Source organism: Streptomyces sp. ISL-87 (assembly GCF_018614095.1).
Lineage (GTDB): Bacteria > Actinomycetota > Actinomycetes > Streptomycetales > Streptomycetaceae > Streptomyces.
The window spans coordinates 1-56,454 of sequence record NZ_JAGGOY010000022.1; the positions used below are offsets into that span (position 1 = coordinate 1).

At 71.3% G+C, this 56,454-nt stretch carries 52 protein-coding genes, 5 tRNA genes and 1 pseudogene (1 of these 58 only partly in view); 19 read left to right on the forward strand and 39 right to left on the reverse strand.

Features of this window, described 5'->3' with window-relative positions; translation table 11 throughout:
* Positions 1-17 precede the first annotated feature (17 nt).
* Positions 18-1,430, reverse strand: a complete 1,413-nt coding sequence (gene proS / locus J7I97_RS07970) for a proline--tRNA ligase (RefSeq protein ID WP_214932119.1) — start codon at positions 1,428-1,430, stop codon at positions 18-20.
* Positions 1,431-1,561: 131 nt separating this feature from the next.
* On the opposite strand from proS, the gene J7I97_RS07975 reads away from it, so the two are divergent.
* The 8 genes from J7I97_RS07975 (at position 1,562) to J7I97_RS08010 (ending at position 8,856) form a co-directional block, all read left to right on the forward strand.
* Positions 1,562-2,236 carry a methyltransferase type 11 gene (locus J7I97_RS07975; RefSeq protein ID WP_251049250.1) on the forward strand — a complete coding sequence of 225 codons (675 nt, stop codon included), beginning with the start codon at positions 1,562-1,564 and terminating at the stop codon, positions 2,234-2,236.
* A gap of 159 nt (positions 2,237-2,395) precedes the next feature.
* The gene (gene yhfZ / locus J7I97_RS07980) at positions 2,396-3,334 is read left to right on the forward strand and encodes a GntR family transcriptional regulator YhfZ (RefSeq protein ID WP_214932126.1); all 939 of its coding nucleotides are present in this window, start codon (positions 2,396-2,398) and stop codon (positions 3,332-3,334) included.
* Between the two features lie 88 nt (positions 3,335-3,422).
* Positions 3,423-3,794, forward strand: a complete 372-nt coding sequence (locus J7I97_RS07985) for a PRD domain-containing protein (protein ID WP_214932130.1) — start codon at positions 3,423-3,425, stop codon at positions 3,792-3,794.
* 54 nt (positions 3,795-3,848) lie between these two features.
* Entirely contained in the window at positions 3,849-4,208 is a 360-nt protein-coding gene (locus tag J7I97_RS07990; RefSeq protein ID WP_214932132.1) for a DUF2620 family protein, read from the forward strand.
* Positions 4,209-4,227: 19 nt separating this feature from the next.
* Positions 4,228-5,604 (forward strand): YhfT family protein, encoded by a 1,377-nt coding sequence (locus tag J7I97_RS07995; RefSeq protein ID WP_308369298.1) that lies wholly within the window; start codon positions 4,228-4,230, stop codon positions 5,602-5,604.
* A 5-nt stretch (positions 5,605-5,609) separates the two neighbouring features.
* Positions 5,610-6,566, forward strand: coding sequence for a phosphotriesterase (locus J7I97_RS08000; protein ID WP_214932135.1), 957 nt, complete (start codon positions 5,610-5,612; stop codon positions 6,564-6,566).
* Positions 6,563-7,693 (forward strand): aminotransferase class V-fold PLP-dependent enzyme, encoded by a 1,131-nt coding sequence (locus J7I97_RS08005; protein ID WP_214932138.1) that lies wholly within the window; start codon positions 6,563-6,565, stop codon positions 7,691-7,693. Before J7I97_RS08000 ends, J7I97_RS08005 begins: the two co-directional genes overlap by 4 nt.
* Before the next feature lie 2 nt (positions 7,694-7,695).
* Entirely contained in the window at positions 7,696-8,856 is a 1,161-nt protein-coding gene (locus J7I97_RS08010; RefSeq protein ID WP_214932141.1) for an alanine racemase, read from the forward strand.
* 78 nt (positions 8,857-8,934) lie between these two features.
* On the opposite strand, the gene ffh is transcribed toward J7I97_RS08010, so the two are convergent.
* The 5 genes from ffh to J7I97_RS08035 form a co-directional block, all read right to left on the reverse strand.
* Positions 8,935-10,506, reverse strand: a complete 1,572-nt coding sequence (gene ffh, locus J7I97_RS08015) for a signal recognition particle protein (protein WP_214932144.1) — start codon at positions 10,504-10,506, stop codon at positions 8,935-8,937.
* 134 nt (positions 10,507-10,640) lie between these two features.
* Positions 10,641-13,067, reverse strand: coding sequence for a [protein-PII] uridylyltransferase (locus J7I97_RS08020; RefSeq protein ID WP_214932146.1), 2,427 nt, complete (start codon positions 13,065-13,067; stop codon positions 10,641-10,643).
* A 17-nt stretch (positions 13,068-13,084) separates the two neighbouring features.
* Complete coding sequence (locus J7I97_RS08025) at positions 13,085-13,423, reverse strand: P-II family nitrogen regulator (RefSeq protein WP_214932149.1); 339 nt, start codon at positions 13,421-13,423, stop codon at positions 13,085-13,087.
* Complete coding sequence (locus J7I97_RS08030; RefSeq protein ID WP_214932151.1) at positions 13,420-14,766, reverse strand: ammonium transporter; 1,347 nt, start codon at positions 14,764-14,766, stop codon at positions 13,420-13,422. The genes J7I97_RS08025 and J7I97_RS08030 overlap by 4 nt, the downstream gene beginning before the upstream one ends.
* A 311-nt stretch (positions 14,767-15,077) precedes the next feature.
* The gene (locus J7I97_RS08035) at positions 15,078-16,589 is read right to left on the reverse strand and encodes a hypothetical protein (protein WP_374103532.1); all 1,512 of its coding nucleotides are present in this window, start codon (positions 16,587-16,589) and stop codon (positions 15,078-15,080) included.
* A gap of 397 nt (positions 16,590-16,986) precedes the next feature.
* Between J7I97_RS08035 and J7I97_RS08040 the strand changes: the two genes are divergently transcribed.
* Positions 16,987-17,655, forward strand: a complete 669-nt coding sequence (locus J7I97_RS08040) for a bifunctional DNA primase/polymerase (RefSeq protein WP_214932153.1) — start codon at positions 16,987-16,989, stop codon at positions 17,653-17,655.
* 89 nt (positions 17,656-17,744) lie between these two features.
* Here the strand turns inward: J7I97_RS08040 and ftsY are convergent, their stop codons facing one another.
* Positions 17,745-18,953: a signal recognition particle-docking protein FtsY gene (gene ftsY / locus J7I97_RS08045; protein WP_214932156.1), complete on the reverse strand. Its 1,209-nt coding sequence runs from the start codon at positions 18,951-18,953 to the stop codon at positions 17,745-17,747.
* A 144-nt stretch (positions 18,954-19,097) separates the two neighbouring features.
* Here ftsY and J7I97_RS08050 point away from each other — a divergent pair, with 144 nt between their 5' ends.
* The gene (locus J7I97_RS08050) at positions 19,098-20,594 is read left to right on the forward strand and encodes a cytosine permease (RefSeq protein ID WP_251058588.1); all 1,497 of its coding nucleotides are present in this window, start codon (positions 19,098-19,100) and stop codon (positions 20,592-20,594) included.
* A gap of 93 nt (positions 20,595-20,687) precedes the next feature.
* On the forward strand, positions 20,688-21,674 hold the full coding sequence (locus tag J7I97_RS08055; protein WP_214932159.1) for an LLM class flavin-dependent oxidoreductase: 987 nt from the start codon (positions 20,688-20,690) through the stop codon (positions 21,672-21,674).
* A gap of 49 nt (positions 21,675-21,723) precedes the next feature.
* Here the strand turns inward: J7I97_RS08055 and J7I97_RS08060 are convergent, their stop codons facing one another.
* The 4 genes from J7I97_RS08060 to J7I97_RS08075 all read right to left on the reverse strand — a co-directional run bounded on the left by J7I97_RS08060 (position 21,724) and on the right by J7I97_RS08075 (position 28,295).
* On the reverse strand, positions 21,724-23,157 hold the full coding sequence (locus tag J7I97_RS08060) for a sugar porter family MFS transporter (RefSeq protein WP_214932162.1): 1,434 nt from the start codon (positions 23,155-23,157) through the stop codon (positions 21,724-21,726).
* 233 nt (positions 23,158-23,390) lie between these two features.
* Entirely contained in the window at positions 23,391-27,263 is a 3,873-nt protein-coding gene (locus J7I97_RS08065) for an AAA family ATPase (protein ID WP_214932165.1), read from the reverse strand.
* A 185-nt stretch (positions 27,264-27,448) separates the two neighbouring features.
* Entirely contained in the window at positions 27,449-27,664 is a 216-nt protein-coding gene (locus J7I97_RS08070) for a hypothetical protein (RefSeq protein WP_031144198.1), read from the reverse strand.
* 349 nt (positions 27,665-28,013) lie between these two features.
* On the reverse strand, positions 28,014-28,295 hold the full coding sequence (locus tag J7I97_RS08075) for an acylphosphatase (protein ID WP_214932168.1): 282 nt from the start codon (positions 28,293-28,295) through the stop codon (positions 28,014-28,016).
* A 121-nt stretch (positions 28,296-28,416) separates the two neighbouring features.
* Between J7I97_RS08075 and J7I97_RS08080 the strand changes: the two genes are divergently transcribed.
* On the forward strand, positions 28,417-29,322 hold the full coding sequence (locus J7I97_RS08080) for a CAP domain-containing protein (protein WP_214932171.1): 906 nt from the start codon (positions 28,417-28,419) through the stop codon (positions 29,320-29,322).
* A 90-nt stretch (positions 29,323-29,412) separates the two neighbouring features.
* Here the strand turns inward: J7I97_RS08080 and J7I97_RS08085 are convergent, their stop codons facing one another.
* On the reverse strand, positions 29,413-30,024 hold the full coding sequence (locus J7I97_RS08085) for a flavodoxin family protein (RefSeq protein ID WP_251049247.1): 612 nt from the start codon (positions 30,022-30,024) through the stop codon (positions 29,413-29,415).
* A gap of 142 nt (positions 30,025-30,166) precedes the next feature.
* Between J7I97_RS08085 and J7I97_RS08090 the strand changes: the two genes are divergently transcribed.
* Positions 30,167-30,595, forward strand: coding sequence for a helix-turn-helix domain-containing protein (locus tag J7I97_RS08090; RefSeq protein WP_214932176.1), 429 nt, complete (start codon positions 30,167-30,169; stop codon positions 30,593-30,595).
* Here the strand turns inward: J7I97_RS08090 and mutM are convergent.
* The 9 genes from mutM to J7I97_RS08135 form a co-directional block, all read right to left on the reverse strand.
* On the reverse strand, positions 30,568-31,428 hold the full coding sequence (gene mutM, locus J7I97_RS08095) for a bifunctional DNA-formamidopyrimidine glycosylase/DNA-(apurinic or apyrimidinic site) lyase (RefSeq protein ID WP_214932179.1): 861 nt from the start codon (positions 31,426-31,428) through the stop codon (positions 30,568-30,570). The two genes, J7I97_RS08090 and mutM, sit on opposite strands and share 28 nt — an antisense overlap.
* 222 nt (positions 31,429-31,650) lie before the next feature.
* Positions 31,651-32,502 (reverse strand): ribonuclease III, encoded by an 852-nt coding sequence (gene rnc, locus J7I97_RS08100; RefSeq protein WP_214932182.1) that lies wholly within the window; start codon positions 32,500-32,502, stop codon positions 31,651-31,653.
* Positions 32,503-32,521: 19 nt separating this feature from the next.
* The gene (rpmF, locus tag J7I97_RS08105; protein ID WP_003965982.1) at positions 32,522-32,695 is read right to left on the reverse strand and encodes a 50S ribosomal protein L32; all 174 of its coding nucleotides are present in this window, start codon (positions 32,693-32,695) and stop codon (positions 32,522-32,524) included.
* 2 nt (positions 32,696-32,697) lie between these two features.
* Positions 32,698-33,354 (reverse strand): DUF177 domain-containing protein, encoded by a 657-nt coding sequence (locus J7I97_RS08110; RefSeq protein WP_214932185.1) that lies wholly within the window; start codon positions 33,352-33,354, stop codon positions 32,698-32,700.
* Between the two features lie 123 nt (positions 33,355-33,477).
* Positions 33,478-34,542: a DivIVA domain-containing protein gene (locus tag J7I97_RS08115; RefSeq protein ID WP_214932188.1), complete on the reverse strand. Its 1,065-nt coding sequence runs from the start codon at positions 34,540-34,542 to the stop codon at positions 33,478-33,480.
* Positions 34,543-34,645: 103 nt separating this feature from the next.
* Positions 34,646-35,125: a pantetheine-phosphate adenylyltransferase gene (gene coaD, locus J7I97_RS08120; protein WP_214932356.1), complete on the reverse strand. Its 480-nt coding sequence runs from the start codon at positions 35,123-35,125 to the stop codon at positions 34,646-34,648.
* 29 nt (positions 35,126-35,154) lie between these two features.
* Positions 35,155-35,733, reverse strand: a complete 579-nt coding sequence (gene rsmD, locus J7I97_RS08125; RefSeq protein ID WP_214932191.1) for a 16S rRNA (guanine(966)-N(2))-methyltransferase RsmD — start codon at positions 35,731-35,733, stop codon at positions 35,155-35,157.
* An 83-nt stretch (positions 35,734-35,816) separates the two neighbouring features.
* The gene (gene recG, locus J7I97_RS08130) at positions 35,817-38,015 is read right to left on the reverse strand and encodes an ATP-dependent DNA helicase RecG (RefSeq protein WP_214932194.1); all 2,199 of its coding nucleotides are present in this window, start codon (positions 38,013-38,015) and stop codon (positions 35,817-35,819) included.
* 245 nt (positions 38,016-38,260) lie between these two features.
* On the reverse strand, positions 38,261-39,943 hold the full coding sequence (locus J7I97_RS08135; RefSeq protein WP_214932197.1) for a DAK2 domain-containing protein: 1,683 nt from the start codon (positions 39,941-39,943) through the stop codon (positions 38,261-38,263).
* Positions 39,944-40,185: 242 nt separating this feature from the next.
* On the opposite strand from J7I97_RS08135, the gene rpmB reads away from it, so the two are divergent.
* Entirely contained in the window at positions 40,186-40,371 is a 186-nt protein-coding gene (gene rpmB / locus J7I97_RS08140) for a 50S ribosomal protein L28 (protein WP_048475950.1), read from the forward strand.
* Positions 40,372-40,520: 149 nt separating this feature from the next.
* Here the strand turns inward: rpmB and thiD are convergent, their stop codons facing one another.
* Together thiD and J7I97_RS08150 are read right to left on the reverse strand one after the other, a co-directional pair.
* Positions 40,521-41,324, reverse strand: a complete 804-nt coding sequence (gene thiD / locus J7I97_RS08145) for a bifunctional hydroxymethylpyrimidine kinase/phosphomethylpyrimidine kinase (protein ID WP_214932199.1) — start codon at positions 41,322-41,324, stop codon at positions 40,521-40,523.
* Positions 41,321-42,304 carry a thiamine-phosphate kinase gene (locus tag J7I97_RS08150; RefSeq protein ID WP_214932201.1) on the reverse strand — a complete coding sequence of 328 codons (984 nt, stop codon included), beginning with the start codon at positions 42,302-42,304 and terminating at the stop codon, positions 41,321-41,323. Before J7I97_RS08150 ends, thiD begins: the two co-directional genes overlap by 4 nt.
* Before the next feature lie 245 nt (positions 42,305-42,549).
* Between J7I97_RS08150 and J7I97_RS08155 the strand changes: the two genes are divergently transcribed.
* Together J7I97_RS08155 and J7I97_RS08160 are read left to right on the forward strand one after the other, a co-directional pair.
* Positions 42,550-42,783, forward strand: coding sequence for an Lrp/AsnC family transcriptional regulator (locus tag J7I97_RS08155; protein ID WP_030028650.1), 234 nt, complete (start codon positions 42,550-42,552; stop codon positions 42,781-42,783).
* Positions 42,784-42,842: 59 nt separating this feature from the next.
* A complete protein-coding gene (locus J7I97_RS08160) occupies positions 42,843-43,298 on the forward strand; it encodes a DUF3515 domain-containing protein (protein WP_308369297.1) in 456 nt (151 codons plus the stop codon).
* 119 nt (positions 43,299-43,417) lie between these two features.
* On the opposite strand, the gene J7I97_RS08165 is transcribed toward J7I97_RS08160, so the two are convergent.
* From J7I97_RS08165 to J7I97_RS08175, 3 genes are read right to left on the reverse strand one after another with little or no spacing between them, the layout of a single operon-like run.
* Positions 43,418-44,575 carry a D-alanine--D-alanine ligase family protein gene (locus J7I97_RS08165; protein WP_214932207.1) on the reverse strand — a complete coding sequence of 386 codons (1,158 nt, stop codon included), beginning with the start codon at positions 44,573-44,575 and terminating at the stop codon, positions 43,418-43,420.
* A 39-nt stretch (positions 44,576-44,614) separates the two neighbouring features.
* Positions 44,615-45,625 carry an NAD(P)H-dependent glycerol-3-phosphate dehydrogenase gene (locus tag J7I97_RS08170; protein ID WP_214932209.1) on the reverse strand — a complete coding sequence of 337 codons (1,011 nt, stop codon included), beginning with the start codon at positions 45,623-45,625 and terminating at the stop codon, positions 44,615-44,617.
* Positions 45,622-46,374 (reverse strand): 1-acyl-sn-glycerol-3-phosphate acyltransferase, encoded by a 753-nt coding sequence (locus J7I97_RS08175; RefSeq protein WP_214932211.1) that lies wholly within the window; start codon positions 46,372-46,374, stop codon positions 45,622-45,624. The genes J7I97_RS08170 and J7I97_RS08175 overlap by 4 nt, the downstream gene beginning before the upstream one ends.
* 184 nt (positions 46,375-46,558) lie before the next feature.
* Between J7I97_RS08175 and cofC the strand changes: the two are divergent.
* Positions 46,559-47,209 (forward strand): annotated as a pseudogene (cofC, locus tag J7I97_RS08180) (2-phospho-L-lactate guanylyltransferase); the annotation flags it as partial.
* Positions 47,210-47,572: 363 nt separating this feature from the next.
* On the opposite strand, the gene J7I97_RS08185 reads toward cofC, so the two are convergent.
* From J7I97_RS08185 to leuC, 4 genes are all read right to left on the reverse strand, one after another.
* Positions 47,573-48,241 (reverse strand): HU family DNA-binding protein, encoded by a 669-nt coding sequence (locus J7I97_RS08185; protein ID WP_214932214.1) that lies wholly within the window; start codon positions 48,239-48,241, stop codon positions 47,573-47,575.
* Positions 48,242-48,385: 144 nt separating this feature from the next.
* Positions 48,386-48,613, reverse strand: coding sequence for a hypothetical protein (locus J7I97_RS08190; protein ID WP_214932217.1), 228 nt, complete (start codon positions 48,611-48,613; stop codon positions 48,386-48,388).
* 137 nt (positions 48,614-48,750) lie between these two features.
* Positions 48,751-49,344, reverse strand: coding sequence for a 3-isopropylmalate dehydratase small subunit (gene leuD / locus J7I97_RS08195; protein WP_214932220.1), 594 nt, complete (start codon positions 49,342-49,344; stop codon positions 48,751-48,753).
* Between the two features lie 3 nt (positions 49,345-49,347).
* The gene (gene leuC, locus J7I97_RS08200) at positions 49,348-50,772 is read right to left on the reverse strand and encodes a 3-isopropylmalate dehydratase large subunit (protein ID WP_214932223.1); all 1,425 of its coding nucleotides are present in this window, start codon (positions 50,770-50,772) and stop codon (positions 49,348-49,350) included.
* A gap of 184 nt (positions 50,773-50,956) precedes the next feature.
* Between leuC and ndgR the strand changes: the two genes are divergently transcribed.
* Positions 50,957-51,676 (forward strand): IclR family transcriptional regulator, encoded by a 720-nt coding sequence (gene ndgR / locus J7I97_RS08205; RefSeq protein WP_214932226.1) that lies wholly within the window; start codon positions 50,957-50,959, stop codon positions 51,674-51,676.
* Positions 51,677-51,874: 198 nt separating this feature from the next.
* On the opposite strand, the gene J7I97_RS08210 is transcribed toward ndgR, so the two are convergent.
* The 9 genes from J7I97_RS08210 to J7I97_RS08250 all read right to left on the reverse strand — a co-directional run bounded on the left by J7I97_RS08210 (position 51,875) and on the right by J7I97_RS08250 (position 55,853).
* Positions 51,875-51,947 (reverse strand) — tRNA-Glu (locus J7I97_RS08210).
* Positions 51,948-51,969: 22 nt separating this feature from the next.
* Positions 51,970-52,041, reverse strand: a tRNA-Gln gene (locus J7I97_RS08215).
* A gap of 24 nt (positions 52,042-52,065) precedes the next feature.
* A tRNA-Glu gene (locus J7I97_RS08220) sits at positions 52,066-52,138 on the reverse strand.
* Positions 52,139-52,202: 64 nt separating this feature from the next.
* Positions 52,203-52,275 (reverse strand) — tRNA-Glu (locus J7I97_RS08225).
* A 27-nt stretch (positions 52,276-52,302) separates the two neighbouring features.
* Positions 52,303-52,374: transfer RNA gene (locus J7I97_RS08230), tRNA-Gln, on the reverse strand.
* Between the two features lie 86 nt (positions 52,375-52,460).
* Positions 52,461-53,189 (reverse strand): HAD family hydrolase, encoded by a 729-nt coding sequence (locus tag J7I97_RS08235; RefSeq protein WP_214932229.1) that lies wholly within the window; start codon positions 53,187-53,189, stop codon positions 52,461-52,463.
* 135 nt (positions 53,190-53,324) lie between these two features.
* Complete coding sequence (gltX, locus tag J7I97_RS08240) at positions 53,325-54,800, reverse strand: glutamate--tRNA ligase (RefSeq protein ID WP_214932231.1); 1,476 nt, start codon at positions 54,798-54,800, stop codon at positions 53,325-53,327.
* The gene (locus J7I97_RS08245; RefSeq protein ID WP_214932234.1) at positions 54,793-55,581 is read right to left on the reverse strand and encodes a fumarylacetoacetate hydrolase family protein; all 789 of its coding nucleotides are present in this window, start codon (positions 55,579-55,581) and stop codon (positions 54,793-54,795) included. The genes gltX and J7I97_RS08245 overlap by 8 nt, the downstream gene beginning before the upstream one ends.
* An 86-nt stretch (positions 55,582-55,667) precedes the next feature.
* On the reverse strand, positions 55,668-55,853 hold the full coding sequence (locus J7I97_RS08250; protein ID WP_214932236.1) for a hypothetical protein: 186 nt from the start codon (positions 55,851-55,853) through the stop codon (positions 55,668-55,670).
* Positions 55,854-56,420: 567 nt separating this feature from the next.
* Here J7I97_RS08250 and J7I97_RS08255 point away from each other — a divergent pair.
* Positions 56,421-56,454, forward strand: the start of a protein-coding gene (locus J7I97_RS08255) for a nitrate- and nitrite sensing domain-containing protein (protein ID WP_214932239.1). The gene runs 3,722 nt beyond the window's last position; 34 of the gene's 3,756 nt are visible here — the first part of the coding sequence; the start codon lies at positions 56,421-56,423; its stop codon lies beyond the right edge, outside the window.

Genomic DNA, 56,454 nt, shown 5'->3' on the forward strand with positions numbered 1-56,454 from the left:
CCCTTGGAATTGATCATCTAGTACGAGCGCGCGACGATCGCGACCGTACCGGGGGCGTCGTCCGCCTCCGGAACCGACCCGTCCTCGGCGATCAGGCAGCGCACGGAGACGGCCTGCTCGGCGAGCTTGGCCTCGCCCTCCGGCCCGAGGTCGGCCCACGGGATCCGCGCCCAGCCACCGGCGATGGCGGCCTCGGCGGCCTGCTCGATGGTCGCGACGTCGGAGGTACGGGCCTCACGGCGCTCGCGGGACTCGCGCAGCAGCTGCGCCTGGTCCTCCTCCAGCACCTTGGGCAGCAGGTCCAGCAGCGCGTCGATCCGCACCGGCTCCTTGCCGCCGGGGATACGGCGGGCCAGCATAGCGGTGCCGTTCTCCAGGTCGCGCGGGCCGATCTCGATGCGGACCGGTACGCCCTTGAGCTCCCAGTCCACGGCGCGGCGGCCGAAGGGGGTGTCGACGCGGTCGTCGACGAACACCCGCAGGCCCGCGGCCTTCAGCTGGGCGCCCAGCTCGCGGACCTTCGCCACGGCCTCGTCGCCCTTGATCGCCATGACGACGACCTGGACGTGCGCGAGGCGCGGCGGGACCCGGAGACCGTTGTCGTCGCCGTGGGACATGATCAGGCCACCGACCATGCGGGTCGAGACGCCCCACGAGGTCTGCCAGACAAGCTCCTGCTTGCCTTCCTTCGACAGGTACTGGGTGTTGAAGGCCTTGGCGAAGTTGGTGCCGAGCTCGTGGCTCGTGCCCAGCTGCAGGGCCTTGCCGTCGCCCATCATGCCCTCGAGGGTGAGGGTGTTGATGGCGCCGGCGAAGCGCTCCTTGGCGGTCTTGCGGCCGAGCACGACGTCGATGCCGAGCACGTTCGTCATGAAGTCGCCGTAGACGTCCCTGTGGATGCGGGCGGCGTAGTCGCGGGCGTCCTCGTAGGTGGCGTGGGCCGTGTGGCCCTCCTGCCAGAGGAACTCGCTCGTACGGAGGAATACGCGCGGGCGCATCTCCCAGCGGACGACGTTGGCCCACTGGTTGATGAGGAGCGGCAGGTCCCGGTAGCTCTGGACCCACTTGGAGAAGTAGTCGTTGATGATCGTCTCGGAGGTGGGCCGGACGACGACCGGCTCGTCCAGCTCCTTGCCGCCGCCGTGCGTGACGACCGCGAGCTCGGGGGCGAAGCCCTCGACGTGCTCGGCTTCCTTCGTCAGGTACGACTGCGGGATGAACAGCGGGAAGTACGCGTTCTGGGCGCCCGCGTCCTTGATGCGCGCGTCCATCTCCTGCTGCATCCGCTCCCACAGGCCGTAGCCGTACGGCCGGATGACCATGGTGCCGCGCACCGGACCGTTGTCGGCCAGCTCGGCCTTGTTGATCAGATCCTGGTACCAGCGGGGGAAATCCTCCGCCTGCGGGGTGAGAACGGGTGCCTTTGCCATGGCGCGAATGGTACGGCGCCCCGCGCGCCGAGCGTGAATCGGGTGGCGCGCTCCTCTGGACGCGGGGGCGAATGGGGAGTTCCCTGGCAACGGGGGCAGGGGGGCGAGACGGAATCAGGAGCGCTCTTTCGATGACACCGACGCCGACGGCGACGCTCGTCGCCCGGGACTGGGCGGAGATCCAGGAACGGATGCTGGTACCGCTGTACGAAGCGGTCTACGACCGGCTGGAGGTCGGGCCGGGCGACCGGCTGCTCGGCCTCGACTGCGGGGCCGGGCTCGCCCTCCTGCTGGCCGCGGGGCGGGGAGCCCTGGCCACGGGTGTGGAGGCGGATCCGGCCAGGCGTGCGCTGGCGCGCGAGCGGCTGCTGAAGGTGGCGGCGGCTCCCCCGAGACCCGCGGTCCCGTACGACGTGCTGCTCGCCTTCTCGCCCGGCCCGGGCGACTTGGCCGCGGCCCTGCCGGCGGTCCGGCGGGGCGGGGCGGTGGTGCTGGCCGACTGGGGCCCGGCGGAGCGGTGCACGGTGCCGACGGTGCTGGGCGGCGGTCCGGTGGCACGGGATCTGGACGCGGTGGTGTCGGCGGCCGGGCTGGTGCCGGACGGGTCGGGCCGGGTGTTCTGCCCCTTCGGGTACGCGGATGTGGACAGCGCGGTGCGGGGGCTCCTGTCGACGGGGCTGTACCGGTGCGCCGATCCCGCGCTCGCGGAGAAGGAACTGGCGGAGGCACTTCACCCGTTCGAGCGCGGTGACGGTGCCGTGTGGCTGCCGAACATCTTTCGGTACGTGGTCGCCCGAGTGGCCTAACCGGGGCCTAACCGGCCGGCCGATTCCAGGGCCTGACGTCGGCGGGGCCTGACACCGGCGGGGCCGCTGGATTCAGCCCCGCCGGGCGGTGGATCGTTTCGCCCGGACGGCCGCCGTGGCCAACCGGCGAAATCCAGGATCCTGGTTACTGTCCTTTACGTGAACGGCTTCGACGACAGGCTCCTGACCCGCAACGGCCTCGCGGCCCGGCAGCTCGCCGCCCTGTTGCTGAACCACGAGCCAGACACCCGGCTCCCCCGGGTCCGCGACTTCGCCGAGGAGCTGGGCGTCGGCAACGGCACCGTCCAGGCCGCACTGGCCCTGCTGGAGGAATCCAGGGCGATCGAGACCACCGCCCGGGGCCATCTCGGGACCTTCCTGGTCCGCTCCGACCGGGGAATACTCTGGCGCCTCTCGGGCCTCGGCACCCTGCTCGCCGCGATGCCGCTCCCCCACTCCCGCCGCTACGAGGGCCTCGCCACCGGGCTGCGCACCGCGTTCGAGGCCGCCGGCGCGCCCTTCGCGATCACCTTCATGCGCGGCGCGGCCGCCCGTACGGCCGCCCTGGCCGAAGGCAAGGTCCACCTGGCGGTGCTGTCCCGCTTCGCCGCCGACCGGGTGATCGCGGAGCAGCCGGTCGAGCTGATCGCGGACCTGGGCCCGTCCACGTACGTCGGCGGGCACGGTCTGGTGCTGCGGCGCGGGGTCGCCATCGGCTCCCCGGGGCTGCGGGTCGCGGTGAACGCCGCCTCGCAGGAACAGCCGATGCTGGCCCGGCGGGCGTTCGCCGGGCGGGACGACATCCGCTGGATCGAGGCCTCGCCGCTGCGGCTGCGGGAACTCTTCGACCGGGGGAAGGCCGATGCGACCGTGTGGAACCTGGACGAGGTGGAGGGCCGGCTCGGTGAGGGAGTGGAGGTGCAGCCGCTGGGCGACGAGGCCGCGCGGGAGCTGTCGCTGCGCCATTCCAGCGCCGCGATCATCGGCCGGACGGAGGGGGCGCGCGCACTGGCCGCCGTACGCGGGGCGCTGGATCTCTCGCTGATCACCGACGTGCAGGGCCAGGTCCTGCGGGGGGAACGGGTCCCCGCCTACTAGCCTGCTGAGTGCCGGCTCGCCCCCAGCCCGGGCTCGGGCGCGAGAATCCAAAATCCTGGTTACTGTCAATTCACCCGAACGGACGATCGTGGACGATCAGCTCGCACTCCGGATCCGGCTCTTCCGGGACAGCGGACAGGTACGCCCCGAGGTCGCCGAGTTCGTCGCGACCGAGCTCGGTGCGCTGGCGGCCGAGGGCCGGACCGTCACCGAGGCCACGGCAAGCATGCTGACGAGCCATCTGATGATGGCCCTCACCCGGCTCCTGGACGGCGAGCCCGTCGAGCAGGCCGACCCCGACGGCCAGTTGGCCGCCGAGCTGGCCGGCCACCCCGAGGCCGTCGAACGGGCGTACGCCATCGCCGCACGCGCCGCCGGCTCCCTGGGCGCCCCGCTCCCCGACTCCGAGATCGCCTTCCTGGGCCTGCACCTGGCCGTGCTCGGCCGCCCGTCCCCCTGACACCCATGACACCCCTGACACCCCTGACACTCTCGCCACGCAAGGAGTACGACCATGGCGAAGATCCTCACTGGCGGCGTCGGCAAGGCCGAGGTCGCCACCACCGTCACCGGCCTCGGCCTCAGCGGCATCGAGATCACCGTGTCCAACGACATGGACGCGGCCCTGGAGCTGCGTACGGGCCAGGCCGACTACTTCCTCGGGACCTGCCACACCGGCGCCGGCGCCTCCCTCGGCGTCCTCGTCGGCCTGCTGGGCGGCCCCGCCTGCCACACCTTCGGCCGCTCCGTTCCCACCGAGGCCGACATCATGGCCCTGCTGGCGCAGGGCAAGCAGGTCTTCGGCTTCGCCGTCGACCGGATCGAGACCGTCGCACCGATGATGGCCCGCGCCATCGCCGCCAGGGTCGCCTGACCTCGTGGGCGCCACCCTCGTGAGCCCCGCCCTCGCGAACGCCGCCCTCGCGGACACCACGCTCGCCGCCGCGGGCGCCGGTCTCGAATTCTCGACGCCTCAGAAACTGCTGGTCGTCGGGTTGTGCGCGCTGACCGCCTGCATCGCGCACATGGCGCTGGCCGTCTTCAACGACGGCGTACGTCCGTTCATGCTCGACTTCATCCACGGACGCACCACGCGCAACGCGACCACCGCCGTGTCCTTCGGCCTCTCGGCCGGCTTCATCTTCGGACTCGGCGCGCCGATGGCACTCAGCAGCGGGGTCCTCAACCCCTGGCTGCTGTTCCTCCCCACCGACATCCTCGGCATCCTCGCCCCGAAGAAGTGGCTGGCGCCGCTGCTCGGCGCCGGCTGGGGCGCGGTCGTCGTCTTCGGCCTGAACGGCGCGAACGACCTGGCGCACGGACTCCCGGTCGACTTCCTGACGGCGATGCAGCAGATGTCCACGCCGATCCTGTTCCTGTTCACGCTGTTCCCCGTGCTCGCCGTCACCAAGCAGTTCGGGCGGCTGCGCGGCGGGCTCACCGGCGCCGTCGAACTGGTCCTGGTCGTGCTGACGATGAAGGTCTGGCCGCACATGTTCGCGGGTGCGGCGGCCATGGCGGTGGGCATGCTGATGCTGATCGGCTTCGCCGTCGCCAAGGACCTCGGGCAGCGCCGGGCCGACCGGGCCGCGGGCGGCGTCCCGTACGGGCTCCCCGGGGGCGTCGAGGACCCGATGGCCTCGCTGTTCAGCGCGGGTGCGGCGCGGCTGCGGCGTTACCTGCCGCTGTTCATGGCGCTGGGCGCGGGTGTGTGCGTACTGGCCCAGATGAAGATGTTCGGCGGAGGGGAGGCCACCAGTTTCCTCATCGCCAAGGGCCGGTACGCCGAGGCGGCGCAGGTCGACTTCTACCGGGCGTTCGGTTTCGTCCCGCTGATCGCGACGACCGCCCTGGCCTCCGGCGCGTACGCGGTCGCGGGCTTCACCCTGGTGTACCCGATCGGCTATCTGCTGCCGAACCCGTTCGTGGCCGCCGCCGTCGGCGCCCTGGTGTTCGCCCTCGAAGTCCTCGCGCTGTCCTCCGTCGGCGCGGCGCTCGGGCGGCTCCCGAGCGTCCGCGATTCCTCGGAGCACCTGCGCGGCGCGATCGGCGACGCGCTCGGGCTCGCCATCCTGTTCGGCTCGCTGATGGCCGCCAACGCGATGGGCGGCGGGCTCGGGATCCTGATCTGCGGCGGGCTGTACCTGCTCAACGAGGCGATGGGCCGGCCGGTCGTGAAGATGGCCGCCGCCCCGGCCGCCGTGGTCGCCGGGGGTGTCGTGCTCAACGTCCTGTACTGGCTGGACCTCTTCGCTCCGGCCGGGGGGTGAGCGGCGTGACCTTTCTGCGGACGGTCCGGGGACCGCTGTCGCCTGCGGCGGTACGGGGACCCGCGCTGGCCCACGAGCACCTGGTGCTCGACCTCGACCGGGCCGGCGACGGGGCTGCCGTCCTGGACCCGCTGGCCGACGCCCCCGCCGTCACCAAGGAACTCGCCGCCCTGCGCGAGGAGTTCGGGCTCTCCCTCGTGGTGGAGCTGACCTGCCGGGGCATGGGCCGTGACGCCGGGGCGCTGGCGCGGATCTCGGCGGCCTCCGGGGTGCCGGTGGTGGCGGCCACCGGCTGGTACTACGAGGCCTTCCACCCCGCGGAGGTCGGTCAGGCCGGGGCCGGGCAGCTCGCGCGGACGCTGATCGGCGAGATCGAGGGCGGAATCGGGGCCACCGGGATCCGCCCCGGTGTCATCGGCGAGGTCGGCAGCCACGGGGACCGGCCCACCGGGCCGGAGACGCGCGTGCTGCTGGCCGCCGCGCTGGCCGCCACCGCGACCGGGCTCTCCGTCGTCACGCACGCGCAGCTCGGGCGCGGCGGCCCGGCCCAGGTGGAACTGCTGACCGGCGCCGGGCTCGGCCCGCACCGGATCTGCGTGGGCCATCAGGACCTGCTGGACGATCCGGGCGTGCACCGGGAGCTGGCCGCGGCCGGGGCGTACGTCGGCTTCGACACCATCGGCAAGGAGGGCTACGCGAGCGACTCCGTACGACTGCGGCTGCTGCTGGCCCTGATCGAGGCGGGGCACGCCGACCGGGTGCTGCTGAGCTGCGACATCTCGCGGCGCGGCTACCTGGAGGCAGAGGGCGGCCAGGGGTACGGGCACTTGTTCCGCTCGTTCCTGCCCCGGCTGCGGGCGGCCGGGGTGGGCGAGGACCTGATCGACCTGATGACGCGGCGCAATGTGCTGCGGTTCCTGACCGGTGGCGGTACCGCCGGTGCGTGTGAGGAGGGCCCGTGACGCGGCTTCCCGAGACCTACCCGTTGGCCACCGTCCCGCTCGCGGATGCCGTGGCCCGGCAGTTCCGGCTGCTGGAGTGCACCGCCGCCCATTTCGAGGGCCCACAGCTCTTCGAGGCCGACGCCGGGGTGGTCCCCGGGCTCGGGCGGCCCCGTACGACCGCCCGGGTCGAGGCCGTGCTCGCCGCGTTCCTCGGCGCCGAGGACGTCGCCCTGGTGCAGGGCGCCGGGACCGGGGCGATCCGGGCTGCGCTCGGCGCCGCCGTGACCTCGGGGGAACCGCTGCTGATCCACCGGGCACCGGTGTACCGGAGCACCGCCGTCACCCTGCGGGCGCTGGGCGTCAGGGAGGTCGAGGCGGACTTCAACGACGCGGCCGCGTTGAAGGAGGCGCTGGCGGGCGGGCGGTTCCGGTTCGCGTACGTGCAGCACACCCGGCAGCGGCTCGGCGACTCCTACGACCTCGGCGACGTGCTCGCCGCCTGTGCGGCCGCCGGTGTACGGAGCATCGTGGACGACAACTACGCCGTCCTGCGGGTTCCGGCCTGCGGGGTGGAGCTGGGCGCCGACGCCTCCTGCTTCTCCCTCTTCAAGCTGCACGGCCCCGAGGGGGTGGGTGTGGTGGCCGGGGCCCGCGATCTGGTCGGGCGGGTCCGGGCCGACAACTACTCCGGCGGCGGCCAGGTGCAGGGTCACCAGGCGCTGGACGCGCTGCGCGCCCTCACGCACGTCCCGGTCATGTGGGCCGTCCAGTCGCAGGTCGGGGCCGAGGTGGCGGCCCGGCTGGCGGCCGGGGAGGTGCCCGGGGTGGCCGAGGTACGGATCGCCAACGCGCAGGACCGCTGCCTGCTGGTGCGCCTGGACCGGCCCGTGGCGCGTGGACTGCCCGCCGTGGCCGCCCGGTTCGGGGCGGCGCCCTATCCGGTGGGCGCCAACTCCCGCTATGAGATCGCCCCGCTCTTCTACCGGCTGTCCGGGTCGGCGCTGGCGGACTCGCCCGGGCTCGCCGACTGGGCCGTGCGGATCAACCCGATGCGGGCGGGGGCGGATCTGGTCCTCGGCATCCTCCGTCGTGCGCTGGCCGCGATCGACTCCTCCGAATCCCTCTCCTCCGCCGGACTGGACTGACGATGTTCCTCGACACCGTGCTGCACCGGAATCCGGCCCTCGTCGAGGCGGCGGCCGCCCTGCACCGCTCGGGGGCGATCGCGCCCGACACGTACGTCATGGACCTGGACTCCGTCGAGGCCAACGCGGCCCTCCTCGCCGCCGGAGCCGACCGGCTGGGCCTGACCCTCTGGTTCGTGGCCAAGCAGTTCGGCCGCGTCCCCGAGCTGATCCGGGCCGTCGCCCGGCACCTGCCGGCCTTCGCCGCCATCGACCCGCCGGGCGCGCGGGCGCTGCACGCCGCCGGGGCCCGGGCCGGGAACCTGGGCCACCTCGTCCAGATCCCGCGGCGCGACCTGCCCGAGATGCTGGCCTGGCGCCCTGAGGCCGTCACCGTCTTCGACCTCGCCAACGCCAGGGCCGTCTCGGACGCGGCGCGCGCGCTGGGCTTCGTACAGGATGTGCTGGTCCGGCTGGAGGGGGCCGAGGGCGCCGGGTATCCGGGGCAGGAGGGCGGGGTGCCGCTCGGCTCGCTGGACGGGTACGCCGAGCAGATGGAGCGGCTGCCCGGGATCCGCCTCGCGGGGGTGACCGCCTTCCCGTGCGTACGATGCGACCCCGCGTCGGGGGTGCCCCGGCCGACCGCGAATCTGGCGCTGGCGGTCAAGGCCCGGCAAGTGCTGGCCGCCCGGGGGCACGACGGTCTGAAGCTGAGCGCGCCCGGCGCCACCTCGATGGCCACGCTGGCGCTGCTCGTCGCGCACGGAGCCACCCATGGGGAGCCGGGGCACGCCCTGACCGGAACCACCCCGCTGCACGCCGCGGATCCGCACCAGCCGGAGCGGCCCGCGTACGTGTACGTCACCGAGGTCGCGCACACCCTGGCCGACGGCCGCCCGGCCGTTTTCGGCGGCGGGTTCTACCCGCGCGCCCGGATCAGGGACGCGCTGCTTCCGCGCACCGGCGCACGCCTGCCGGTACGGGACGCGCCCCCGGAGAACATCGACTACTACCGCCTGCTGGGAGCACCTTCGGACGGGGCGGTCCGGGCCGGGGACACCGCGGTGCTCGCCTTCCGGACGCAGATCTTCGTCACCCGCAGCAGGGTCGCGGTCGTCGCCGGACTGTCCACCGGCTCACCGCGGCTGGTGGGGCAGTACGACGCCCTCGGGCGTGCGCTGTGAGCGGGAGGAAACGAGAAAGGGGCCCGGGCCGTATTCCCGCGTATTCCCGGCCGGGGCCCCTCCCCTGTGCTGCTGCGCCTACTTCATGAACTTCTTGAACTCGTCCGGGAGGTCGAAGTCCTGGGCGGGCTGGCCGCCCGTCGGAAGGCCGAAGGGGCTGCCGCCGGCGGCGGGCTCGACGGCCTGCGGGCCCTGCTCGCGCCGGGCGGCGGCTGCCGCCTCTTCTTCCTTGCGCTTCATCGGGTTGCCGCTCTTGCGCTTGCCCTTGGCCTGCTTGACCTGCTTCTTCTGCCGGCCGGGGCCGCCGCCCATCCCGGGGATGCCCGGCATCCCGGGCATCCCGCCGCCCTGGGCCATGCGGGACATCATCTTGCGGGCCTCGAAGAAGCGCTCGACCAGCGACTTGACGGCGCTGACCTCGGCACCGGAGCCCTTGGCGATACGGGCGCGGCGCGAGCCGTTGATGATGTGCGGGTCGTGGCGCTCGGCCGGGGTCATCGACTTGATGATCGCGGCCATGCGGTCGACGTCGCGCTCGTCGATGTTGTTGATCTGGTCCTTGATCTGCCCCATGCCGGGGAGCATGCCGAGCAGCTTGGAGATGGAGCCCATCTTGCGGACCTGCTCCATCTGGGCCAGGAAGTCGTCGAGCGTGAACTCCTTCGGGCCCTTCGCCAGCTTGGCCGCCATCTTCTCGGCTTCGGCCTGGCTGAAGGTCTTCTCGGCCTGCTCGATGAGGGTGAGCATGTCACCCATGTCGAGGATCCGGCCCGCCATGCGGTCCGGGTGGAAGGCGTCGAACTCGTCGAGCTTCTCGCCGTTCGAGGCGAACATGATCTGCTTGCCCGTGACGTGCGCGATGGAGAGCGCGGCACCGCCTCGGGCGTCGCCGTCGAGCTTGGAGAGCACGACGCCGTCGAAGCCGACGCCGTCGCGGAAGGCCTCGGCGGTGTTGACCGCGTCCTGGCCGATCATGGCGTCGACGACGAAGAGGATCTCGTCGGGGCTGACGGCGTCGCGGATGTCCGCGGCCTGCTGCATCAGCTCCTGGTCGATACCGAGGCGGCCGGCGGTGTCGACGATGACGATGTCGTACTGCTTGGTGCGCGCGTACTCGATGGAGTCCTTGGCGACCTGGACCGGGTCGCCGACGCCGTTGCCGGGGACGGGCGCGTAGACGGCGACGCCTGCGCGCTCGGCGACGACGCTGAGCTGGTTGACGGCGTTGGGGCGCTGGAGGTCACAGGCGACGAGGAGCGGGGCGTGACCCTGCCCCTTGAGCCAGAGGCCGAGCTTTCCGGCGAGGGTGGTCTTACCGGCACCCTGGAGGCCGGCGAGCATGATCACGGTGGGCGCGGTCTTGGCGAAGCGCAGCCGGCGGGTCTCGCCACCGAGGATCGAGACGAGCTCGTCGTTGACGATCTTGAGGACCTGCTGGCCCGGGTTCAGGGCCTTGGAGACCTCTTCGCCGCGGGCGCGCTCCTTGACGTTCGAGATGAAGGAGCGGACGACGGGGAGTGCGACGTCGGCCTCGAGGAGGGCGATACGGATTTCCCGCGCCGCAGCGTCGATGTCCTGCTCGGAGAGGCGGCCTTTGCCCCGGAGGGACTTGAAGGTCGCGCTGAGGCGGTCGGAAAGCGTATCGAACACGGTGGTCGCGATTCCTCGGGTCGGGGGCGTGTGGTCGTCCCCCAGGGTATCGGGCCGCGGTGCGTGCTGGCCCCTGCGGTCTGAGGCTCCGCCGTAACGGGGGGCCGCGCCGGGCCGCCGCCCCCCGGGCGGGGTCAGCGGAGGGCGGCCTCCACGGTGGCGGCCAGGGTGGTCGCCGCAAGCGGCGGCAGGGGTTTGCCGTCCGCGTCGACCACATACAGCGAGTCCACCGCGTTGGCGCCCAGCGTGGAAACGTGCGCGCTGCGGACGCGGACTCCCGAGGATTCCAGGGCACGCCCGATCCGGTGCAGCAGACCGACGGCATCCGGGGCGCGGACCTCCAGGACCGTGGCCAGGGAGGACACCTCGGGGACCACCGTGACGCGGGGTGGCGGCGGGACCACGCCCCGCCGCCGCGGGTACGCCGCCTCGCGGTCCGCCAGCTTCGCGGGGACGTCCAAGGAGCCGTCCAGCGCCCGGATCAGGTCCGTACGCAGCCGGGACACCTCCGGCAGCGAGCCGTACTCCGCCGAGACCCGCCACCGCAGCACCAGGACCTCGCCCAGCTGGTCGGGGAGCTCCAGGGAGCGGAGGTCGGCGGCCCGGACCGTCAGGCGGTGCAGGGCGAGGACGCCCGCCACCGCGGGGAGGACACCCGGCTGGTCGGGGACGGCGACGACCAGCTCCACCCCCACCGCGTCCTCTTCCTGCCGGGCGTGCAGCGCCAGTACCGGTTCGCCCGTGCGCAGCGCCTCCACCGCCAGGCGTTCCTGTTCCGTCGTCGGGATCTCCAGCTCCGTGACGGCGGGAGCAGCACCCTGGAGCAGCGCCGCGACCCGCGCCACCAGGTCCGCCACCAGCGAGCCCCGCCACGTGCTCCACGCCGCCGGTCCGGTGGCCAGCGCGTCCGCTTCCGTCATGGCGTGCAGAATCTCCAGCGTGCCGAGCGACCCCACCGCCTCCGCGACCGACCGCACGGTCGCCGGGTCGTCGAGGTCACGCCGCGTCGCGGTGTCGATCAGCAGGAGGTGGTGACGTACCAGGGAACCCAGTACGGCCACGTCCTCCGCGTCGAAGCCCACCCGGGCCGCGACGTCACGCGCGATCGTCTCGCCGGCCACCGAGTGGTCCCCCGGCCAGCCCTTGCCGATGTCGTGCAGCAGGGCTGCCATCAGCAGGAGGTCCGGGCGGCTCACCCGGCGGGTCAGGGCCGAGGCCCGCACCGCCGTCTCCACCAGGTGCCGGTCCACCGTCCAGGTGTGGACGGGATTGCGCTGCGGCCGGCAGCGGACCCGCTCCCAGTCGGGGAGCAGGCGGCTGATCAGGCCCTCGGCTTCGAGTGCCTCCCAGACCCCGACCGTCGGCTCCCCCGCGCCGAGCAGCGTCACCAGCTGCTCCCGCGCCTCCGCCGGCCACGGCACCGGCAGCGCCTTCGCCTGGGCCGCGAGCCGGCGTACGGCGTGCAGGGATACCGGAAGGCCCGCCTGCGCGGCTGCCGCGCCGAAGCGGAGCGGCAGCACCGGGTCCCGGTCGGGACGCGCGGCGAGGGCCAGTACGGCCTCGCCGTCGGACTCCACGACCCCCTCGGCCAGCGGCGCCCGCTCGGGCACGGCGGCCCCCCGGGTCCCCAGCAGCCCGCGCAGCCTCGGCCGGGCGGCCCGGGCACGCAGCACCCGCCCGACCTCCCGCCAGGTCACGTCACCGGCATACGCGACGACCCGCGCCGCCTCGTACACCTCCCGCAGCAGCGCGTCGGCGTCCAGTAGCCCGAGCTGCGCCGCGACCTGGTCCTGCTCCTGGAGCGAGAGCCGGTCGGTGGCCCGGCCCGTCACCAGGTGCAGGGCGTCCCGCGCGTCCAGCAGCCGCCGGTGCGCCTCGGCCAGGCCCTCGCGCGGGGCGTCGGCCAGCCAGGAGGCGGCCACCGCCCGCAGCGCGGTGACATCGCGGAGTCCGCCGCGGGCCTCCTTGAGGTCGGGTTCCAGCAGGAACCGGAGTTCCCCGGCCCGCTCGGCCCGCTCCCGGCACAGGGAGTGCAGCTGCGGCAGCCGCTTGGCCGCCTGGTTGCGCCAGTCGGCCAGTACGGAGGTGCGCAGGCCCGCCAGCAGCCCCGCGTCGCCGGCGACGGGCCGGGCGTCCAGCAGCCCGAGGTGCACCTTGAGGTCCTCGCCCGCCGTCTTGCGGGCCTCGGCGGGGGTCCGTACCGAGTGGTCCAGGGCCACCCCCAGGTCCCACACGGGGTACCAGATCCGGTCGGCCAGCGCGCTCAGCGCCCGCGGTTCGGCCTTGCCGTCGTGGAGCAGCAGCAGATCGAGGTCGCTGCGCGGGGAGAGCTCGCCGCGCCCGTAGCCGCCGACGGCGACCAGGGCCGCACCCCGTACGCCTGTTTCCCTTATGGCCGTCGCGAACAGCGCCTTCAGCCAGTTGTCGGTCAGCCCGGACAGGGCGGAACGCCGGGAAGGCCCGGACCGCGACTCCTCCTGGAGGAGTCGCAGCCGGGCCGCGGCGTAACCGCTGGGTCCCGAGTCGGCCGGATCGGTCGTGGTCTCTTCGACGCTCGTCACCCAGGAGCTCCCGTCACCTAGAGCGCGTCAGCGCCGCGCTCGCCGGTACGGACCCGGATGATCGAGTCCACGGGTACGCTCCACACCTTGCCGTCACCGATCTTGCCGGTGTGGGCGGCGGTGACGAGCACATTCATCACATCGTCGGCCGCGTCGTCCTCGACGACCACCTCGATGCGGATCTTCGGTACGAGATCCACGGTGTACTCGGCGCCCCGGTAGACCTCGGTGTGGCCGCGCTGGCGGCCGTATCCGCTGGCCTCGGAGACCGTGAGCCCCTGGATCCCGAACCTCTGGAGGGCGTCCTTGATCTCGTCCAGCCGGTGCGGCTTCACGATCGCGGTGATGAGCTTCATGCGTCAACCTTCTTGCTCGCGGCGGCAGCGGTGGTCGGTACGGCGGTGCTCCGGGAGGAGGCGCCGCCGCCGGCTCCGCTGAAGTCGTAGGCGGTCTCGGCGTGCTCGACCTGGTCGATGCCGGAGACCTCGTCGTCCTCGGTGACCCGCATTCCGATCGTCTTGTCGAGGAGGAAGGCGAGGATCGCGGACGCGACGAGAGAGTAGGCGAGGACGGCGAAGACTCCGATGGCCTGCTTGCCGAGCTGCTCCAGGCCGCCGCCGTAGAAGAGGCCGGCCGCGTCGGACTGGACCCCGCCGGTGGCGAAGAGGCCGACGAGGAGGGAGCCGATGACGCCGCCCACGAGGTGGACGCCGACCACGTCGAGGGAGTCGTCGTAGCCGAACTTGTACTTGAGGCCGACGGCCATGGCGCAGACGACACCGGCGATGGCCCCGATGGCGATCGCGCCGAGCGGGGAGCAGGAGCCGCCGGAGGGGGTGATGGCGACGAGGCCCGCGACGGCGCCGGAGGCCGCGCCGAGGGTGGTGAAGGAGCCGTGGCGCAGCTTCTCGTAGCCGAGCCAGGCGAGCATGGCGGCGGCGGGGGCGATCTGGGTGTTGATGAACATCACCGCGCCGACGCCGTCGTCGTTGCCGAGCCAGGACCCCGCGTTGAAGCCGAACCAGCCGAACCACAGGAGACCGGCGCCGAGCATCACGAGCGGGAGGCTGTGCGGGCGCATCGGGTCCTTCTTGAAGCCGACCCGCTTGCCGATGACGAGGATCACGCCGAGGGCGGCGGCGCCGGCGTTGATGTGGACGGCGGTACCGCCGGCGAAGTCGATGACGCCGAGCTCGAAGAGCCAGCCGCCGGCGCCCCACACCCAGTGGGCCACGGGGAAGTAGACGACGGTGACCCATAGGGCGCTGAACAGGGCCCAGGCGCTGAACTTCACGCGGTCGGCGAGGGCGCCGCTGATCAGGGCCGGGGTGATCACGGCGAACATCAGCTGGAAGACGGCGAAGACGTAGACCGGGATGGTGTAGCCGTCCCACAGCTCGGTGATGCCGATGCCGCTGAGGCCGACGTAGTCGGAGGACCAGCCGATGATGGAGCCGGAGTCGGTGCCGAAGGCGAGGCTGAATCCGTAGAGGACCCAGAGGATCGTGACGATCCCGAGGCTGATGAAGCTCATCATCAGCATGTTGAGGCTGCTCTTGACGCGGACCATGCCTCCGTAGAAGAAGGCGAGTCCCGGGGTCATCAGCATGACCAGGGCGGAGCAGATGAGCATGAACCCGGTGTTCGCGGCAGACAGCGTCGGGGCGTCTGCCGCGAGGGTCGTGATGGCTGATGCCATCGGCGTCTCCTCGTCGTCGGTACGTTCGCGTGCGGGCGATCGTGAAACCTGAGCGGCGCAAGGCGTAAGGCCTGGGGGTGGGCCTGGGGGCTGGCCGGTTATTGGCCATGAGATTCGCGCAGGCCGGTTTCCGGCGGCGCCGCTGGGTGTTTCGCTCCGATGACGAAGAGGTCGGGCGTGTTACGCGTCCATGAACGAGTGGTTCATGAGGCCGGCCGCGGCGGACACCCCGGGTGGCCTGGCTGGGGGAGCCTGATCCTTCACGGGGGGTGCCTGCCGCGGCCGGGGCTTGGGGGCGGCCGAGAGGGCCGTCAGACGGCCTCCGCGGCTTCGGGGAGCCGGGAGGCGAGGTGGTCGGTGAGCCGGACCACCTCGGCGACGTCGCCGTACTCACGGGCGGCGGTGTCTACGGTCTTGCGCAGCCGGGTGTTCACCCGTTCGGAGCGAACCTTTCCCGCCACATCGAGGGCGCGGCCGACCAGGACGGTGGCCTGCTCGGGCTCGCGCTGGAGCAGGTGCACGGTGGCCATGCCGATGAGGTTGAGCGCGTACGAACGCTGGTGTTCGTCGTCCTTCTCGAAGAGTTCGACGGCCCGTTCCATGACCGGTTCGGCGAGGGAGGCGTACGTGGGGCTGCGCCCGGCCACGTAGGCCAGATCGCGGTACGAGTGCGAGTTCTCGCCGTTGAGCTCGGCCTCGGAGAAGAAGCGGATCCAGTCGGGTTCGGGCTCGCCGCCGAAGCCGACGTCGCCGAAGGTGTCCTCGGCCATCCGGACGGCCCGCTTGCAGCGGCTGGGCTGGCCCATGTTGGCGTACGCCCGGGCCTCCATCGCATACAGCATGGCCTGGGTGCGCGGGCCGGCGCAGTCGCGGCTGCCGTACTGCGCGAGGTGGATGAGTTCCAGGGCGTCCTCGGGGCGGCCGAGGTGGATCATCTGGCGGCTCATGTTGGAGAGGATGTACGAGCCGAGCGGCTTGTCCCCGCCCTCCTTGGCGGCGTGCAGCGCGAGGACGAAGTACTTCTGCGCGGTGGGGTGCAGGCCGATGTCGTAGCTCATCCAGCCGGCCAGTTCGGCGAGTTCGGCGGCGACCTTGAAGAGCCGCTTCATGACCGGGGCCGGGTGGTTCTCCTGGAGCAGGTCGGTGACCTCGTGCAGCTGCCCGACCACGGCCTTGCGGCGCAGGCCGCCCCCGCACTGCGCGTCCCACTGGCGGAACATGACCGTGGTGGCTTCGAGGAGGTCGAGCTCCGGCTCGGACAGCCTGGGCGGCCGGTGTCCGGTGGTGAGGCCCGCCGGCCCGCCCTCGGTGCGCGATCCGGGGTCGGCGGCCGGGACCGGGACGAGCCAGCGCTGCATGGGCTCGATGAGGGCGGGGCCGGCGGAGAGGGCGAGCGAGGTCCCGAGGAACCCGCGGCGGGCCAGCATCAGGTCGCTTCGGGAGAACTCGCTGAGCAGCTCCACGGTCTGCGGGCCGGCCCAGGGCAGGTCCACGCCGGAGACGGAGGGGGTCTGGTGGGCGGTGCGCAGGCCGAGCTGTTCGATGGCGACGACGGAGCCGAAGCGCTCGGAGAACAGCTCGGAGAGGATCCGCGGGACGGGCTCGCGGGGCTGTTCGCCGTCGAGCCAGCGGCGTACCCGGGAGGTGTCCGTGCTGATGTGGTGGGCGCCCATCTGGCGGGCCCGCCGGTTGACCTGGCGTGCGAGTTCGCCCTTGGACCAGCCGCTGCGGACGAACCACGAGGTCAGCTGTTCATTGCGGTCGGTGGATCCCGACGGCACCTCGGACTCGTCGCTCGTTCCGCTTGCGCCGTTGCCGCTCACAGGAACGCCCCCATCCGTTTCAGCCTCTTCAGCACAAACCCTGGCTGGAGCGGCAACCGTCGCCACGGACCTTCACAAGTCCTCCACGCATTGCCTCCGGCATACCCACGGACGGGTCCGCCTTCGGGGTTCGTGCACTGAAAGTAATCCTACGATCACCCGCACGGCGAGGTCGATTCCAGAAACGCCACCATTCGCCACCCCTTCGAATGAACTCGCCACCCGCCAGGCGCGATTCACTTGACACCAAGGCGACCCGGACCGGTCAACAGGAGTGCCCTCGGGGCGCGTGCGGCGAGGAGTGCGCCGGGCGCGGTTGCCCCCCGAGCGGCCGGGCAGCAGGTCGCGCCTACGTCGTAACCACCGGCGCGTCCGACCCGTTGGAGGGGGCATGGGCATGGGCTTCACGATCGGCGGCAGCCGCAGCACCAAGGAATTCCGTTCCGGCGCCCGGCGCCGCGGCCGGACGTCGGAGTGTCTGGCCGTGGCGGAGTACACCGGGCTGTGGGGCTGGGACGCCGTCCCCGGCGCGCGGGCCGCGGCCCCTTCCCGCGACTGCTCCTGCGGTCATACGAATTGCCCCGCGCCGGGAGCGCATCCGCTGGACTTCGCTCCCACCGTCCTGGCCGGCGCCACCCTCGACGAGGTCACCGGGATCTGGGGCGAGTACCCGGGCGCGGCCGTCCTGCTCGCCGTGGGCCGAGCCTTCGACGTCCTCGAGGTCTCCGCGGAGGCCGGGCGCCGCGCACTGGTCCGGCTGGAGCGGATGGGCCTGCCGCTCGGGCCGGTCACCGTGACCCCGGACGGGCGGGCCCAGTTCTTCGTGGCCCCGGGCGCCGCCGCCGAGCTGCCCCGGCTGCTGTACCGGATGGGCTGGGACGACGCGGGCCTCGACCTCCGCGCCCTGGGTCACGGCGCCTTCCTCACCGCCCCGCCGTCCGACCACGCGGGCCTGGGCCCGGTCAGCTGGCTGCGCCCGCCGGCGCTGGACTGCGCCGGCGGCCCGCCGCAGGCCCGGCTGCTGCTGGGGACCCTCGCGTACCTCTGCCACCGCTTCCGGCGCTAGGCCCGCTGCCCGCCCGCTCAGCTCATGCCAGTGCCCCCGTGTCCGGTCGGACGCGGGGGCACTGGCATGAGTACGGGCTACGGCTGCGCTCAGTCGCCGATCAGGGCGTCCACGAACGCCTCCGGCTCGAACGGGGCCAGGTCGTCCGGGCCCTCGCCGAGGCCGACCAGCTTGACCGGGACGCCCAGCTCGCGCTGGACGGCGACGACGATGCCGCCCTTGGCGGTGCCGTCGAGCTTGGTCAGCACGATGCCGGTGATGTCCACGACCTCGGCGAAGACGCGGGCCTGGGTCAGGCCGTTCTGCCCGGTGGTGGCGTCCAGGACGAGCAGGATCTCGTCCAGCGGGCCGTGCTTCTCCACGACGCGCTTGACCTTGCCGAGCTCGTCCATGAGGCCGGTCTTGGTGTGCAGGCGGCCGGCGGTGTCGATGAGCACCACGTCGGCACCCTCGGCGATGCCCTCCTTGACCGCGTCGTAGGCGATCGAGGCCGGGTCGCCGCCCTCGGGGCCGCGCACGGTGCGCGCGCCGACCCGCTCGCCCCAGGTCTGGAGCTGGTCGGCGGCGGCGGCGCGGAAGGTGTCGGCCGCGCCGAGCACCACGCTGCGGCCGTCGGCGACGAGCACGCGGGCCAGCTTGCCGGTGGTGGTGGTCTTGCCGGTGCCGTTGACGCCGACGACCATCACGACGCCGGGGGTGTCGACGCCGCCCTCGGTCTTCACCGCGCGGTCGAAGTCGGTGCCGACCAGGGTCAGCAGCTCCTCCTTCAGCAGGGCGCGCAGGTCCTCCGGGGTGCGGGTGCCGAGCACCTTGACCCGGTCGCGGAGCCGGTCCACCAGCTCCTGGGTCGGCACGACACCGACGTCGGCGATGAGGAGGATCTCCTCGATCTCCTCCCAGGTGTCCTCGTCGAGGTGCTCGCGGGAGAGCAGCGTGAGCAGCCCCTTGCCGAGCGAGTTCTGCGACCGGGCGAGGCGGGCGCGCAGCCGGACGAGGCGGCCGGCAGTGGGCTCGGGCACCTCGATCTCGGGCGCGGCGGGAGCTTCCGGCTCCACCACGACGGCTTCCGCGGCCTCCGCTTCGGGGAGGGCGACCTCCTCGATCGTGCGGCGCGGCTCTTCAACCGTCGGTGCGGCGTCCTCCCCCACCTGCGGTTCGGCGGGCGGGGCAGTGATGGTCGGCGTGCTCGACGGCGCCGAGGGCGGCAGCTGCTTCTTCTTGCGGCTGCTGACCACGAGCCCGCTGATGGCGCCGACCGCGACCAGGGCGATGACTACAGCAAGGATGAGGATTTCCATAACAGAGCCAGTATGCGCGACCCACTGGCAGGCCCCTCCGATCCTGGGGCGAGGCAGCGCCGTAAGCCGGTATTTATGGTTTTAGCGGTAAATCCGCGATGATGGGCGACTCCCCCACCTGCCCCGCCCCCACCGGAGTACTGCATGTCTGCCGAGACCGCCGCCGAGGCGATGGCGGCCCCCGCCGAGACGTCGATCGAGACCCGCGGCCTGGAGCCCGTTCCGGACGGCGAGCGCGGCGGCCGGGTCCGCGAGCTCGTACCCACCTGGGTCGCCGCCAACATCAGCGTGCTGCTGCTGACCATGGGCGCCGGCCTGGTGATCTTCAACAAGCTCAACATCTGGCAGGTGCTCGTCGTCGCGATCGCCGCGCCCGTGGTCTCGTACGGGCTCGTCGGCCTGATCTCCATCGCCGGAAAGCGCGGCGGCGCACCCGGCATGGCCCTGTCCCGGGCTGTCTTCGGGCAGCGCGGCAACCTCTTCCCCGGCGTGCTGATCTGGGTGGCCCGCTGGGGCTGGGAGACCATCAATGCGGTCAGCGGCGCCTTCGCCGTGCTCACGGTGCTGGACCTGCTGTCCGGCGTGAAGAAGAACACCCCGCTGATCGTGGTGACCCTGCTGCTCTTCGTCGGCTGCACCTTCCTGGTCTCGGGGCTCGGCATCAACGCGCTGCGCGTCTGCTCGAAGTGGTCCACGTACCTCTTCGGCGCGTTCAGCGTGCTCGTCCTCGGCTATCTGGTCGCGGAGACCGACTGGTCCGCCGTGTTCGGCAAGCCCGCCGGCTCCACGGCGATGATGGTCGCGGGCATCGGCACCATCGCGGCGGGCGGTATCAGCTGGGTCCCGTCCGGCCCGGACTTCACCCGCTACCTGCCGCGTACGGCCTCCGCCAAGGGCATGGTCGGCGCGACGATCGGCGGCGCGGCCGTCGTCGTCATCCCGATGGTCCTGATGGGCGCGGTCATGGCGGTCGGCACCCCGGACCTGGCCACCGCGCAGGACCCGGTCTCCTTCATCGGCGAGCTGCTGCCCGTCTGGATCGCGGTCCCGTACCTGCTCATCGCGCTCGTCGGCATGCTGCTGATCAACTCGATGTCCATGTACTCGGCCGGTTTCACCGCGCAGACCCTCGGCATCAAGGTCCCGCGCGCGGCGGCGGTCAGCGTCAACGCCGTCATCAGCCTGGTCTTCGGCTTCCTGCTGATGGTGGTCGCGACCAGCTTCTTCGGCTCGTTCATCTCCTTCCTGACCCTGCTGGCCGTGGCCTTCTCCGCGTGGATCGGCGTCTTCGGCGTGGACATGCTCGGCAGGAAGGCCTACGACGGCCGCGCGCTGCTGGACACCACGCGCACCAGCGCCTACTGGTACAAGGGCGGCTTCGCCTGGCAGGCCATGACCGCGTGGGGCGTGGCCCTGGTGGTGGGCCTGCTGTTCACGAAGGTCGACTGGTTCGGCGGCCCGCTCGCCTCCACCTGGATCGGCGAGAACGGCCTGGGCTGGGCGGCGGGCATCGTCACCTCGGCCGCGCTGTACGCCGTACTGCCGCGCACGGCGCCCGCCGGACCCGGCCCGGCCCCGGCTCCGGCCCCGGCTCCGGCTCCGGCTCCGGCTCCGGCTCCGGCTCCGGCTCCGGCCGAGTAGCCCGTGCCCGCCGGATCCCTGTCCAACTGACGTCACGTCAGCTAACGTCCCCCTTCGCCCGCCCACCCACCTCCGGCGAAGGGGGACTTCTCCATGCCCATCACCGTGGCCCGGTTCAATCTCGTCGACCCGAACGGCACCCCCGAGAGCCTCTCCGCCCGCTACAAGGCCGCGCTGGAGATGGCGACGTACGCGGACGACCGCGGGATCGACACCATCCAGACCGAGGAGCACCACGGCACCGGCAACAACTGGCTGCCCTCGCCGTTCGCGTTCGCGGGCGCGGTGTTCGGCGCCACCCGGCGGATCGCCGTCACCGTCTCGGCGATCATCGGCCCGCTGTACGACCCGCTGAAGGTGGCCGAGGACATCGCCGTACTCGACCTGCTGAGCGGGGGCCGCCTCGTCACCGTCGCGGGCATCGGCTACCGGCCCGAGGAGTACGAGCAGCACGGCGTCGAGTGGGGCCGGCGCGGCAAGCTCCAGGACGAGCTGCTGGAGACCCTGCTGAAGGCGTGGACCGGCGAGCCCTTCGCGTTCCACGGCCGGACCGTACGGGTCACCCCGCGACCGTTCACCCAGCCGCACCCGCTGCTCCTGGTCGGCGGCAGCTCCGAGGCGGCGGCCCGGCGCGCCGCCCGGCTCGGGCTGCCGTTCTTCCCCAGCGCGCACCTGCCGGAGCTGGAGGCGTACTACCGGGCGAAGCTCGCGGAGTACGGCACGGAGGGCTTCTGCATGATGCCCGCGGCCGAGACCCCGCTGCTGCACATCGCGCAGGACCCGGACCGGGTCTGGGCCGAGCACGGCGAGCGGTTCCTGCACGAGGCCGGGATGTACGCGTCCTGGCAGTCGAAGGACATCCGCAGCGCGGTACGGTCGGCCGCGCGCTCGGTGGCGGAGCTGCGCGCGGAGGGCGTCTACCGCGTCCTCACCCCGGCGCAGGCGGTCACGTACGCCCGCGGCGCCGGCGAGGCGGGGAACCTGGTGCTGCACCCGCTCTGCGGCGGGATGCCCATCGACGAGGGCTGGCGCAGCCTGCACCTGCTGTGCGAACAGGTACTGCCCCGGCTCAAGAGCTGAGCGGGGGCAGTACCTGTCACAAGAGGAGAGGGGGTATTGGCGGGGGTGGTTACCCCATCTCCTCCAACGCCTTGCCCTTGGTCTCCGGCACCCACTTGAGGATGAACGGGATCGAGAGCAGGGCGAAGCCCGTGTAGATGACGTACGCGCCGGACAGGTTCCAGTCGGACAGCGTCGGGAACGAGACGGTGATGACCCAGTTGGCGACCCACTGGGCGGCGGCCGCGACACCGAGCGCCGCGGCCCGGATGCGGTTGGGGAACATCTCGCCGAGCAGCACCCAGACCACCACGCCCCAGGAGAGGGCGAAGAAGAGCACGAAGGAGTGCGCGGCGATCAGCGCGACCGTGCCCTGGGCGTCCGGCATGGTGATGTTGTCCCCGCTGCCCTCCTTGTAGGAGAAGGCCCAGGCGCAGACGCCGAGGGAGATCGCCATGCCGACCGAGCCGATGAGCGCGAGCGGCTTGCGGCCGAGCCGGTCGACGAAGATCATCGCGATCACGGTGCCGATGATGTTGATGATGGACGTGGTGAAGGAGTAGAGGAACGAGCTGCTCGGGTCGATGCCGACGGACTGCCACAGCGAGGAGCTGTAGTAGAAGATCACGTTGATGCCGACGAGCTGCTGGAAGACCGAGAGGCCGATGCCGATCCAGACGATGGGCATCAGGCCGAAGCGGCCGCCGAGCAGGTCCTTGAAGGTGGACTTGTGCTCGGAGCGCATGGCGAGGTCGATCTCGGCGACACGGGTGTCCACGTCGATCCGGGAACCCTCGACCTCGCGCAGCACCTTCTTGGCCTCGTCGGTGCGGCCGACGGAGATCAGGAAGCGCGGGGACTCCGGGATGACGAAGGACATCAGCCCGTAGAGCACGGCCGGGACGACCATGACGCCGAGCATCCACTGCCAGGCCTCGAGCCCGCCGATCTCGCCGCGCTGGTCGCCGTCGGCGAGGTTGAGGATGCCCCAGTTGACGAGCTGGGAGATGGCGATGCCGATGACGATCGCGGCCTGCTGGAACGAGGCGAGCCGGCCGCGGTACGCGGGCGGGGACACCTCGGCGATGTAGGCCGGGCCGATGACGGAGGCCATGCCGATGCCGAAGCCGCCGATGACGCGCCACATGGCGAGGTCCCAGAGGGCGAACGGGAGGGCCGAGCCGATGGCGCTCGCGGTGAACAGGACGGCCGCGATCTGCATGCAGCGGATACGGCCGATCCGGTCGGCGAGCCGCCCGGCGGTCGCGGCGCCGAGCGCGCAGCCGATCAGCGCGGCGGCGATGACCTGGGCGAGCGCCTCGGAGCCGACGTCGAAGCGTTCCCGGATCGCGACGACGGCGCCGTTGATGACCGAGCTGTCGTAGCCGAAGAGGAAGCCGCCCATCGCGGCGGCGGCGGTGATGAAGATGACGTGCCCGAGGTGGTCGGGCTGGGCCGCGCGGGCGCCGCCTGCCGAGGCCTGCGCTGTGCTGCTGCTGGTCAAGGTGTGCTCCTGCGTGCCCGGCTGCGGTGACGGGCGGGTGGGGGTGATGTCCTCCAGTGGTGCACAGTTCAAGATCCGGCACCACCTGAACGGAAAGGCAGCGAAGCAGAGCCTATGTGTTCAGTTTGTGAAGTCAATACTTCGTAGAAGTTGCTACGAGACTTCTCATGCTTCACTTCTTGAAACCATAAACGGCTTCCACCGGCTACCGGCTACCGGCTACCGGCTACCGGCTACCGCAGACGCTGGCTGATGACCTTGGAGACGCCGTCGCCCTGCATCGAGACGCCGTAGAGCGCGTCGGCGACCTCCATCGTCCGCTTCTGGTGCGTGATGACGATCAGCTGCGAGCTCTCCTGGAGCTCCTCCATGATCCGGATCAGCCGCTGAAGATTGGTGTCGTCGAGCGCGGCCTCGACCTCGTCCATCACGTAGAACGGGCTGGGGCGCGCCTTGAAGATGGACACCAGCAGAGCCACGGCCGTCAGGGACCGCTCGCCGCCGGAGAGCAGCGAGAGCCGCTTGACCTTCTTGCCGGGCGGGCGCGCCTCGACGTCCACGCCGGTGGTCAGCATGTTGTCCGGGTCGGTGAGGATCAGCCGGCCCTCGCCGCCGGGGAACAGCCGCGAGAACACCCCCTCGAACTCCCGCGCCGTGTCCTGGTAGGCCTCGGTGAAGACCTGCTCGACGCGCTGGTCGACCTCCTTCACGACCTGAAGGAGGTCCGTCCGCGTCTTACGGAGGTCTTCGAGCTGCTCGCTCAGGAACTGGTGCCGCTCCTCCAGCGCCGCGAACTCCTCCAGCGCGAGCGGGTTGACCTTGCCGAGCTGCTGGTACGCGCGTTCGGCCGCCCGGAGCCGCTTCTCCTGCTGTACGCGGACGAACGGGCCGGGCTGGTTGCGGGGGTGCTCCGGGTCCTCCGGCAGTTCCTCGCCCTCGGCGGGCAGGCTGGGCGGCACAGGCTGGTCCGGGCCGTACTCGGCTACGAGCCCGGCGGCCTCGACACCGAACTCCTCCAGCGCCCGGCCCTCCACCTGCTCGATCCGCAACCGCTTCTCGGCACCGAGCACCTCACCGCGGTGCACGGAGTCGGTGAGCTTGTCGAGCTCGCCCTTGAGATCGCGGCCGCGGGTGCGGGCCGCGTCGAGCTCCCGCTCACGCAGGCCCTTGGCGTACTCGGCGGCGCCGCGCTCCTGATCGGCCCGGTGCAGCGACACCTCGACGTGCGCGAGCAGCTGCCGGGCGCCCTCGGCGACGGCCGCGGCCACGTCGGCCTCGTGGCGCAGCCGCTGCCGGCGCTGCTCGGCGCGCGCTCGGGCCTCACGCTCGGCCCGTGCCCCGCGGTCCAGTGCGTCGGCACGCCCGGCCAGCCCCTTGACCCGCTCCTCATGGGTCCTGAGCTGGAGCCGGGCCTCCATCTCGGTCTGCCGCGCGTTGGCCCCGTCGGCGGCCAGCCGGTCCCGCGTGGCGGTGTCCGGCTCCTCCTCCAGGGGCATCTCCTCGGCGATGGCGAGCCGCTCGGCGCACTCCTCCACATCGGCCAGGGCCTGCTCCAGCGCGTCCTGTGCCTTGGCCGCGGCGGCGGCGCTGCGCTCCGCCTCGCCCGCGGCCCCCTTCGCCTGCCCGGCGAGCCGCCCGAGCTGCTGCGCGAACCCGGCGCGGGCCTGCTCCGCTGCCCGCCGCCGCTCGCCGATCTCCTCGACGAGGGCGGCAGCCGCGTCGCGCCTGCCCTGTGCGGCCTGCTTGTCTTCTCCTGTCGCCTCGCACTGCTCATCGAGCCGGGCCAGCTCGTCCGCCGCCTCGTCGACGGCGGCCTGCACCTCGATGAGGCTGGGTACCCCGGCGGACCCGCCGTGCGCGAGGAACGCTCCGAGCACGTCCCCCTCGGCGGTCACGGCCACCACCTCAGGGCGCGCCGCGACCAGGGCCTCCGCGTCCTCCAGCGTCCCCACCACGACAAAGTCCCGCAGCACCCAGCCCACGGCCCGCACGAGCCCGGCCTCTCCGTGCACAAGCCGCGCGGCCGCGACGCTGCGCTGTGCCGTGACGCTGGGCTGCGCGGTGACGCTGGGCTGCGCGGTGACGCTGGGCTGCGCCTCGCCTGCGGCAGCGCTGTCGGGGGCTCCGCCCCCGAATCCCCGCACCTCAAACGCCGGCGAGGCTGAAATATCCAGCCCCGCCGGCGTTTGAGGCGCGGGTCCGGGCAGAGCCCGGTTTCGGGAAGGGGCGGGGTGGGGGAGAACTCCCCCCGGACCGGGCGCGATCGCCTGCGCGGGCAACTCCACAGCCGAATGGGCCGGGCCGGAGCCCGGCGCCTGCCCGGGCGGAGTGGCCGCGCCGGGGGCACACGGGGCCTGGCCCGGAACGGCAGTTCCGGTCAGGGTGCCCGGGGCGATCAGGAACGTGGCCCGGCCCGCATCGGCGGCGCGCAGGTGCCGGATCGCCCCCGCCGCCGCCCCCGCCGAGGCCACCGCCACCGCATCCGCCGCCGCACCCAGCGCCGCCGCCACCGCGACCTCGTACCCCGGTGTCACCGACAACCGCTCCGCCGCCGGTCCCAGCAGCCCCGCCAGCCGTTCCCGCGCCGCGAGGAGCGCGCCCGTACCGTCCTTGCGCCGCAGGCCCATCGCCAGCGCGTCCCGCCGCGCCGACACCGCAGCCCGCGACCGCTCCGCCGCCGCCAAGGCGTCCCGCGCCGCGCCGAGACCGGCCTCCGCCGCCGTCAACTCGGCCCGCGCCGCCTCGTACTCCGCGTCCAGGGACGGAGCCTCGCTCCCCCCGGCCTCCTCCGCCAGCGCCTCGTACTCCGCCTGCGCGGCCCCGGCCCGGGATTCCGCCTCGTCCCGCGCCGCCACCAGCCGGTCGATCTCCGCCTGAGCCGCCCCCGCGCGGGACCTGGCCGCGCCCAGCCGGCCGGTCAGCCGGGCCAGGCCCTCGCGGCGGTCCGCGATGGCCCGCGCCGCGTCCCGAAGCCGCCGTTCCTCCTCGGCGAGCGACCGCTCCAGCTCCGCCCGGTGCTCGACCGTGTCCTCCAGCGCCCGCGAGGCCGCCTCCAGCGCGGCCGTCAGCTCCGCCTCCTGCTCACGGATCCGCGCCGCCTCCCGCTCCATGTCCTCCGGATCGCGGCCCCGCCGCTCCTCCGCCGAGCCCGAAGCCGACGCCGACGCGCTCTTCACCCGTGCGTCCGCCAGGGACACGGTCCCGCGGACCCGCTCGGCCAGCTGCGACAGCTCGTACCAGGTCTGCTGGGCCCGTTGGAGCCGCGGCGCGAGGTCCCGTACCGCCCGCTCCAGCTCGGCCTCCCGCCGCAGTGCTCCCGCGAGCTCCGCCTCGGCGGCCTCCTTGCGCTCCTTCAGGGCCGCCTCGTCCGCGATCTCCGCGTCCAGCGCGCCCCGCAGCGTCACCAGGTCGTCGGCGAGCAGCCGCAGCCGCGCGTCCCGCAGGTCCGCCTGGATCACGGCCGCCCGCCGGGCCACGGCCGCCTGCCGCCCCAGCGGCTTGAGCTGTCGCCGCAACTCCTCCGTCAGGTCCTGCACACGCGCGAGGTTGGCCTGCATCGCGTCCAGTTTCCGCAGCGCCTTCTCTTTGCGCTTGCGGTGTTTGAGTACGCCCGCCGCCTCCTCGATGAAGGCCCGGCGGCCCATCGGGTCGGCGTGCAGTACGGAGTCCAGCTGGCCCTGGCCCACGATGACGTGCATCTCGCGGCCGATGCCGGAGTCGGAGAGCAGTTCCTGGATGTCGAGCAGGCGGCAGGTGTCACCGTTGATCTGGTACTCGCTGCTGCCCCCGCGGAACATGATCCGCGTGATGGTGACCTCGGCGTACTCGATCGGCAGCGCGCCGTCGGAGTTGTCGATCGTCAGCGAGACCTCGGCCCGCCCGAGCGGCGGACGCCCGGTCGTCCCGGCGAAGATGACGTCTTCCATCTTCCCGCCGCGCAGGGATTTGGCCCCCTGTTCGCCCATGACCCAGGACAGCGCGTCCACCACATTGGACTTGCCCGAGCCGTTCGGCCCCACCACACAGGTGATCCCGGGCTCGAAGCGCAGAGTGGTGGCAGATGCGAAGGACTTGAAGCCGCGCAGGGTCAGGGACTTGAGGTGCACGCCGCCGGACTCTACCTTTCACGTTCGGTTTCGCCCATGAAGGTGCAGGGCACATCAGACGTTAAAGGAGATAGCCCCCCACCTGGCCCAACGCCTTTCGCGCGCCCAGGTGAAAGAAAGAAGGGACGCCGGGGCGTCCCTTGCAGATCATGCGGGGCTGGAGTTGAGCGACGAGTGAGTGCGAATCAGGTGAGCGCAGGCTCCGCCTGGGGTACGTCGATGTCGATGCTGTCCAGCAGCGAGTCTCCGTGCTGAGCGGCGGCCGCGTTCAGAGCGTCATTTTCGGACTGAATCCGTACGAGCTCGGACTCAAGGTCCTGGACGCGCTGCTGAAGCCGTCGCATCTCGGCGAGGAGTCGCGGGTCGGAACCGCCGACGTAACCGAGAAGCGCCTTTGCCATGATGGATGGTCCTCCACACTGAGTGACCGACCGAAGCGGTGTGGGTCGTGAGGGAATCGCACCCGCGGATGTCCGGCAGCGACTGTCAGTCACTGCGCTTACTACTGCCAGCACTGCCAAACAGCTCAGGTGCGCGGGGCTTCCAGCGTCTCACCAAAAAGTTTGACGGTCAACACGATCACGCCCCGTATCGGCGGGCAGCCCGGCCCTCGCAAGGGGCGTGGAGATCATCCTCGACTCCGAGCCTTCCACGTATCACGCCCGTCGGCAACGCGTCACGGATGAATGCGCAGATCCGACCGCGTGTGGACCATCCAGAGATCTGATCAGTTCATGATCAGTCGATCCGTCACCGGATCGCGAACCCGTCGTAGCCACCGCGCGGTGTGCCCCAGATCTCTGTCACCCCGTCCACCTTCCCGGGCGTGTCGGCGGAGCAGAGCCATTCGAGCAGCCGGTGGCAATTCTCACGTTGCCCTTCGGCCACCACCTGCACTCGCCCATCGTCGAGGTTGAGGGCGAAGCCGATGACTCCGCCGATCTCCAGAGCATTGGCCCTGGTGAACCACCGGAAGCCCACTCCCTGTACACGGCCGCGTACCCAGGCGGTCAGGCGGACATCTTCATTCATGCGTGAACGCTAACGGTGCAAACACTTTCCGGGCACACCGCCCCCCGGCCCCCATGGGCTACAGTCGCGCTCCAATGAGCTCACCCGATCGGGTGAGCGTTGCGAGGAAAGGCCGGCACCGATGGGACGCCACCGACTCCATACCGCGCCGCGCCCCAGCGGCAAGCGCACCGCCGTGCGCAACGGGCTGCTGGGTGTCTCCGTGGCCGTGGCCCTCGGCACGGCGGCCGTCACCACCGGCCTGGTGCCGGTGGGCAGCGCGTTCCCCTACGTCGGCACCGACACCAAGACGGAAGCCAAGGCCGGCACCGGTTCGCAGGACTCGGCGGGCGCCGGCAGTTCGGTGGAGCAGCAGGGCGGCCTCGCGAACCTGTCCGGCCGCGCCTCCGCGGGCCCCGGTGCGGGGTCCGCCAGCCCGTCGGCCTCGGCCTCCGCCTCGCCCTCGCCCACCCCGTCGGCCTCGCCCACCCCGTCGGCCTCGCCGTCCCCGTCGGCCACGCCGTCGGCCTCGCCGTCCCCGAAGGCTTCGCCCACGCCGTCCGCGAAGCCCTCCCCGTCCGCCTCCACCAAGGCGCCGGTGAAGATCCCCTCCCCGACGCGCCCGAAGCCGCCCGCTCCGGCGCCCGTCACCCCCACGCCCGACGACGGCCACTCCGCCGAGGAGGCGGCCGTGGTCACCCTGGTGAACCAGGCGCGGGCCCAGGCCGGGTGCGGTCCGGTCCGCGCGAACCCGCCGCTCGCGGCGCTGGCCGGGGCCTTCAGCAAGGACATGGCCGTACGCGGCTTCTTCGACCACACCGACCCCGACGGGAACACCCCCTGGGCCCGGGCCGAAAAGGCCGGCATCTCCGGGCTCGGCGGCGAGAACATAGCCCGCGGCCAGGGTGGCGCCGAGGCCGTGATGAAGGCCTGGATGAACAGCCCGGGCCACAAGGCGAACATCCTCAACTGCGAGTTCCGCACCCTGGGCGTCGGCGCCTACTTCGCCGCCGGCGGCCCCTGGTGGACCCAGGACTTCGGCTTCTGAGAAGCCCGGAAACGCGACTCAGGCCCCCATCGCCCGTCCAGGGCGGTGGGGGCCTTCCGCTGCCCGTATCGGGACAGCGCCGGGGAGGCGTCAGACCGCGGAGGCCGCCAGAGCGGCGCGGCCCGCGATGACCACGCGGGTGTGCTCGGCGACGCGGCGGCCGAGGTGCTCGGCGGTCGCGATGTCGGCCTTGTGGACGGCGTCCGCACCCTCGTCGGAGTTGGACTGGGCGGCCGCTCCGCTGGAGAAGCCCAGGCGGTTGAGGTCGTTCTCCGACGCGGTGCTGGAGTTCCAGCCCGGCTTCAGGCCCAGGTTGACCCAGCTCATGCCGTGCTGCGCCGCCAGCGTCTGGAAGTACTGCAGGGTGTGGCCCTTGTCGCCGCTCTTGGACGCGGAGTTGGTGAAGCCCGCGGCGACCTTGTCGTGCCAGGTGTCGCCGAACCAGCGCTTCGAGGTGGCCTCGGCGAAGGCGTGGAAGGCACCCGAAGCGGTGCCCATGTAGGTCGGGGAGCCGAAGACGATGGCGTCGGACGCGTCGAGCAGCTCCCACTTCGCGTCGTCGATCTCGTCGACCTTGACCAGGTGGACGGTGGCCCCGGCCTCCGCGGCACCGGCCCGGACGGCCTCGGCGACAACAGCGGTGTGGCCGTAGCCGGAGTGGTAGGCGATCGAGACGACGGGGGTGTGCGTGATTGCGGACAAGGCGGTTCTCCCTCGGGGACGTACTCGGTGCGTCGCGGTGCGGCGCGGTGCATCGCGGTGCGGCGCGACGAGAACAAGAGAAGCACTAACTTTTAGAAAGCGCAACCCACGAGTTAGCGCTACCTGGGAGTACGCTTGCTCCATGCAGACCTCTGTCAGCGCCGAAGCCACCGAAACCGCCGAAGCCGCACAGGCCGGATGCGAGCTCCCGTTCGATGTCTTCGCGCGCGCCTGCCCGTCCCGGGAAACCCTGGAACACGTCACCGGCCGCTGGGGCAGCCTCATTGTGGGCGCCCTGCGCGAGGGCCCGAGCCGCTTCAACGAGCTGCGCCGCCGGGTGGAGGGCGTGAGCGAGAAAATGCTCTCCCAGACCCTGCACGCGCTGGAGCGGGACGGCATCGTGAACCGTGAGGCACAGCCCACCAACCCGCCACGCGTCGACTACGAGCTGACCCCGCTCGGGCGTGAGGTCGCGGACCGGCTGCTCTCCCTGATCCACCTCCTGGAGGGGAACATGCAGCAGGTACTGACCGCCCGGCAGTCCTACGACGACACGCGCGGCGGGCGCTGACAGCGCGGGCAGAAGTAGCTGGACCGGTTCATCCACGGGCGTCGCCGTATCGGCGTACCGCAGCGCCGGCACGGCTCGTCCTCGCGCCCGTAGGCGTCGAGCGAGCGGTCGAAGTACCCGGACTCTCCGTTCACATTGACGTAGAGGCTGTCGAAGCTGGTCCCGCCGACGGCCAGGGCGGCGTTCATGACGTCCCGCACATGGCCGAGGAGTTCCACGCTCCGGGGGCGTGTGAGGGTGGCGGTGGGGCGCTCGAAGTGCAGTTTGGCGCGCCACAGCGCCTCGTCCGCGTAGATGTTGCCGACGCCGCTGATCAGTGACTGGTCGAGCAGGGCACGCTTGACGGTGGTGCGCCTGGCGCGCAGCGCGAGGTGGTACGCGACCTCGTCGAACAGCGTGTCGAGCGGGTCCCGGGCGATGTGCGCGATGACGTCGGGCAGTCCGTCGGGGGTGTTCTCGTGGAGGGACAGCCCGCCGAAGGTGCGCTGGTCGACGAACCGGAGCTCGGTACCGGCGTCGTCCTGGAACCGCACCCGGATCCGAAGGTGCTTCTCATCGGGCGCGCCCTCGGGCTGCACGAGCAGCTGCCCGCTCATCCCCAGATGCCCCAGGATGGACAGGTCCCGCTCCACCAGGGGCAGCCACAGGTACTTCCCGCGCCGCTGCGGCACCCCGATGGTCTGCCCGCCGAGGCGCGCCGCGAAGTCGGGCCCGCCGCCCGGGTGGCGCCGTACGGCGCGCGGGTGCAGGACCTCGACGGTCTCGACGGTCCGCCCGGCCACCCAGCGCTCCAGCCCCCGCCGCACGACTTCGACCTCGGGCAGCTCGGGCACGGTGTTCCTCCGGAGGGGGTGCGGTTTCGATCGCCTCCTGCCGAGCGTACCGGCCGTCCCTGCGGGGCTTTCCCCTGCCCGCCCTTCCACCGTTCCCCGGGCTCCGTCCGGACCCGCGCCTCAATCGCCGGCGGGGCTGGAAATCAGCCCGCACCAAGGAACGGAAACGGGACCGCCCGCCCCTGCGAGGCAGGGGCGGGCGGGGGAATCCCGAAGGAAGGGTCAGGCGCTCGGCGTCGGGTCGGCGGGTGCCGGCGACCCGTCGTCCTCAGCCGGGGCCTCGGCGTCGGCCGAAGCCGCCACCGGGGCCTGAGCGGCAGCGGCATCGGCCGCGATCCGCTCGTCCGCCGCGGCACGGATCCCGCGCCACGCGGATTCCGCCGCCTGCTGTTCCGCTTCCTTCTTGCTGCGGCCGGTGCCGGTGCCGTACGAGACACCACCGACGCGAGCGGCAGCTGTGAAGGTCTTCTCGTGGTCCGGGCCGGTCTCGGTGACCAGATATTCCGGTACGCCAAGGCCTTCAGCCGCCGTGAGCTCCTGGAGACTGGTTTTCCAGTCCAGGCCGGCCCCGAGGTTGGAGGACTTCTCGATGAGCGGGTCGAAGAGCCGGTGAACCAGCTCCGAGGCCGCGTCGAGGCCCTGATCGAGGTAGACCGCGCCGATCACCGCTTCAAGGGTGTCGGCGAGGATGGAGGCCTTGTCCCGGCCGCCCGTGCCCTCTTCGCCCCGGCCGAGCCGGATGAAGGAGCCGAGTTCGAGGCCACGCCCGACCTCCGCCAGTGCACGCGAGTTGACTACCGCGGCCCGCAGTTTGGCCAGTTGGCCTTCCGGCAGATCGGGGTGGGTCGTGTACAGCGTGTCCGTGACCACCAGGCCGAGCACGGAGTCCCCGAGGAACTCCAGCCGCTCGTTGGTGGGCAGACCGCCGTTCTCGTACGCGTACGAACGGTGGGTCAGTGCACGCACCAGAAGGGCGGTCTCGAGTTGATACCCGAGCCGCCCTTCCAGAAGCGTGTGGGACGAGGCCGCGTTGTTACTGTCTGCCTGCTTCTCAGCGTTGGACAGCTCAGACATTGCGCCTCTCACCAGCCGCTCAGACCTCGAGAACCTGGCGCTTGTTGTAGGTGCCGCAGCTCGGGCACGCAATGTGCTGGAGCTTCGGCTCCTGGCAACGCTCGCACGAAACCAGGGTGGGGACCGCAGCCTTCCACTGCGACCGGCGGTGGCGCGTGTTGCTGCGCGACATCTTCCGCTTCGGAACAGCCACGGCTACTTCTCCTGCTTCTCGGCGGCGCTCTGAACTCCGTCAGACGCAGTGCCGCTCATGTTGTCCTTCTCGTCGTCCTGATCGGTCACGACGAGTCCCTGCAGTGCCGCCCAACGGATGTCGACGGCGTCATGGTGGTGGTCCGGGTCGTCGTTCAGGCTGAGCCCGCAATCGGGGCACAGTCCGAGACAGTCCTCCCGGCACACCGGCTGCAGCGGCAGTGCGAGCACCACCACGTCGCGCAGCACGGGTTCGAGGTCGAACAAGCCGTCCTCAAGGTGAAGCGTGTCCTCGTCGTCCTCGGCGTCGTCGGCCGGCTCCGCTTGCGAGCGGCCCCGGTCGTCGGCGTCAGGGTACGAGAACATCTCCTGGAAGTCCGCCTTGAGCTCGCGCTCGACGGCCTCCAGACACCTTACGCACTCCCCCGCGGCCGTTCCACGGACGGTGCCTGTGACAAGCACCCCTTCCATGACCGACTCCATGCGGAGGTTGAGCTTCAGCGGGGCGCCTTCCGGCACTCCGATGACGCCGGCGAGACCGAGGTCCGCCGGTGCCGCGATCTCACGGGACAGCCGCTGCATGGCACCAGGACGCCGACCCAGCTCGTGCGTGTCGAACACGAGGGGGTTGCGGTGGTCGAGGCGGGTATTCAGGGCCATTCCTGCTTTCACAGATCGCTGAAGATCAAAGTTTCTGCCGCGCTAGGGCAGCATGGATCGCGGTGCATACGCGCGACCGAAGAGCCAGGATACCCGGCGGCGCGCTCAGCGCCCAATCCGGGCCTAGCGCCCCTGCTCGTACTGGCGCAGCTGGTCCAGATTGATCATGCTCGTGTCGAAGAAGCTGGTCTCGTCGAGCGCGGGCTGCTGCTGCCCCTGGGGGTGGTGGGCGACCGGCTGCTGCTGGTAGGCCGCGTAGGGGTCGGGCTGCTGCTCGTAGGGCATGGCGTACGGGTCCGGCTGCTGGACGGCCTGCTGCTGGTAGCCGTACGGGTCCTGGTAGGAGTACGCGTCCTGCTGCTGGGGTTGCTGGTAGGCGTAGGTGTCGTAGACCGGCTCCGACTGGACCTGCGCCGGGATCACCGGGGCCGCGGGGGCCACGGGGGCTTCCGGCTCCGCCAGGCCCGCCAGGAAGTCCGCGTCGCTCGACTGGCGGGACTGGTTCACGCCCGCCGCGTCCTGGGCGGCCATGTGCGCGCCGAGGTCGTCCGTGGGCACCCGGCCCAGCAGCTTCTGGCGGCCGCGGCCGACGGCCTCCAGGGTCGCGGAGAGCACCGCCTCGAAGGTCGCCAGCTTGGTGTCCACGTACGCGTCCGCCTGCTGCCGCTGCGTCTGCGGATCTTGGCTGCGCTCGGGCGCCTCGATGTCGTCGGGGTCCCCGTAGCCCTGCTCGTCCAGGCCCGGGCCGCGGCCCAGCAGCTTCTCGCGGCCGCGGTCCACCGACCCGATGGTCTTGCTGAGGACGACCTCGAAGTTCGCGAGCTTGCTGTCGACGTAGTCGTCGGCCTCGGCGCGGATCTCCTCGGCCTCCCGGCGGGCGTCCGCCAGGATCCGGTCCGCCTCGTTCTGGGACCGCCGCGCGACCTCGGTGTCGGAGATCAGCGAGCCGCGCTGGGCGTGCGCCGACTCGATGATCCGCTCCGCCTCCCGGCGGGCCTCCTCGACCATCTGCTCCCGGCCCCCGATGAGCTCCTGAGCCTGTGCGAGCGAGCCGGGCAGGGCCTGGCGTACCTCTTCGAGCTGGGCGAGGAGCTCCGCGCGGTTGATCACGCAGGAAGCGGACATGGGCATGGACCGGGCGCCGCCGACGGCCGCGACGATCTCGTCGAGCTTCTTCTGCACGTCCATGGGGGCTCGCACTCTCTCGGCCTCGGGCGGTTCCTGAGACGGACGGGACGACTGTAAGGCCACCGGGTGGACACCCGACACTGCCTGACGACCCGTCAGGCCGTCACTTGTTCCGCAGTCGTTCCATCAGCGCCGTGTGTACGTGCGCGGGCAGCAGGTGGGCGACATCGCCACCCCACGCCGCGACCTCCTTGACCAGCGAGGACGACAGGAAGCTGTAGGTGGGGTTGGTCGGCACGAACAGCGTTTCGACGCCCGACAGCCCCATGTTCATCTGGGCCATCTGGAGCTCGTAGTCGAAGTCGCTGACAGCGCGCAGGCCCTTGACGATGGCCGGGATGTCCCGCTGCTTGCAGAAGTCGACGAGCAGCCCGTGGAAGGACTCGACCTCGACGTTGCCGTAGTCGGCGGTCGCCTCGCGGATCAGCTCGATCCGCTCCTCGACGGTGAACAGCCCCTGCTTGGACTGGTTGATCATCACGGCGACGTGGACGACGTCGTAGAGCCTGGAGGCCCGGCCGATGATGTCGAGGTGTCCGTTGGTGATGGGGTCGAACGACCCCGGACAGACGGCGCGGCGCAACTTCAGTCCCTCGCTCTCCGGTGCGGACATCATGAACCTTCGCTGGTGAAGGCGGCGCGACCGTACCAAAGGGTGCCCTCGCCGTACTTACGGGACCGCAGCGGCTCGAAGCCGTCGGGCCACGGGAACGCGCCGCTCCTCGTGCTGCGTTCCACGGTGACGAGCGCATCGCCGGTGAGCCAGCCATTGGACCGGAGTGTGAGGAGGATCTCGCCAAGATCGTCGTGGTCGACGGCGTACGGCGGGTCCAGGAACACGATGTCGTACGGCTCCCCGTGTGCGGGGACGGCCACGATCTGCTCGGCCTTGCCGGACCGGAACTCGGCGCCGGGCAGGCCCAGCGTCTTGATGTTGTCCCGGATGGCCTTGGCGGCCTTCGCCTCGGACTCGACGAGCAGGGCGTGGGCCGCACCGCGCGAGAGGGCCTCCAGGCCGACCGCGCCGGAGCCGCCGTACAGGTCGAGCACACGCGCCCCTTCGACGCCGTGCAGCGACTCCCAGGTGGAGAAGAGGCCTTCGCGCATCCGGTCCGAGGTCGGGCGGGTGCCGGTGCCGGGTGGCACGGCCAGCCGTCGCCCGCCGGCGCTGCCGGCGATCACGCGGGTCATCTGGGGTCCTTCGGTGTGCGGGAGACGGGGGGGTACGCCGACTCCACGATAGGCCGTGCCCGCCCGGTCGCCCCCCTCGCAGGTCAGCCCTTCTCCAGGTACTGCTCGCGCTCGGTGTCCAGCAGGGCCTCCAGCGCGACCTTGAGGCCGGGCAGCCGCTCCAGCTCCGGGTCCTCGGCGACCACGCGGGTGGCCTCCTCCCGGGCCTGGGCGATGACCTCCTCGTCATCGATGACCGCGAGCATGCGCAGCGAGGAGCGGACGCCCGACTGGGCCTGGCCCAGCACGTCTCCCTCACGGCGCTGCTCCAGGTCGATGCGGGAGAGTTCGAAGCCGTCCAGGGTGGCGGCGACGGCCGCGAGCCGGGCCCTGGCGGGGCTGGCCTCGTGCATCTCGCTGACCAGCAGGCACAGGCCGGGTGCGGACCCGCGGCCGACGCGGCCGCGCAGCTGGTGGAGCTGGGAGACGCCGAACCGGTCGGCGTCCATGATCACCATGACCGTGGAGTTCGGCACGTTCACCCCGACCTCGATCACGGTGGTGGCGACGAGCACCTTGACCTCGCCGGCGGCGAAGCGCCGCATGACGTCGTCCTTGTCGGCGGGGTCCATCCGCCCGTGCAGCACCTCGACCGACAGTCCGGCGAGGGGGCCGCGCGTGAGCTGTTCGGCGATCTCCAGGACGGCGAGCGGCGGCCGCTTCTCGCTCTCGTCCTCGGCGGACTTCTTCTTCGGTTCCTCGTCCCCGTCTCCGATGCGCGGGCACACCACATACGCCTGGTGCCCGTTCTCGACCTCCTCGCGGACCCGCTCCCAGGCACGGGTCAGGAAGTGCGGCTTGTCCTTGGCGGGCACCACATGGGTGGCGATCGGGGAGCGCCCGGCCGGCAGCTGGTCCAGGACGGAGGTCTCCAGGTCGCCGAAGACGGTCATGGCGACGGTCCGCGGAATCGGGGTCGCGGTCATGACCAGCAGGTGCGGGGGCTGCTTCCCCTTGGAGCGCAGGGCGTCGCGCTGTTCCACGCCGAACCGGTGCTGTTCGTCGACCACGACCAGGCCGAGGTCGTGGAACTGCACCTTGTCCTCGATGAGCGCGTGGGTGCCGATCACGATCCCGGCCTCGCCGGTGACCAGGTCGAGCAGCGCCTGCCGCCGCGCCGGCATCCCCATCGAGCCGGTGAGCAGCACCACCTTGGTGCCCTGGTCGGAGCCGCCGAGCATGCCTCCCTCGGCCAGCTCGCCCATCATCTCGGTGATGGACCGGTGGTGCTGCTGCGCGAGCACCTCGGTGGGCGCGAGCATCGCGGCCTGCCCCCCGCAGTCCACGACGGCGAGCATCGCCCGCAGGGCGACCATGGTCTTGCCGCTGCCGACCTCGCCCTGGAGGAGGCGGTGCATGGGGTGGTCGGTGGCCAGATCGTCGAAGATCTCCTTCGAGACGGACTGCTGGCCCTCGGTGAGGGTGAAGGGCAGCTTGGCGTCGAAGGAGTCGAGCAGTCCGCCGGGCGTGGGGCGGCGGGGGACGGCCGGGAGCTGGGAGTCGGCGTGCCGGCGGCGGGCCAGGGCGACCTGGAGGACGAAGGCCTCGTCCCACTTCAGGCGCTGGCGGGCGTCCTCGATGTCGGCCTTGGTGACCGGGCGGTGGATCTTCAGCAGGGCCTCGGTGAGCGGGACCAGCCCGCGTCCCTCGCGCAGCGCGGGCGGCAGCGGGTCCACGGCCTCCTGGACGCTGGGCAGTACCGCGTCCACGCACTTCGCGATCTTCCAGGACTCCAACTGCTTGCAGGCCGGGTAGATCGGGATCAGCTGGTTGGCGAAGGCGGCCGCCGCGTCGGACTCCCCGGCCTCCGCGCCCAGCGGCTCGTACGCGGGGTGGGCCAGCTGGAGCTTGCGGTTGAACATCGAGACCTTGCCGGCGAACATCGCGCGGCTGCCCGGCAGCAGGTCCTTGTGCGGTTTGTGGACGCCCGCGCCGAAGAACACCAGATGGAGGCGGCCGCTGCCGTCCGTGATGGTGACTTCGAGGCGCTTGCCGCCGCCGCGGCTGCCCTGGTAGGTCAGGAGTCGCGCGTCGGCGACCTGCGCGACGACCGTCACGTGCTCGTCGATCTGGTCCGCGAGCTCCGCGAGGGAGGTCAGCTCGCCGCGCTCCGCGTACCGCCGGGGGTAGTGGTGGAGCAGATCCAGGGCCGTGTGCAGGCCGAGCTGCTCGGCCAGCACCTTGGCGGTGGCGGGGCCGAGCGTCTTCTTGAGGTCTTCGTCGAGGGCGGGCACGTGGCCCATCTTCCCCCCTGCGGGTGAAGACCGGCCAAGAGACGGCGAAGACACGCATCGGCGCACTACGATCGAGCTCTGTCTTCGGGCGGCGGTCAGGGCTTGGCCGTCACCAGGCTTCTTTGGAGCCGGGTGAGAAGCCGCCCTTCGGGGCGGAGGAGTCACTGCACACCATGGCGCTGACTGCGGGATGACCGATGGTGTGAGAGCAGGACCGCAGGACGCCGGCCGGAGACTCTTCTCCGGCCGGGCCCTTATTCCACCCCGATGAGCAGTGGCGCGGACCAGCGCCCGCCCCTGTAGGTGACGGTGTCCACGGCCAGGTGCCCGTGCTGTACGTACGCCTCCAGGCGCTCGGCGAGGGCGTCCGGGACCTCCGGTCCCAGGATCAGGGTGACGAGTTCGCCGCCGGAGCCGAGCATCCGCTCCAGGACCGCCTCGGCGGTCTCCGGCAGGCCCGCGCCGATGACCGCTACGTCGCCGTCGATGAGCCCGAGCACGTCCCCGGCCTGGCAGATGCCGGCGGAGGTGAAGGACTGCCGTTCGGCGACGGCCAGTTCCGCGTAGCGGGTGGCGCCGGCCGCGGCGGTCATGGCGACCACGTCCTCGTCGAAGCTGGCGTCCGGGTCGTGCACGGCGAGCGCGGCCAGGCCCTGGACCGCCGAGCGGGTGGGGATCACGGCCATCCGTACGCCGTCGGCACGGGCCTGCTCGGCGGCGGCGCCGGCGGCCGCGCGCCAGTCGGCGTCGTTCGGCAGCAGCACCACCTCGCGGGCGTGTGCGCGCCGGATGGCGTCGACCAGCTCCGCGACGGCCGGCGCCTCCCCGGGGCGGGCCAGCACGGTGGTCGCGCCGGCCTCCGCGCAGAGCCCGGCCAGCCCCTCGCCGGGGACCACGGCCACCACCGCCCGCTGGGCGCGCTCGACCCGGGCCCGGCGCCGCTCGTCGCCGAAGTGCGTGATGCGGATCCGGTACGGCCGCCCGGCGACCACCCCGGCCTCCACCGCCGCACCGGGATCGTCGACGTGGACGTGGACGTTCCACAGCCCTTCGCCGCCGACCACCACCAGGGAGTCACCGAGTCCGTCGAGCCGCGTGCGCAGTGCCCCGACCGCCGCGTCGGAGGCCTCCAGCAGGTAGATCACCTCGTACGCGGGCCCGCCCTGCTCCTGCGCGCACGGCTCGGCCGGCTGCGGCACGGGCACCGCCCGCCCGCGCACCGGCTCGGCGGCGGGCTCCTGCCCGGACAGCGCCTGCCACAGGGCCCCGAGTACGGCGACCAGCCCGCAGCCCCCGGCGTCGACCACCCCGGCGCGGCCCAGCGCGGCCAGTTGTCCCGGGGTCTCGGCCAGGGCTTCGCGGGCCCCGTCGTAGGCGGCCCGGGCCACGTCCGCGGCGGTCCCGGCGGCGGCCTGCGCGGCTTCACCGGCCCGCGCGGCAGCGGCAGCGACGGTGAGCATGGTGCCCTCCACCGGGTGGGCGACCGCCTGGTAGGCGGACTCCGCGGCCCGGGTCAGGGCCTGCGCCAGCAGCACGCCCGGCGCACGCCCCTCGGGCTCGGTTCCCAGTACGTCGGCCACTCCGCGCAGCAGCTGCGCGAGGATCGTCCCGGAGTTCCCCCGGGCGCCTATGAGTGCGCCGTGCGCGTAGGCCCGTACCGCCTGGGCCAGGGAGACGGCCCCTGCTGTGGAGTCCGTCACGCCCGGGGTCGCGTCGTGGGCGACGCCCGCGGCGGCGCTCCCGAAGGCCGCCTCCAGCGCGCGGTCGGCCGATTCGGCGGTCAGGTAGAGGTTGGTGCCGGTGTCGGCGTCCGCGACCGGGTAGACGTTGATCGCGTCGATGTCCTCGCGGGCCCGGCCCAGTGCGGCGAGGGCCAGCGAGCTCCAGGTGCGCACCGCTTCGGCGTCGAGGGTGTGCGGCTGAGGCGGGTGCGGCACCGAGCGTTCCTCCTTGTGCGGGCCAGGGTTCACCGCAGGGTAACGAAGCACGGCTCCAGCCCGAGGCCCCCGGGGCGGGGCCGGTGGAGGCCGTGGTAGTTTTCTTGGACCGACGCAGTCGTTGTATGCTGCTCCGGTTGCCCGATGAGAGTCGGGCCATTCCCCCGGCAAACCACTTCAGATCCCTGATTCCGGTGCGCCGGATTTCACTGTAAGTGCATCTGAAGTCTTTGGAGTGACCTGTGGCTGCCAACTGCGACGTTTGCGCCAAGGGGCCGAGCTTCGGCAACAACATCTCCCACTCGCACCGCCGCACCTCGCGTCGCTGGAACCCGAACATCCAGCGCGTCCGTGCCGTGGTCAGTGGGACGCCGAAGCGCCTCAACGTCTGCACCTCGTGCATCAAGGCCGGCAAGGTCTCGCGCTGACGCCACCCGTCGTAGCGCAGCTCTTTCCGGTTGCTGAGAAGGCCGGTCCACCTCGGTGGACCGGCCTCTTGCTTTGCCGAACCGGAAAAGCCGGCCCAGTGACAGTCACTGGGCCGGCTTTTTCGGTTCTGGGCGCTAGACGCTAGGCGCTAGGCGCGGAACCGCCACGCGTGGTCCACCGGCCCGATGCCTGCGCCCAGCGCGAAGCCGGCCGCGATGGCGCCCGTGACGTACTCCTTGGCCTCCGTGACGGCGGCCGGAACGGACAGCCCCTTCGCCAGGCCCGCCGCGATCGCGCTGGCCAGGGTGCAGCCCGTGCCGTGGGTGTGCCGGTTGTCGTGCCGGGGCGCCCGGAGCCAGTGCGCGTCGGCGCCGTCCGTCAGCAGGTCCACGGCCTCGTTCCCGTGGGCGGCGAGGTGCCCGCCCTTGATCAGCGCCCAGCGCGGCCCGTGTCCGAGGACCGCGTCGGCGGCCCGCCGCATGTCGTCCTCGGTCTCCACCACCACACCCGTGAGCTGCGCCACCTCGTCCAGATTCGGCGTGGCCACGGTGGCCCGCGGCAGCAGTTCCTTGCGTACGGCTTCCAGAGCCGAGGCCGCGAGAAGCGCGTCCCCGTGCTTGGAGACACCGACGGGGTCCACGACGGCCGGGGCCGGGGTGCCGGCCAACAGCTCGGCCACCGTCTCCACGAGGGCGGCGGAGGCCAGCATCCCGGTCTTCACCGCCTGGACGCCCATGTCGTCCGCCACGGCCCGGTACTGGCCCCTGACGGCGTCGGCGGGCAGCTCCCAGATGCCGCTGACCCCGAGCGAGTTCTGCGCGGTCACAGCGGTCACCACGCTCATCCCGTGGACGCCGAGCGCCAGCATCGTCTTGAGGTCCGCCTGGATGCCCGCGCCGCCGCCGGAGTCGGATCCGGCGACGGTCAGGCAGAGCGGCGGGGCGGGGGTCATCGCAGGGTCTCGTCGGCGGCCGGGTCGGCGCCGAAGTGGTCCCAGCCCCCGCTGCTGTGCCAGGGGGCGCCGTCGACGGTCACCTGGGGCTGCGCGGAGGGGTTCAGGACCTCTCCGATGACCTTCCAGCGGGCCGGCAGCTTCACGTCGGGCGGGAAGGTCGCCACGATGGCGTGGTCCTCTCCCCCGGTGAGCACCCACTGCAGCGGGTCCACGCCGACGGCCTGGCCGATGTCGTGCATCTGCGTCGGGATGTCGACGGACGCCGAGCGCAGGTCGATCCGTACCTTGCTGGCCTCGGCGATGTGCCCGAGGTCGGCGATCAGGCCGTCGCTGACGTCGGTCATGGCGGTGGCGCCGAGTCCGGCGGCCGCGGGGCCCGCGTGGTACGGCGGCTCGGGGCGCCGGTGCGCCTCGACGAAGGCCCGGGGGGAGCGGAAGCCGCGCGAGAGCACGGCGAAGCCGGCCGCGGACCAGCCGAGCCAGCCCGTGACGGCCACGACGTCGCCGGGCTGGGCGCCGGAGCGCAGCACGGGCTCGTGGTTGCGCAGGTCGCCGAGCGCGGTGATCGCGACGGTGATGGTGTCCCCGCGGACGACGTCTCCGCCGACCACGGCCGCGCCGGCGACCTGGCACTCGTCCCGGATGCCGTCCATCAGCTCGGTGGGCCAGGTGACCGGCAGCTCGGCCGGGACGACGAGGCCGAGCAGGAGCGCGGTCGGCACCGCGCCCATGGCGGCGATGTCGGCGAGGTTCTGCGCGGCGGCCTTGCGTCCGACGTCGTAGGCCGTGGACCAGTCGCGCCGGAAGTGCCGGCCTTCCAGCAGGATGTCCGTGCTGGCCACGACCCGCCGGTCGGGGGCCGACACCACCGCGGCGTCGTCGCCCGGCCCGAGCCGGACCGCCGGGGTGGTGGTGAGCCGTGAGGTGAGCTCCCGAATGAGCCCGAACTCCCCCAGCTCGCCCACAGTGCCCTTCATCGCTGTGCCCCTTCTTGCCCAGTCCGCTTGCGGTCGCGAGCCGTCACAGCTCTGGGTACCGTCAACAGATACGTCAACTTCTGCTCTCCGTGCGCCCCGCTGTGCGTGGAGCCGGGCTCGCGGGTCTCCCCGCGCGGCTCGGCGACGCGGTACCGTGGCGTCCCTTCTTCCCCGGGCCCACCCGCAGTCTCAGGGCCCACCCGAAGGTTAGGGGAAATGATCCTCGTGGCCGCCCTGGAGGTTCCGTGGTACAGGCGTACATCCTTATCCAGACCGAGGTGGGCAAGGCGTCGTTCGTCGCCGAGTCCATCGGCCAGATCCCGGGGGTGATCCAGGCCGAGGACGTGACGGGTCCGTACGACGTGATCGTGCGCGCCCAGGCCGACACCGTGGACGAGCTCGGCCGCATGGTCGTCGCCAAGGTCCAGCAGGTGGAGGGGATCACCCGCACCCTGACCTGCCCGGTGGTCCATCTGTAGCCCCCGTCTACTCTTGGCCGGTGATGTCCCTCCACCGCCGGCCCCTGCGTGTGCCCGCCATGCCTGTACTGGTCGCCTTGCTGGCCCTGCCGGGCTGTACCCCGGGTGATTCCGATGCCCGGGTGGATCCGCCGCCCACACCGCCCGCCGACGTCGCGGGGCTCTGTGCAGCGCTGCACAAGGAGCTCCCGGGGACGGTGGCCGGTCTGGCGCGGACCAGGACCGACCCCGAGTCGGATCTGACGGCCGCGTGGGGTGGCTCGGCGATCGTACTGCGGTGCGGTATCGCCAAGCCCCCCAAGATGGTGGATCCGGCGCAGAACGGCGTCGAGGTCAACGGTGTCCGCTGGCTGCTGGAGAAGCTCGACAACGGCGGTTTCCGGTTCACCACCGGGGCGCGGCTGGCGTACACGGAGGTCCGGGTCGACAAGGAGCATGCCACGGATGCGGGGATGCTGGTCGGGCTGTCCGCGGTCGTGGCCAAGACCGTGCCCCAGGGCATCTCCTCGTACTGAGCCCCGCCGTGCACCGACCGCACCACACCGACCGCCCGCCGGGATTCCCGGCGGGCGGTCGGTGTGTGCGGCGGCGGACGGCTGCTGGGGGTGTCCGGCGGGTCAGGGCCGGACACCCCTTAGCGCAGGCCGGTGGAGCGGCGCAGGGCGGCCTGGATCAGGCGGTCCACCAGCTCCGGGTATTCGATGCCCGACTCCTGCCACATGCGCGGGTACATCGAGATCGGCGTGAAACCGGGCATCGTGTTGATCTCGTTGATGACGAAGGTGCCGTCTTCCGTGAGGAAGAAGTCGGCGCGCACCAGGCCCTCGCAGGACGCGGCGTCGAAGGCCTCGACCGCGAGCCGCTGCACCTCGGCGGTCTGCTCGGGGGTGAGCGGCGCGGGCACGATTCCGGACGCGGAGTCGATGTACTTCGCCGAGAAGTCGTAGAAGTCGTGGCTGGAGACCGGCGGGATCTCGGCGGGCACGCTCGCGCGCGGCCCGTCCTCGAACTCCAGCACCCCGCACTCGATCTCGCGGCCGCGCAGCAGCGCCTCCACGATGATCTTCGGGTCGTGGCGCCGGGCCTCCTTGACGGCGGCGTCCAGGCCGGAGGCGTCGTCGACCTTGGTGATGCCGATGGAGGATCCGGCCCGGGCGGGCTTGATGAACAGGGGCCAGCCGTGCTCCGCGGCGAAGTCCAGGATCTTGCCGCGGGCGGCGTCCTGGTCGGCTTCCCACTCGCGGGGCCGGACGGTCAGGTACGGGCCGACGTTCAGCCCGAAGGACGTGAACACCCGCTTCATGTAGTCCTTGTCCTGGCCGACCGCCGAGGCGAGGACGCCCGAACCGACGTACGGGATGCCGCTGAGCTCCAGGAGGCCCTGGAGGGTGCCGTCCTCGCCGTACGGACCGTGCAGCACGGGGAAGACGACGTCGACCTCGCCCAGGGCCTTGGGGACGGCGCCCGGCTCGGTGTAGACGACCTCGCGGTTGGCCGGGTCGACGGAGAGCACGACGGCGCCGTCCTCGGATTCGGCGAGCTCGGCGACGTTCGGGAGCTTCCGGTCGGCGATGGCCATCCGGGAGGGCTCGTCGGCGGTCAGCGCCCACCGGCCGTCCGTGGTGATGCCGATGGGCAGCACCTCGTACTTGGACCGGTCGATGGAGCGCAGCACGGCGCCCGCCGTGACGACCGAGATGGCGTGTTCCGAGCTGCGGCCGCCGAACACGACGGCCACGCGGGGCTTGCGGCCCTGCTGCTCAGGGGTCTGGGGGAGGTTCTCGCTGCTCATATCGCCACGAGGGTACCCGCTCAGACGTCCGGAAAGGAGTCAGCGCCGTTCCGGTTTGGCGCTGCGCGCCATCAGTTCCTTGAGCGCGACCAGCGGAGGCTTGCCGTGGTGGACGATGTCGACGACGGTGTCGGTGATCGGCATGTCCACCCCGTGGCGGCGGGCCAGATCGGCCACCGACTGGCACGACTTGACCCCTTCGGCCGTCTGCTTGGTGACCGCGATCGTCTCCTCCAGGGTCATCCCGCGGCCCAGATTGGTGCCGAAGGTGTGGTTCCGGGAGAGCGGCGAGGAGCAGGTGGCGACCAGGTCGCCGAGGCCCGCGAGGCCGGAGAAGGTGAGCGGGTCGGCGCCCATCGCGAGGCCCAGTCGGGTCGCTTCGGCGAGGCCGCGGGTGATGAGCGAGCCCTTGGTGTTGTCGCCCAGGCCCATGCCGTCCGCGATGCCGACGGCGAGGCCGATGACGTTCTTGACGGCGCCGCCGAGTTCGCAGCCGATGACGTCGGTGCTCGTGTACGGGCGGAAGTACGGAGTGTGGCAGGCGGCCTGGAGGCGCTGCGCCACGGCCTCGTCCACGCAGGCCACCACGGAGGCGGCGGGCTGGCGGGCGGCGATCTCGCGGGCCAGGTTGGGGCCGGTGACCACGGCCACGCGCTCGGCGGGGACCTTGGCCACCTCCTCGATGACCTCGCTCATCCGCTTGGCGGTGCCGAGTTCGATGCCCTTCATCAGGGAGACCAGCACGGCGTCGGCGGGCAGCAGCGGTGCCCATTCGGCGAGGTTGCCGCGCAGGGTCTGGGAGGGGATGGCGAGAACCGCGAAGTCGGCTCCCCGTGCGGCCTCGGCCGCGTCGGTGGTGGCCCGCATGTTCGCGGGGAGTTCGACGTCGGGGAAGTAGTCCGGGTTGGTCCGGCCGGTGTTGATGGCATCGACCAGCTCCTGGCGGCGGCCCCACAGGGTCACCTCGCAGCCGGCGTCGGCGAGCACCATGCCGAAGGCCGTGCCCCAGGAGCCGGTTCCGTAGACGGCCGCCTTGACGGGACGTGTCACTTCTTGCCCTCCCCCGCGGCGTTGCGCCGCTGCTGAGCCCTGGCATTGCGATGGTCGTACGTCTGCGCGGGAGCGGTCTCGCCGCGCAGTTCCTCCAGCAGCCCCGTGATGGCCGCCATGATGACCTCGGTGGCCTCCTTGAGCACGTCCGGGGTGTGTTCCCGGTCGTAGAACGCGGAGAGGTCCACGGGCGGTCCGGCGAGCACCTGGAGGGTTTTCCTCGGGAACAGCCGGACCTTGTTCTCCTTGGCGTAGGGCGGCATCGCGAGATTCGCGCCCCACTGGGCCACCGGAATGACGGGCGCCCTGGTGATCAGCGCGACGCGGGCGGCGCCGGTCTTGCCGGCCATCGGCCACATGTCGGGGTCGCGGGTGAGGGTGCCTTCCGGGTAAAAGGCCACGCATTCGCCGCTCTCGATGGCGGTCACGGCGGCCCGGAATGCGTCCAGGGCGTTGGTGGTCTCCCGGTAGACGGGGATCTGCCCGGACCCGCGAAGGATCATGCCGACGAAAGGCACCTTGAAGAGGCCGGCCTTCGCGAGCAATCGGGGCACTCGGCCGGTGTTGTACTGGAAGTGCGCGTAGGAGAGCGGGTCCAGATACGAGTTGTGATTGACGGCGGTGATAAAACCGCCCTCGGCCGGAATGTGCTCCATTCCCCGCCAGTCCCGCTTGAAGAGCACTACCAGCGGCGGTTTCGCGATGACCGCCGCCAGGCGGTACCAGAAGCCGATTCTGCGGCGGGACACTCGGACACCTTCCTCTAGGACCGGTGCGCGGCTTGGGCACCCCTTCGGCAGTGTGGCCTCCGGTCCGGTCTCTGTCGAGGACACCGTACGCCCCGCTCGAGGCACCGGACCCCAGGGTTGCCCGGGCGGAGGCGACAATGGGCACACGCATGACCCGGCCATTGCCTGACCATGGCCTACGCATGTGCGAGCGCGCACCGGAGGGAAGGGGTCCGTCACGAACGCCGTCTGGAGTCTGGTGGTCCCGCTGAAGCCCCTGGCGGTGGCCAAGAGCCGTCTCGCGGCAGCCGTGGGCGCGTCCCGTCCGGGGCTCGCCCTGGCGTTCGCGCAGGACACCGTGGCGGGGGCGCTGGCCTGCGCGGCGGTCTCGGATGTGGTGGTCGTCACGGACGACGCCCGGGCCGGGGCGGAACTGGCCCGCCTCGGCGCGCGGATCGTACGGGACGCCCCGGGCGCCGGGCTCAACGCGGCGCTGGCCCACGGGGAGCGGGAGATACGCACGGGAAGGCCGGGTTCGGCGGTGGCAGCGATGAACGCGGATCTGCCGGCCTTGCGGCCACCGGAATTGCTACGCGTGCTCGAAACCGCTTCGGCATTTCCCCGGGCATTTCTGGCGGATGCGGCGGGAATCGGGACGACCCTGCTTTCCGCTGCTCCGGACGTGGAATTGGCCCCCTCGTTCGGCGGGCCGTCGCGGGCCCGGCATTCGGCCTCCGGGGCGGTGGAAATGGCCCTGGCGGGTGTCGACAGCGTGCGCCGGGACGTGGACACGGGGGCGGATCTGCGGACCGCACTCACACTCGGCGTCGGCCGTCACACGGCCCGATACAGTGCCCGTATGCAGGCGACCGCGTATACGTACGACTCCCAGACCCGCAGCGGCAGTGTGCTGCTGGACGACGGCACCCCGGTGCCCTTCGAGGCACCGGCGTTCGACGCGGGCGGCCTGCGGCTGCTGCGCCCCGGGCAGCGGGTCCGGATCGAGACGGACGGCGAGGGCGCGGACCTGCGGATCACGCTGATCACCCTGCAGACCTTCTGAACAGACTCCTGAACAGCCCTCTGAACAGACCTCTGAACAGACTTCTGGGCAGACCTTCCGGCCTGCCCGGCTGACCTGCGAGAACAGCCGGAGAAAGCACCGCGGGCCGGCTTCCCCAGCAGGGGGAAGCCGGCCCGGCGTGTGTGACTCGTGGCCTTACTTCTTGCGGGCCGTGGTCTTCTTCGCGGTGGTCTTGCGCGCCGTCGCCTTCTTGGCCGGCGCCGTGGTCTTCGCGGTGGCCTTCTTGGCCGCCGGAGCCGTCTTCTTGGCCGTGGCGGTGGTCTTCTTCGCCGTGGTCGCGGCCTTCTTGGCCGTGGTGGCCTTCTTGGCCGCCGTGGTCTTCGCGGTGGCGGTCTTGGCGACCGTCTTCTTCGCGGTGGGGGTGGTCTTCTTGGCGGTGGTCTTCTTCGCGACCGCGGTCTTGGCCGCCGCCTTCTTGGCGGTGGTGGCCTTCTTGGCCGCGGCCTTCTTGACCGTCGCGGAAGCACCGCCGGTGAGGCTGCCCTTGGGCGCCTTCTTCACCGACACCTCGCCGCCCTTGGGCAGCTTCTTGGTGCCTGCGACCAGGTCCTTGAAGCCCTGGCCCGCGCGGAAGCGGGGAACCGAGGTCTTCTTGACCCGGACGCGCTCACCCGTCTGGGGGTTGCGGGCGTAACGGGCCGGGCGGTCCACCTTCTCGAACGAGCCGAAGCCCGTGACCGAGACCCGGTCCCCCGCGACAACCGCGCGGACCATGGCGTCCAGTACCGCGTCGACAGCGTCCGCGGCCTGCTGGCGGCCGCCAACCTTGTCGGCAATCGCTTCTACGAGCTGCGCCTTGTTCACGTCTTCCCCTTCGGAGACTTCGCCAGAACGAATGTGTTCAAGCTTATTTCGCACGTTAGGCGGATATATACCGCAAATCAAACACGAAACGGGCTAATCACCCTAGTGCCGCAACGTTGTAGGTCGTTACGGAGTTCCTTCGCATCAGTCGCCTTCAGGGAATCGACCCTCGTCGAGGTCCTTCATCAACCTGTCCAGGCGCCTTGCCGCATCGGCGAGATCATGCTTCGCCGCGGCCGTGACGACCAACAGCTTCCGGGACAGCGCCATCCTTACGCCCTCCGGGACTTGCAGCGCGCGCACCCTGGTGTGTGCTTCTTTCAATCGGTTCGCGACGAGTTCGTAGAGCTCAAGTTGACTGTCGCGTTCCATGCACAGATTGTGCCATCTGGGGCGAGTTGTCGCCTCACGGGGCCTCAACACACGGCTGTGCCCCCCGCCGGAGGGCGGGGGGCACAGTGTTGCCGATGTGATCACCCGAGGGTGAATAAGCGCTGATCAGGCCCGAATCAGACCCGAATCGTGCGCGGCTTGAAGCCGGGCCGGACGCCTTCGTACGTGGCGATGTCAGCTTCGTTCTGAAGGGTGAGTGAGATGTCGTCCAGGCCCTCCAGCAGACGCCAGCGGGCGTTGTCGTCGAGCTCGAACTCCGCCTCGACGCCTTCCGCTCGGACCTGGCGGGCGACCAGGTCGACCGTGATCTCGGCGGTGGGGTCGGCCTCGGTCAGCTCCCACAGCTTGTCGACGGTCTCCTGGGGCAGGACGACGGTCAGCAGACCGTTCTTCAGCGAGTTGCCGCGGAAGATGTCGGCGAAGCGGGAGGAGATGACCGTCTTGAAGCCGAAGTTCTGCAGGGCCCAGACGGCGTGCTCACGCGAGGAACCGGTACCGAAGTCGGGGCCCGCGACCAGCACGGTCGCGCCGGCGCGCTCCGGGCGGTTCGTGATGAACTCCGGGTCCTTGCGCCAGGCCTCGAAGAGCCCGTCCTCGAACCCGTCGCGGGTGATCTTCTTCAGCCAGTGGGCCGGGATGATCTGGTCGGTGTCGACGTTGCTGCGGCGCAGCGGTACGGCCCGGCCGGTGTGGGTGGTGAAGGCTTCCATGGTTCAGACTCCGGCGGTGGCGGTGGCGTCGGACAGGTCGGCGGGTGAGGCCAAGTGGCCCAGTACCGCGGTGGCGGCGGCCACCTGCGGGGAGACCAGGTGGGTGCGTCCGCCCTTGCCCTGCCGGCCCTCGAAGTTGCGGTTGGAGGTGGACGCGGAGCGCTCACCGGGCGCCAGTTGGTCGGGGTTCATGCCCAGGCACATCGAGCAGCCCGCGTGCCGCCATTCGGCGCCGGCCTCCTTGAAGACCTTGTCCAGGCCCTCTTCCACGGCCTGGAGGGCCACGCGGACCGAGCCCGGGACGACCAGCATCCGTACGCCGTCGGCGACTTTGCGGCCCTCGATGATGCCGGCGACGGCGCGCAGGTCCTCGATACGGCCGTTGGTGCACGAACCTACGAAGACCGTGTCGACCTTGATGTCGCGCAGCGGCTGCCCGGCCGTCAACCCCATGTATTCCAGGGCCTTTTCGGCGGCGAAGCGCTCCGAAGCGTCCTCGTACGAAGCCGGGTCGGGGACGTTGGCCGACAGCGGCACGCCCTGACCTGGGTTGGTGCCCCAGGTGACGAACGGGGACAGCGAGGCGCCGTCGATGACGACCTCGGCGTCGAAGACCGCGTCGTCGTCGGTGCGCAGCGTCTTCCAGTACGCGACCGCCGCGTCCCAGTCCTCGCCCCGGGGGGCGTGGTCGCGGCCCTCCAGGTAGTCGAAGGTGGTCTGGTCGGGGGCGATCATGCCCGCGCGGGCGCCGGCCTCGATCGACATGTTGCAGATGGTCATGCGGGCTTCCATCGACAGCTTCTCGATGGCCCCGCCGCGGTATTCCAGGATGTAGCCCTGGCCGCCCCCGGTGCCGATCTTGGCGATGATCGCCAGGATCAGGTCCTTGGCGGTGACACCCTCGGCCAGCTCGCCGGTGACCGTGATCGCCATGGTCTTGGGGCGGGCCAGCGGCAGCGTCTGGGTGGCCAGCACGTGCTCGACCTGGCTGGTGCCGATGCCGAAGGCCAGCGCGCCGAATGCGCCGTGCGTGGAGGTGTGCGAGTCACCGCAGACCACGGTGGTGCCCGGCTGGGTCAGGCCCAGCTGCGGTCCCACCACGTGGACGACACCCTGCTCGACGTCGCCCAGCGAGTGCAGGCGTACGCCGAACTCGGCGCAGTTCTTGCGCAGCGTCTCCAGCTGGGCCCGGGAGACCGGGTCCGCGATCGGCTTGTCGATGTCGATGGTGGGGGTGTTGTGGTCCTCGGTCGCGATGGTGAGGTCCAGGCGACGGACCTTGCGGCCGGCCTGCCGCAGGCCCTCGAAGGCCTGGGGGCTGGTCACCTCGTGCAGCAGGTGCAGATCGATGAAGAGGAGGTCGGGCTCGCCCTCGGCGCGCCGGACGACATGGTCGTCCCAGACCTTCTCCGCGAGTGTCCTACCCATCGCTTTCCCTCCGGCCGGCCGGTTGTGCCGGCGCTTATTAGAGATCTTGTGCGCCGTACCGCCCGTACCCCACGTCCCGGACGACGGCTCGGACCCAGTGGTTCGTGGACCCGCACATACAGACTCGCTGGTTCTTGGAAAAATTGAACTTGCGTTTCACACTGTGAGACGCGAATATCGTTTCATGGACAACTCTAGCGGCGTCGGCGTTCTCGACAAGGCAGCTCTGGTATTGAGCGCACTGGAGTCCGGTCCGGCCACCCTCGCCGGGCTGGTCGCGGCGACAGGGCTCGCACGACCCACGGCACATCGCCTTGCCGTGGCACTGGAACACCACCGGATGGTGGCGAGGGACATGCAGGGCCGGTTCATCCTCGGTCCGCGGCTGGCAGAGCTTGCCGCCGCGGCCGGCGAGGACCGCCTGCTGGCCACGGCCGGACCGGTGCTCACGCACCTCCGTGACGTGACGGGCGAGAGCGCGCAGCTCTACCGGCGTCAGGGCGACATGCGCATCTGCGTGGCGGCCGCCGAGCGGCTGTCGGGCCTGCGGGACACCGTCCCGGTGGGCTCCACGCTCCCGATGAAGGCCGGCTCGGCGGCGCAGATCCTGATGGCCTGGGAGGAGCCCGAGCGGCTCCACCGCGGCTTGCAGGGCGCGCGCTTCACGGCGACGGCCCTGTCGGGCGTACGCCGGCGCGGCTGGGCGCAGTCGATCGGCGAGCGGGAGCCCGGCGTGGCCTCCGTCTCGGCGCCGGTGCGCGGGCCGTCGAACCGGGTGGTGGCCTCCGTATCGGTCTCCGGCCCGATCGAGCGCCTGACCCGGCACCCGGGGCGGATGCACGCCCAGGCCGTCATCGACGCGGCCGCCCGTCTGACGGAGGCACTGCGCCGCTCCGGCGGCTGACCTGCACAGCTTTCCACTCACACACCCCCCGGGCCCGGGGGCGCGTACGACGCCGCACACGTCCTAACACGCGCCTCCGGGCCCGCACTTACTTCTCCGCCCGGCCGTCGCGGATGACCGGGCGAGCTGAACGGGCAAAGCTGAACGGGCAAAGCGAAGAGGCCTTCCGCGATGATCGCGAAAGGCCTCTTCTGTGCGTACCCCCGACCGGATTCGAACCGGCGCTACCGCCTTGAGAGGGCGGCGTGCTAGGCCGCTACACAACGGGGGCTAGCTGTTACTGCGGTACTACGCTGGGCTACCAGGACTCGAACCTAGAATAAGGGAACCAGAAACCCTCGTGTTGCCAATTACACTATAGCCCAAAGGTCTAGACCAGCTAGACACAGTACCCCCGACCGGATTCGAACCGGCGCTACCGCCTTGAGAGGGCGGCGTGCTAGGCCGCTACACAACGGGGGCCCTAGCGATCCTGCATCAAGACGTCCGGGAGCTACCCAAATGGAGATCTTGCGGGAAGGATCTGTACCCCCGACCGGATTCGAACCGGCGCTACCGCCTTGAGAGGGCGGCGTGCTAGGCCGCTACACAACGGGGGCAAAGCACTGCGTTACTTCTGCACTGCGCTGGGCTACCAGGACTCGAACCTAGAATAAGGGAACCAGAAACCCTCGTGTTGCCAATTACACTATAGCCCACCAAAACGCAAGCCCCTGGGGGACTTTGTTTGGTTAGCGCCCCCGTGTCCGGCCTTTCGGCCCGCTCCGGCGGCGCAGAAAGAACATTACCGGATGCCTGACCGTGCTCCAAAACGGGTATCTGCTGCCAGCAGCCCCGGGAGCTGGTCAAGACCCGCGATCCGGTGTACTCCGGCCGGAGCCGGCCCGCCCCCTCCGTCCCGGTCGAGCCAGACCGCCGTGAGCCCGGCGTCCCGGGACCCGCGCGCGTCGATCTCCGGCTGGTCCCCCACGTACGCCACCTCGCCCGGGGGCAGCCCGAGCGCCTCGCACGCGGCGAGGAAGGCGGCGGCCTGGGGCTTGCTGACCCCCAGCTCGGCGGCGCAGACCAGCACCTCGAAGCGCTCGCGCAGCCCGAGGTGGCGCAGCTTGGGGTCCTGGTTGGCGACGGAGGAGTTGGACAGCACGCCGTGCCGGAACCCGGCCGCGAGGGCGTCCAGTACGGGCACCACGTCGGGGAACACGGCCCAGGCGGCCTGGTAGCACACGACGTACCGGCCGAACCAGTCGTCGGCCTCGGCGTCGCTCAGCCCGGGCGCCTCCAGGAAGTCCCGCACCCGGTCCCGTCGCTGGCCCTGGAAGGTGACCTCGCCGGCGCTGAAGCGCGCCCAGTTCCGGTCGGTGAACCGGCGCCACAGCGCGAGCGCCTCGACGGCGGTCCCGTACCGCTCCGCCAGCCCCTCGTCCGCGAGATGCCGCGCGAGCCCGGCCCGGTCGGCCCCGGTGTAGTCGAACAGGGTGTCGTCGATGTCCCACAGCACTGCGCGGATCGGCATACGCCGAGACTACGACACCTGCGGGCGGCGCCTCCAGGGTTTGCCGATCTCGACGTACGGATGCCGGTGAAAACCCCGCAGGGGGCGGCAACCGGGACATCGGCTGCCGCCCCCTGCGGGACGTGACGGTGGTGCTTACGCGGCGAGCTTCGCCAGGGCCGCGTCGATGCGGGCCAGGGAGCGCTCCTTGCCCAGGATCTGGAGGGACTCGAAGAGCGGCAGGCCGATCGTGCGTCCGGTGACGGCCACGCGGACCGGGGCCTGGGCCTTGCCGAGCTTGAGGCCGTGGGCCTCGCCGGCGGTCAGGACGGCCTGCTTGAGGGACTCCGGGTCGTTCCAGTCCGCGGCCGAGAGGTTCTCCCGCGCCGTCGTCAGGAGAGCCGCGGGCTCGCCCTTCATCGCCTTGTCCCACGAAGCCTGGTCCTCGACGGGCTCCTTGCGGAACAGGAAGTCGACGTTGGCCGTGATGTCCGACAGCACGGTCACGCGGGTCTGGGCGTACGGCGCGATGGCCGCCCAGGCTTCGGCGTCGAAGTCCTCGGGCTCCCAGTTGGCGTGCGGGGCCCGCAGCCACGGGGTGCAGGCGTCCGCGAAGGCCTTCGGGTCCAGCAGGCGGATGTGGTCGGCGTTGATCGACTCGGCCTTCTTGATGTCGAAGCGCGCCGGGTTGGCGTTCACGTCCGGGATGTCGAACTTCGCCACCATCTCCTCGATCGAGAAGATGTCCTGTTCGTGGGAGAAGGACCAGCCGAGGAGGGAGAGGTAGTTCAGCAGGCCCTCGGGCAGGAAGCCGCGCTCGCGGTACAGGTTGAGCGAGGACTCCGGGTCGCGCTTGGAGAGCTTCTTGTTGCCCTCGCCCATGACGTACGGCAGGTGGCCGAACTCCGGGACGCCCGTGGCGATGCCGAGCTCCATCAGCGCCTTGTACAGCGCGATCTGGCGCGGGGTGGAGGACAGCAGGTCCTCGCCGCGCAGCACGTGCGTGATCTGCATCAGCGCGTCGTCGACCGGGTTGACCAGCGTGTAGAGCGGCGCGCCGTTGGCCCGCAGGATGCCGAAGTCCGGCACGTTCTCCGGGGTGAAGGTCAGCTCGCCGCGCACCAGGTCGGTGAAGGTGATCGGCTCTTCGGGCATCCGGAAGCGGACGATCGAGGAGCGGTGCTCGCCTTGGAAGGCCTCCAGCTGCACCTGGGTCAGCTCGCGACAGTGGCCGTCGTAGCCGGAGGGCTTGCCGGCGGCGCGGGCGGCGGCGCGGCGCGCGTCCAGCTCCTCGGTGGTGCAGTAGCAGTCGTACGCGTATCCGCCGTCACGGAGCCGCTGGGCGACGTCGGCGTAGATGTCCATGCGCTCGGACTGGCGGTACGGGGCGTGCGGGCCGCCCACCTCGGGGCCCTCGTCCCAGGTGAAACCGAGCCAGCGCAGCGAGTCGAGCAGCTGGTTGTACGACTCCTCGGAGTCGCGGGCCGCGTCGGTGTCCTCGATGCGGAAGACGAACGTACCGCCGTGGTGGCGGGCGAACGCCCAGTTGAAGAGGGCGGTCCGGACCAGGCCCACGTGGGGGTTGCCGGTCGGGGAGGGACAGAAACGTACGCGGACGTTCGCGTTAGCCACGCTTGATCACCTTGTTGGTGAGAGTGCCGATGCCTTCGATGGTGACGGCGACCTCGTCGCCGACGTTGAGGGGGCCGACTCCGGCCGGGGTCCCCGTGAGGATGACGTCGCCCGGGAGGAGCGTCATGGCCTCGGTGATGTGGACGATCAGGTCCTCGATGGAGCGGACCATGTCACTGGTGCGGCCGAGCTGGCGCTGTTCGCCGTTGACGGTGCACTGGATGGTCAGGTCGCTCGGGTCGAGGTCGGTTTCGATCCAGGGGCCGAGGGGGCAGGCGCTGTCGAAGCCCTTGGCGCGGGCCCACTGCTTCTCGCGCTGCTGGACGTCGCGCGCGGTGACGTCGTTGGCGCAGGTGTAGCCGAGGATGACGTCCTTGACGCGCTCGCGCGGGACCTCGCGGCACATGCGGCCGATGACCACGGCGAGCTCCGCCTCGTGGTGGAGGTCCTGGGAGAAGGAGGGGTACGTGATCGGGTCGCCCGGGCCGACCACCGAGGTGGAGGGCTTGAAGAAGGTGATGGGCGCCTCGGGGACCTCGTTGCCCAGCTCCGCCGCGTGCTCCGCGTAGTTGCGGCCGATGGCCACGATCTTGTTCGGGAGCACGGGCGGCAGCAGCCGGACCTTGCTCAGCGGGACCTTCGTGCCGGAGAGCTCGAAGTCCGCGAACGGGATGCCCTTGATGATGTCGAGGACGAGCTCACCTTCGGCGCCGGGGGCAGTGCTGCCCTCGACCGCGCCGAACGCGACATTGCCGTCGATCGAGAACCTGGCGATGCGCACGTGTTGCGTCTGCCCCTCTGTATTTCCGCTGGCTGGAGTCTGCGGACTCCAGGCTAACGCGGTGAGGGGCGGCGCTTCGCGTTCGTTTACTGCGCGGCGGCGGCGACCGGCGCGTCCATCAGGACGGTGCGGCGCGGGTTCGCGGTCTGGGCCGGCAGCTCGACGGTGTGCTCCGGGACCTCCACCGCCTGCAGCTCCTCGGCGTCCTTGAGGTGCGCGAGGGTGGTGCGGCGCGGGTTGGCTATGTTGCGGAACATCATCGTCGTCTTCATGGGAGTGCGGGGCCCTCGGCTCGGTCGTGGAGTGTCGGTTGTCGGTTGCGCCAACCCTGTAAAAGGCAAGGCTAAACATCTGAATCCCCGGCTGAACCGGGAAGTAATGGCCACGGCCGTGTGAGTTTGCTCACCCGTGACCCGGCATTCCTGGCATAAAGGACAGTCAATTCCACGTCAAGAAACGGACATTGCGCCACTGAATGCGCCATTCCGCTCCTGATCATCTCGACTGGGACACCTTGACAGTGGCGCTGTTTGGGCGGTGTAAGTCCGGTTTACCCCGAAAGGGCTTCCACATCGCGTAGCCCCTCCGTTACAAGCGGTCACCAACTCTCCGGGCCGACACGCGCACCTTGTTGGAGATCCGCCACTGTGCTGGAATTCGCGGGACCGCCGCGGGAATCAGCCGGCGCGCAGGTGGCGCGACTCAGCGCCGAGCGCGGCGGCAAGGAGAGGGAAACGCGCCGGTCACCGACGACCACCATGGGGCCGTTAGTGCCCCACGACTCGACACCGTCCCACCGGTCGCCCGGCGGGACGCCTGGTCCAGAGGTTGCGACGCTAGTGCAGGGACGATTCAAGAGGGATGGCAGCGCTG

Coding starts and splice junctions, on each gene's coding strand:
- proS (WP_214932119.1), bottom strand. CDS start 1,430: ATGGCAAAGGCACCCGTTCTCACCCCGCAGGCGGAGGATTTCCCCCGC.
- J7I97_RS07975 (WP_251049250.1), top strand. CDS start 1,562: ATGACACCGACGCCGACGGCGACGCTCGTCGCCCGGGACTGGGCGGAG.
- J7I97_RS07990 (WP_214932132.1), top strand. CDS start 3,849: ATGGCGAAGATCCTCACTGGCGGCGTCGGCAAGGCCGAGGTCGCCACC.
- J7I97_RS08010 (WP_214932141.1), top strand. CDS start 7,696: ATGTTCCTCGACACCGTGCTGCACCGGAATCCGGCCCTCGTCGAGGCG.
- J7I97_RS08025 (WP_214932149.1), bottom strand. CDS start 13,423: ATGAAGCTCATCACCGCGATCGTGAAGCCGCACCGGCTGGACGAGATC.
- J7I97_RS08030 (WP_214932151.1), bottom strand. CDS start 14,766: ATGGCATCAGCCATCACGACCCTCGCGGCAGACGCCCCGACGCTGTCT.
- J7I97_RS08040 (WP_214932153.1), top strand. CDS start 16,987: ATGGGCTTCACGATCGGCGGCAGCCGCAGCACCAAGGAATTCCGTTCC.
- ftsY (WP_214932156.1), bottom strand. CDS start 18,953: ATGGAAATCCTCATCCTTGCTGTAGTCATCGCCCTGGTCGCGGTCGGC.
- J7I97_RS08050 (WP_251058588.1), top strand. CDS start 19,098: ATGTCTGCCGAGACCGCCGCCGAGGCGATGGCGGCCCCCGCCGAGACG.
- J7I97_RS08055 (WP_214932159.1), top strand. CDS start 20,688: ATGCCCATCACCGTGGCCCGGTTCAATCTCGTCGACCCGAACGGCACC.
- J7I97_RS08070 (WP_031144198.1), bottom strand. CDS start 27,664: ATGGCAAAGGCGCTTCTCGGTTACGTCGGCGGTTCCGACCCGCGACTC.
- J7I97_RS08075 (WP_214932168.1), bottom strand. CDS start 28,295: ATGAATGAAGATGTCCGCCTGACCGCCTGGGTACGCGGCCGTGTACAG.
- J7I97_RS08080 (WP_214932171.1), top strand. CDS start 28,417: ATGGGACGCCACCGACTCCATACCGCGCCGCGCCCCAGCGGCAAGCGC.
- J7I97_RS08090 (WP_214932176.1), top strand. CDS start 30,167: ATGCAGACCTCTGTCAGCGCCGAAGCCACCGAAACCGCCGAAGCCGCA.
- rnc (WP_214932182.1), bottom strand. CDS start 32,502: ATGTCTGAGCTGTCCAACGCTGAGAAGCAGGCAGACAGTAACAACGCG.
- J7I97_RS08110 (WP_214932185.1), bottom strand. CDS start 33,354: ATGGCCCTGAATACCCGCCTCGACCACCGCAACCCCCTCGTGTTCGAC.
- J7I97_RS08115 (WP_214932188.1), bottom strand. CDS start 34,542: ATGGACGTGCAGAAGAAGCTCGACGAGATCGTCGCGGCCGTCGGCGGC.
- rsmD (WP_214932191.1), bottom strand. CDS start 35,733: ATGACCCGCGTGATCGCCGGCAGCGCCGGCGGGCGACGGCTGGCCGTG.
- recG (WP_214932194.1), bottom strand. CDS start 38,015: ATGGGCCACGTGCCCGCCCTCGACGAAGACCTCAAGAAGACGCTCGGC.
- thiD (WP_214932199.1), bottom strand. CDS start 41,324: ATGACCCCCGCCCCGCCGCTCTGCCTGACCGTCGCCGGATCCGACTCC.
- J7I97_RS08150 (WP_214932201.1), bottom strand. CDS start 42,304: ATGAAGGGCACTGTGGGCGAGCTGGGGGAGTTCGGGCTCATTCGGGAG.
- J7I97_RS08160 (WP_308369297.1), top strand. CDS start 42,843: ATGCCTGTACTGGTCGCCTTGCTGGCCCTGCCGGGCTGTACCCCGGGT.
- J7I97_RS08165 (WP_214932207.1), bottom strand. CDS start 44,575: ATGAGCAGCGAGAACCTCCCCCAGACCCCTGAGCAGCAGGGCCGCAAG.
- J7I97_RS08190 (WP_214932217.1), bottom strand. CDS start 48,613: ATGGAACGCGACAGTCAACTTGAGCTCTACGAACTCGTCGCGAACCGA.
- leuD (WP_214932220.1), bottom strand. CDS start 49,344: ATGGAAGCCTTCACCACCCACACCGGCCGGGCCGTACCGCTGCGCCGC.
- leuC (WP_214932223.1), bottom strand. CDS start 50,772: ATGGGTAGGACACTCGCGGAGAAGGTCTGGGACGACCATGTCGTCCGG.
- ndgR (WP_214932226.1), top strand. CDS start 50,957: ATGGACAACTCTAGCGGCGTCGGCGTTCTCGACAAGGCAGCTCTGGTA.
- J7I97_RS08235 (WP_214932229.1), bottom strand. CDS start 53,189: ATGCCGATCCGCGCAGTGCTGTGGGACATCGACGACACCCTGTTCGAC.
- J7I97_RS08250 (WP_214932236.1), bottom strand. CDS start 55,853: ATGAAGACGACGATGATGTTCCGCAACATAGCCAACCCGCGCCGCACC.